Below are 57,671 nucleotides of genomic sequence, written 5' to 3'. Positions count from 1 at the left end.
CTGCTTGGCGCGCGCCTGACGGGAGGCCGGCGCGTTGGACGGCAGCCCGTACTCGCCGATGCCGTAGACCAGCGGGAACTGGTCCTGCACCGAGCTGTAGGCCGCGGGGTTCCAGCTGCGGCCGCGTGGCGGCGCGTAATGCCGGGCGTATTCCGGCCACAGATCGTAGGTGCGCCGCTGCGCCGCCCACAGCCGGTCGAGGCGGCGGCGCACCTTCCCCGGATTGGGCTGGCACAGTACATCGCCGCGCCACAGCCGGATGGGATAGGAGCCGTCGCACGGCCCTTCGGCCAGCCAGAGCACGCGCCCCTCCGGGACGGAAACGAGGTCGCCCGGCGCGTAGGTCCGCGGATCGCCGTCGATCCGCACCGACAGGGCGGGAACCGACAGCACGCCCGCCGTCTCGGCCATCGTCTGCAGCAGATCATCGACCGGCATCACGGCCGGGAAGGGCGTCAACTGCTCGTCGGCGATGAAGCCGCGCAGCATCAGTGGGCCGGTGAAGATCTCCGATGTCGTGCGTCCGGCGGCGAGCAGTGCATCGAGCGGCGCCCGCTTCGGCTCCGGCGCCAGCCGCAGGCCGAGCCCGAACAGGAGCCGTGCCATCACGGCGTTGGGGTCGGCGCCGTCGTCGAGCTGGACGTCGGCCTCGACCACCGTGGCCAGCGGGGCGAGGAGGACGATGCTCTCGACATCCTCGCACAGGGCGCGGTGGGCGGCATAGGTCGTCCGCGCGCGCTCGACGATGGCCTTCAGGCGGTCGTCGTTGCCGGAACAGCAGGGGTCCTGCGAGGGCACGAGCAGGGAAAGGCGGTAGAGACCGGAGACCCCCTGCACCTCCGCCGGTGGGCAGGGCGTGAACCAGGCGTTCCCGACCCCGGGCACGCGGTCGATGATCAGCCGCCGCAGGTCGCCGCTGGTCACCGGGTTGACCGGCATGATGGCGCGGGCCGGATAGAGCGCCTGACGCCACAGGGCCACGGCGCCGGTGGCCGGCGCGCCGAGCAGATCGGCCACCGGGAAGTCGGCGCGGAACGACAGCTCGGTCAGCGCGTAGCAGAGCTGTTCGAGGATGGTGACGCCGGGATCGGAGTAGTTGTAGTCGGTCCAGATCTGGCCCGACATGGCCTGCACCAGCCGGGTGCCCTCGGCCCGCAGCCCGGAATAGCTGAGGCCGGCGGCGGTCGGCAGCGTCCGCGGAATGCTGTTCGGCTTTCCGGTCACCTCGCGTGTCATGGCGCCTCGCCGGTCAGCGCATGCGCCAAGGCCGAGGTGAGATAGGACCAGCCGGGGACGGCCGGCGACGGGTCGGGTGCGTAGTCGAAGGACAGGATGCCCAGCACGTAGGGCCGGTGACGGATGAAGCGCGCCACCGCATCGGCCGTGTAGTAGTTGTCCGGCCGGGGTCCGGACGCCGGGTCCGGCCATGGCGACAGGAAACGAATCAACTCGTCGTTCAGACGCTGGATGCTGGCCTCGACCGTGTCCTGGTCGCTGAACACCAGTCTGGCGGTTACCTTCATCCGCTGATAGGGCGGGTTGCTGACGCCGAGCTTGATGAACGGGCTGATGCGCGTCGCCAGAAGGTCGTGGATCTGGCCGAGTGTCGCGGTGTCGCAGGTCGGCTCGGTCGGGTCGGAGACGCCCTGCGTCGCCGGCCCCGGCACCGCGACGACCCACACCGTGCCGGGGGCCGGCGTTCCGTCGCCGTTGGCCGCCGGCACCACGGCCACCTGACACAGCGCCGGGAACTCCGCCAGCGCAAGACGCGCGTAGTCCCAGGACTGTACGCCGAACCCCTTGTGGCGCAGCCGCTCGGCCATCCACATCTCGAACCCCTTGCCCGTCGCCACCGGCCGGCCGCCGAAGGAGGGCAGGGGCTGGCTGACGGTGGCGATGTCCGGCAGCTTAGCGGCGCTGGCGGTGATCGTGCCGGCCTTGAGCGGGGTGCCCAGCGAGTCCGCGCCGCCGGGTCCGATCCAACTCGCGGTGCCGGCATTGGTGACGAGATCGGCCAGGAGCGGGAAGACATCGGTGTCGGCATCGACGGCGGCGCGCAGCCACACCGTCGGGGCGGTCGCCGACGTGGCGCCTGCGGAAGCGGCGGCATCGGATAGGGCTGCCGGGGCGGCGGCCAGCTCGAAGGTGACGATGCCGGAGTTGTGCAGCCCGTTGGTGTCGTCGCGCAACGGCGTCAGCGGCGTCCATTCCGCCCATTCCGCCCCCACCGCCTGCGACCAGCTGACCGGCGGCGCCTCCTCGGGCCAGCCCTCTTCGCCGGGCGCCAGGGAGAATAGCAGCGCCAGCTGGCCGTCCTGCGCCGACAGCCCGATGAACAGCGCGCCATCCTGCGGCATCGGCGCCAGCAGGGGCACGCCGGCATTTGACGCGGCATCCGACGGCCAGCCCGCCGCCGCCACCCCATCGAACGGCAGCAGATGGAAATAGACGCTCGCCCGGTCGTCCGGCAGCGCCGTGGCGGCGCCGTAGGAGACGCTGAGGCCGGCCATCTGAGGCAGCCAGGGCTGGTTGGGGAAGCCGTTCGTCGGCTGTCCATCCAGGCACCGTTGCAGGCAGCCGCTGGAGCGGTCGGCCTCGGCGGCGTCGAGGTCGGCCTTGGCCGTCTGCACCGCGCCGGTCATTGTCTGGCGCGCGGCCGGAACCGGCTGCCCCTGTGCAGCCGTCCAGGTGGCGGCGAGCGTGCCGCCGCTTGTGGCCAGCGTCCGCGCCACACCGAGATCAGGTTGCGCGCCGGTGCCGAGGGCGGTGCCGTTCGCGGCGATCCACTGCGACAGCTGCGTGAGCGCCGCCGCCGGATCCGTGGCGGCGGACCTGCGGCCGGACAGCGGGCGCTGCGTCTGCCCGTTGAGCGCCGCCGCCAGACTGTCCCGCCATGCCGACTGCTGGTCGGGCGGGGCGCCGCTGTCGGAGATCGCATCCTGGGCGGCCGCCACGCCGGCACCGACCATCTGCGACAGCGCCTGCTGGAGCGCCATTCCGACGCTCTGCACGAAGGATTTGTCGGAGGCCTGCCCGATGGTGGCGAGCAGTGGGTCCAGCATCGCCGCCAGGGCCGGACCGGGGCGGCTGCATTTCTGGGCGCATGCCGATGCCGCCGCGGTCAGTTCGACCGACGCCGCCATGGTGTTGGCGGAAAAGAGCGTGTTGCCGAAGGCATAGTCCGGTTCGGCAAGGGCAAGCCGCAAGGCGGAGGAGGCCGGGTCGTAATAGTCCGGCGGGGCGGTCTGGACGATGGCGGGCGCCGCCAGAACCGTTTCCGGGGACAGCCGTCCCCGGCTGTCGGGGACGGTGTTTCCGGCCGCTCCATCGCCAGTCGTGCCGCCATCCGCATCGGCATTGTCCGTCTCGCCATCGGCGGGCGACGCGTCCTTCACCGTGCGGAACAGGTAGGGCGGGTCATCCGCCGTCCCGTCCTGAGCGGGATCCGTGCCGGCAGCCTGACCGATCGTCCACAGGCCGGGGTTCACCACGCTGAAGGACGCCCGGAACGACTGGTTGTCGAACAGCGAGCCGGGCGGGTGCTTCACGCCATCGGCGTCGATCACATAGGCGGAATAGTAGCCGTAGAAGCCGGTCGTCTGCACCGGCAGCCCGTACCAGCCGATCCGCATCGACAGGCGGTCCAGCGTCTTGATGAACAGCTCCGGCGCGGCGACGTCGAGGGCGGCCCCCTGTACCGGCGGCGACCCGAACGGCGTGAAGGGCTGATCCGCGGACGCCCTGCCGCCGGGAGTCGTCAGCGTCAGGTCGGTCAGCCCGTCCACCGCCACCGCGATCGTCAGTCCGGTCAAAGCCAGCCCGTTCAGTACGGCGTAGGGATAGAGATCGACCGGCCCGGCCGGCGCGCCGATGGTCACCCTGGTCTGGAGGAGGTCGGCGACCAGCACCGGCAGCGTGTCGTCGGGCACCACCCCTTCCGACACCGGCAGGGCGGTCTTGACCGGCGGGGTGGAGGACAGGGCGACGAACGGGGCGGCGTCGGCCGTCAGCGCGAAGGCGAGGGTGAAGGCATTCTGGCCCGTGGCCGGTGCGGTCACCGTATAGCCCGCCACCGGCATCCAGCCGCCGGCGGTCGAATAGCGCAGGGCGAAGGCGGCGGCGAGAACCTGCGCCAGCAGGGCCGCCGGATCGCCGCCCAGCGGCGCCAGCAGGGCTTCGGCCGCCGCCAGCCCGTCGGCTGCGAAGGAGAGGCCGAGGCTGACGGTCCGCTGGCCGCCGGCCAGCTCCAGCGTCGGGCTGGCCAGCGCGAAGCCGAGGCTGGCGGCGGTCGAGACCAGCGCGCCGTCGGTGCCCGCCTCCTCGGCGCCGAACAGCGGGAACGGTTCGGCGATCAGCGGCGGAGTCTGCGACAGGACGGCGACGCCGCCGAGCACCTGTGCCGGCAGCGGCGTGGCGGGAAGGGGGACGGCCGACGACTGCGGCGATTCCCGCGTCACGGTCAGCGTGCGCAGGGCGGCGACGGCGGCGGTCCCCACCGACACCGCCTGGTCGAGGGTATACTGAACGGGTTGGCCCGAAGCGTCGCTGCCGGCGGTGAAGACGGTGCCCTTGGGTGCCGATGCCTGGATGACGCCTTTGGCCGGGGTGAAGGCAAGATAGACCCGATCGGCGCTGCCGTCACGGCGATCCTGGTGCAGGACGTCCACGTCGTAGAAGCGCACCAGCCGTTCCGGAAAGCGGTTGACCGTGTCCTGGGCATGCCGGAACAGCATGGTGAAGGCATTGTAGAGCGCCGCCTGTGGCTGGTGGCCCTGGGCCTCGAGCGATGCCTCGAGCCGGGTGCAGGCGGCGGCACGGCCCTGCTCGAGAACGCCCAGCAGCGCCTCGGCCAGATCCCCCAGCAGGTCCGCCAGCCGGTCGGCCCACCCCCGTTCGATCCCCGTCCAGGCGCGGCGCAGCCCGTGTTCCAACGGGTTGCCGCCGAGATGGGCGATCAGCTGCTGCGCCGGAGCGGCGAGTTGCCCGCGGTGCCGCGAGGCGATGGCGGCGCCGAGCGTGCTCTCGATCGAACTGGAATCGGCATCGGTCTCGATCAGCCGGACCAGCCGCAGCACGGCGAGGACCAGCGCGTCGGCGGCCCGCCGCTGTGCCTCAAGGCTGGGGGCATCGCGCAGGGCGTCGGCAAGACGGTCGAAGTCCGCCTCGAAGCCGCGGATGTCGAGGCCGACCTGGAGGGCCAGCGCGATGCTGGGATCACCCGAGAAGAACGCCGACCAGTCGCCATCCGGCAGGTTGGTCAGGTCGTAGAAGGTGATCAGCCGCCCGTAATCGACGGCGAAGGACAGCAGCTGGGCCAAACTGCGCCCGTCGGCCTGCACCCGCTCCGGTGCCGGTGCCGACCGCAGCCGGTCGCGCTGGCTGGTCGCCACCGCGTTGAGGACGAGCAGGTCGGGGTGGGGGGCGGACATTCCTTACCCCTTCACAGCGCCGGCGAGGGCAGCGTCGCCTCGGTCAGGTAGAAGGGATAGACGAGGTTGCTGCGCACGTTGGTGCTGCGGACGACGAAGTCGATCAGGATGGTGACCAGACCCTGCAGCGGTGCCTCCTCCTGCACCGCGATGCTCAGCACGTCGATGCGCGGTTCCCAATCGACGATCGCCTTCATCAACTCCGACTTGATCTGGTTTATCAGCGTTTCGGTGAGGCTGTCGAACACCCGGTCGCGCAGGGTGGTGCCGTAGGTGGCGAGCATCAGCCGTTCACCCAGGCTGGTCGACAGCAGCACCCACAGGCTTTCCTTGATGTTCTGCACGTCGCTGCTCATCACCACCGAGGAGCTGTGCCGGTTGAAGGTCGGCGGGAAGCTCCAGCCGGTCCCGAGAAAGTCCTGTTCGGTGTCGTCCGCCATCGGTCAGCCCCCGATCAGCACGGTGGGAAAGCCGAGCACGACGGTACCGCCATGCGCCGTGCTGTCGCCCATCCGGGCCGCCGGCCGTCCACCGATCAGCACGGTGGCGGAGCCCTTGACGATGGTGTCCGGCGGCCCGACGCAGACGCACAGGTCGCCGACGCAGGCGGCGGGCAGGCCGCCGATCAGCACGGTCGGCATGCCGGGTCCGGTCAGCGGTCCGCCGACATGGGGAATGGGCGGCACGCCCGGCGTCACCATCGGGCAGCTGTGCATGTCGGTCAGGCGGGCGGCGGGCGGCATGCAGGGGGTCTCCGTTGGCGGTCGCTCAGTTGATCTTCACCAGGCCGCCCTGGATCTGCACCATGGCGGCCGAGGTCAGCTTGGCTTCGGCCGAACCCTGCGCGGCGAAGGTGGTGTCGGCCTTGGCGTCGATCTGGAGCCCGGCGACCGAGACGTTGGCGTTCGCCTTCAGCGTCAGGTTGCCCTGCGCGTTGATCGCGATGTTGCCCTTCGCCTCCAGCGTCATGTCGGCGGCGCTGCTGGCGGTGATGCCACCCGGCGCCATGGTCATGGTGTTGCCGTTCAGATCCTTGATGGTGATGGTCTTGGCCTTGTCGTCGAGGCGGATGCTGTGGCCGCCGGGCGTGGCGATGGCGATCGCCTTGTCCTCCTCGAAGAAGTCGATGCGCAGTTTGCTGCGGGTGACGATGGTCTTCTGGTTGTTCTTGGCGTCGGGGGTGACCGGCGGCGGGTTCTTCTTGCTGTAGAGGCTGCCGACGATCACCGGGAAACGCGGATCACCGTTCATGAAGGCGACGACCACCTCGTCCCCGACCTCCGGGTAGAATTCGGCGCCGATGCCGTTCGAGGCGTAGAAGCTGCCCAGCCGCGCCCACACCCCCTGGCTGCCCGCCTGCAGCAGCGGGAGCTGCACCTGGACGCGGAACTCGCCGTCCGGATCGTCCGAGGTCTTCAGCACCAGGGCGGTCTGCAGATTGGCGACCGGCGGAAGCTGGCCGGCAGCGCCGGGGGCGGCGACCTGGGGCGTCGTGGCGGCGAACCACAGCGGCGACAGGCCCAGTTCGATCGAGGTCAGCCACAGACCGTCGGCGACCCGGTGGTGCAGCCCCGAGACATAGCCGTTGCCGTTGAAGCGGTCGCCCAGCCCGGCCAGCGTCACCATCGCCCCCGGCGTGACCAGCGCGCTGCCCTGGAAACGCACGCTGCCGCGGATCTTGCTGAGGCGCGCCTTCAACAGCTCCGCCGACGACCAGTCGGTGAGGTCGGCCTGCGGAAGCGTGCCGGCGCTCTGCTGGGTGTATTGCGTGATGTCGAAGACCTTGGCCAACTGGTCGGACGACAGGTTGCCGGGCGTCGTCACTCCGGTGCTGGCCTGGCCGGAGGCGGTGAGCTGCTGCGTCGCCGGATCCCAGGCATAGCTCTTGATCGCTGCCGCCGTGTATTGGGTGGAGGCGTCCATTTCGGCCCGGAAATCCAGGATCGACTGACCGTAGGCCAGGGTCAGCACCGGCGCCTTCGACGTGTCCGGGACGGCCACCGTCACCGTGCCGCCGGCCGCGGTCACCACCATGCCGTTGAGCTGGGCGCGGATCAGCATCAGGTCCCAGTCCGAGCAGTAGTACTGCACGATGACCGGCTGGACGGTGCTGGTCGAAGCGACCCTGGCGGTGAGGCCCGACTGCCCGATCAGTTTCTGGATCAGCTGGCTGTCGGTCATCGTCTCGAACACGGCGTTCCGCCGGGCCAGCGTCATCGCCATGGCCTTGTCGGTCGCCTCCACCACCAGACGCGACGAGCCGTTCTGCGCGATCTCCAGCCCCTGCCGGTAGACGATGCCGGAGAACACCTGGGTGACGGACTGGTCGTAGCCCAGCGAAATCTCCAGCGCGGCGCCGGGGATGAGCGCCGCCGTCTCGCTGATCGGGAAGGTCTGCGCCGCCGGGTCGCCGTCGGAGATGACCAGCCGCGCCTTGGGCAGCTTGTTGACGTCGGTCCAGACGTCGATCGACACCACCTGGTACGAACTGTCGAGCGGCTTGCCGTCGGCGCTGATCGTCCAGGAAACGAGCGCGCCGGCCAATTGCGCGGGAGAGGGGGCGGTCATGCGGCGGTTCCGGCCAACGGAGGGAAGACGATCTGCGACCCGGGCCGCAGCCGGCGGAAATCGGACAGGCCGTTGTAGGCGGCGATGCTGATGTAATAGCGGCTGTCGCCATAGATGCGGTGGCACAGCAGCGGCAGCGTGTCGCCGGCCACCACCGTCACCAGATGCGTCATGTCGGGGGATGCCATGTTCGCCTGCTTGGCGAGCTGCACCTCGCTGGTGAAGGCGAGGAAGGTGACCGACATCTTGGCGCGGATCGGTGTGCCGTCGGGCTTGAACAGGGAATAGACCGTGTTCATCTGGCTCAGCACGCCCTGGAACTGGAGCTGCGCCCAAGAGACCTTGGCGTAGTTGGGCCGATGGGTCGAGCCGTTGGTCGTTCCGAACAGAGCCCTGAACTGGCTGATCAGGCCGGCAACTCCGTCGGACGGCAGCGGGGTGCCGGGCACCGGCGGCGGGACGACCCCGGTGGTGTCGAACACCAGCTCGAAGGAAACGCTTTCCGGCCCGACGCGGTTGAATTCGGGCGACGGGCCGGGAGCGCCGGGCGCCTGACGGTCGGTGTAGAGGATGGCGTAGTCGTGCTTGTAGCTGGCTGGGTTGATCCACGCCGAGAACGGCTTGCCGACCTGCGTGTTGAAGTTGGCGTCGCTGTAGGCGGTGAAGACCAACCGTTCCAGGCTGCCGGACATGTCAGCGCGCCTCGTTCATCTGCAAGGTGCGCAGCACCTCCCGCACGCACAGCTCGACGATCTCCGCCTTGTGCGCCGGATCGAGCGCGCCCGGCTCCGGCCTGGCGCCGGTGCCGCTGACACCGCCGGACGCGTCCTGCACGACGATGCGGACGCCGATTTCGCTGATCTCAAGGGGCATGTGTGCATTCCTCCAGCTGGGTCGCTTGCGCCGCGCTCATGCGCCGCCGATCAGGGTGGAAACCGGCCCGACCATGCTGGTGGCTTCGTTCAGCGGCATGCGCGTGACATAGGCGTAGGAAAATTCGAGCACCTCGGTCAGATATTCGTTCTTCAGCGAATCGAACGGGCCGGTCACCCAGCGCACCGGCCAGGCCTGCACCACGTTCCAGGCGACCAGTGGAGCGCGGTCGGCGCCCAGCAGCGTCACCACCAGCGTTTGCGTCAGGATCGGCAGGTTCAGCGTCGAGCCGACCGTCTGCGCCGCCCATTCGGACAGGAAGGAGGGCTGCGTCACGTATCCGCGACGCAGCACCAGATTGGGGTAGCGGGTCGCGCCCGGCAGCTTGTGGACGTAGCGGTTCTCGCCGCCTTCGACCACCGTCTCGGTCTCGATGGTGGCGTCCAGGCCGGAAACCTCCTGGAAGCTGCCATCGACGGCACTCGACGACTGCAGGGATGAGCCCGACCCCGCCACCGCGACGCTGAAACAGAATCCCGGCGGCGGGTAATAGACCCCAGCGACCATCACGGAGCCGAGATGGTCATGGTTTCAAAGGCGATGTCCACGCTCTCCACCGCCACCTCGTTGCCCTCCGACTTGAGGTCGGTGCCGGTGACCTTGATCGGGAAGGCGTTGTTGAGCGTCCACACCATCTTCGGCGCGCCCGTCTCGTCGAGCAGGTTCACCACCACGGTGACGCGGGCGATGGTGTTCATCTTGATCTGGTTGAACCAGTTCCACAGCGCCGCGTCATTGACGAAGATGCCCTTGCGCATGGTCACGTTGCCGACCTTGCCGAGGCCGGGCATCTTGATCGGGTAGAAGCTGGGGCTGTCGCCGTGCCGGTACTCGATCGGAGTCACCTCGGTCTCCAGTCCGGTCACCTCCTGGAAGCTGACCGGGCCGCCGGGCAGGCCGGTGACCGAGAAGTAGAATTTTGGCAACGGCCAAGTGGAGTTCTGCGTTTCGCCTGCCATGGTCCCCTCCTAAATCAATAAGCCTGCTGTCGCGGCGATCACACGCCCTGCATGGTCTGGGTGAAGGTCAGCTCGATGAACTCGGCCGGATGGATGAGCTGCACGGTCACGTTGACGATCATGTAGCCGTTGAGCACGTCCAGGCCGGTCATGGTGGTCGGGACGCCGCACTGGACGGTGAATGCTTCGCTCGCCTTGGCGCCCATCAGACCGCCGGCCTGCCAGAACTGCGTCAGGAAATTGGAGATGCTGGCGGTCACCGTCGCCCAGGTGCCGGCATCGTTGGCGGCGAAGACGAACCCGGCCAGCGTGTTCTTGATCGACTGCTCGATGTAGATCAGCGTGCGTCGCACCTGGATGTAGCGGTAGTCCAGGCTGTTGCCGTCCAGCGTGCGCGCGCCCCACACCACGGTGCCGCGGTTGACCATGGCGCGCAGGATGTCGATGGCGTTGCCGTTGAGCGGCACGTTGTAATCGCCCTGATCGGCGTCGGTCAGCAGCACCTTCGGGGCGATGACCTCGTTCAGCGAGAGGTTGGCCGGGGCGTTCCACACGCCGCGATTGGCGTCGTTCTGTGTCCAGATCCCGGCCATGATCCCGCTGGCCGGCGCCACGTTCAGCTTGCCGACCAGGATCTCCAGCACCTGGCCGAGGAGTGGCGTGGCGTTGAGCAGATATTGTTCGAGCGACGAGATGCCGTCCGGGGTGGTCGGGGTCGGCACGGTGGAATCGGGCAGCGACACCAGCAGGCCGCCCGAGACCCCGGTGCGCGGCGAACCGCCCGAGGTCGGTGGCGGCGAGCTTTCGCTCGTGCTCGCGCTCGGCGTCGGGGTCGGCACCGCGGCAACCGGGAAGGCCGCAGCGATCCGCATGGTGACCTTGTTGAAGGTGTCGGTCGCCGTGTAGGTGCCATCGGGATTCTTGGTGGCGTAGAGGCTCTGCGCCTGCGTGGTCAGCAGGTTGTTCATCGCCAGCGTGCTGCTGTCGGAGCCCTGCAGGTTCGTATAGTCGACATCGCCGGTGCCAAGCACCGACGATTCCACCGCCGGACCATAAGCCGCGCCATAGCTGAAGTAGGGCTGCGCCGGGGCGATGGCGTCGTAGAAGGCGTCGGCCTGCGCCTTCATGGCCGTCTTGCTCCAGGTCGCCGGATCCAGCGCGCCCGGCAGATCGAGGATGGCGACGCGGTCCTGCAACTCGCTGGCCTGCTTCATCATCGCGACGGCGATGGAGCTGTAATCGGTGGTCGACAGCAGGCAGGCGTCGGGAATGACCAGCATCGTCGCGCCCCGGGTGTCGTTGGCGACGGTGAGGCCGGCCATCAGGTCCGCCGCCGAGACAGTGGTGGCCGTCGCATCCGGCGTCGGATCGACGCTCTGCTTGCCCCAGTAGTTGTTCACCGAAATGACGAAGCATGAGCCGCCGCCGTTGGCGAAGAACAGCTGCATCGATAGATAAAGGTTGAAGCGGGGAACGATGGTGCCGCCGACCGATGTGGTGCCGACCAGATATTGGCCGGTCATGATGGTCTGGTCGTCGACGCTCGATCCGTACGACATCGACGCTTCGAAATCATAAGCGGGCAGTACCGGCGCCGGCGTGGTGGTCGCCGGGGTGGTCGTCGGGGTGGGCGAGGGCGACGGGGTGGGCGTCGGCGGAGGCGTCAGGTCGCTGACGACATACTGCGTGTCGTAGCCCTTGCCGAAGTAGCTGTAATAGTCGGCCATGGAGTTGAGCTGGATCGCCTGCAGGTAGACCTGCTTCTTGCTCGACGGATCCATCGCCGTTTCGGTGTAGCCGATGAAGATCGGCACCGCTGTTTCCACGCCGACGACGCTCGGCGGGAAGGCTGAGAATTCCGTCACGTAGACGCCGGGTGTCTTACGGTTCTTCTGCAGGGTGTTGGCTGCCATGGTGCCTTGTTCCTTCCGCGCTGGAGCCGGTGCGTGAGCGGCCGAGGCCGCAGGTTCAGACGTAGACGAAGATTTCCGACGTGCCGGTGCTGTCCTGGCCGCTGTTCTGGCCGTCGGTGCTGGAAAGACTGCGGGTGCCGGTTTTTCCTTTCCTGCCGGCGGGAGGGCCGCCGGCATCGGAGTGCTGCGGCGCCGGCCATACCGGGGAGGCGGGCGCGACCGGCAGACGGGAGATCAGCAGATCGTTCTCCTGGCCGCTGGTATCGCGCCGGCGTCCGGTCAGGCGGAACCGTTCCGGCGACTTCTGGCGCAGGGGCAGGGCATCCTGCGACTCGAAGAGGATCGCCGACGCGCCGTCGGGGAGGCGCACTGGATGGGGCTGCTGGCGGAAGCTGGTTCCCGTCCCGGTGATGTTGAGATCTTCCAGGGTCCCGCCCGCATCCTGCGCCACCACATAGTACTGCCAATAGGTCGACCGTGCGTCGAAGGGCAGCCGATAGGTCAGGCCGTTTCCCGGCGTGCCTGCCTGCCGGACATGGGACGGTCGCCGCAGCGGGTAGACGCCGCGGCTGTTTGGTGTCGGCCGGGTGAACAGGATCTCCAGTGCGCCCATCGTCACCGGGCGCGGCGGCACATAGAGCGTTTGGCGCGGGTACAGGTGATCGTCGATGGCCTGCCCGTCGGCCCCCTCGAGCGAGACCGTATAGTAGCCGTAGGTGCACTGGCCGAGGTCGATGGTGACCCGCGTGGGGTTGGTCGCCTTGTCGCTGGGAGTGATCGGAAAGCGATGGACCACCGCCCCGGAAAGGTCGGCCAGCGTGACATATGCGGTGTCCGGCGTCACCGGCACCGTCATCTGGGATCCCGTCACCGGAACCAGCGTGGCGCCGTTCATGTACCGGCGGGGTGGCAGGACGACGCTGTCGCCGCTGCCGTGCGCCGTCATGTTGTTGGCATAGAAGTTGACCTCGGTCGGCTTGGTGGAGACGGGCACGGCAGTGATGCCGATGAACTGCGGATTGACCATGGTCATCAGAAAGGTCAGGCGGGTCCAATATTCGGGAGGCCCAAGTCCGCTGCGGGCCTGGCGACGCAGATATTGGACCAGACCCTCGACGGCGTAGGGCTGGATGAGGACGCTGAACCCCGCGTCCTCCTCCTTGAACAGCATGCCCAGCGAAGCCATCAGCGAAGCCGAGGCGGAGTCCGGCGCGAAGCGCAGGTCGCGGCACAGCCCGGCATTCTGCGTGTAGTAGGTGTGAGTCACCACGACGCTGAAAAGCCTCTCGAACACGCTCCGGCGGGTTCCCGGCGCGTAACGGAAGGATTTGACCGCGCCGGAGCCGGCTGCCGCGCTCATGGCCACTGCGCCGGTTGGGGCGCCGGTTGGGGCGTTTCGCTGATGGAGCCGCCCCGGGCGGGATAGGTGCGGCTCTGCATGGCGGGCGCGGCGAAGGGCAGCATGCGCAGCTTGTAGAAGGCGGCGGGCAGATACTTCGTGCCCAACATGCCCATGACGTAGTTGACCTCGACCGGTCCCAGGCTTTCGAGTTCCATGGTGATCTTGTCGATGTCCGCCCCCAACTCCGGCGCGTTCGACTGGTTGAACCAGGGGGTCTGCTGGAAATAGGAGATCAGCCGGGAGATGGCGCCAAGCCCGTCCAGATAGGTCTGCGCCGCGAAGTTCGCCATGAACATCAGGTGGATGTCGATGAAGATGGGCGGCTGAACGATGGCGAAGGAATCCGGACCCGGCTTTGCCGGCGCGTAGCTGCTGACCACGTTCTCCTTGGTGATGTTGTAGACGGTCATCACGATCTTATCCTTGGCGGCATCGTTGACGCTGCCGTCATGGCCGACAATACTGGTCAGCGTGATCCAATCATCGCCGCGGCGATCAATATTCTGGAGGTATTCGTTGGAAAGACTCTGAATAACCGTAAGCGTTTTTAATATTATGTCCATGGTTAGCCTATAAAATTTAAATGTGAGAGAAAAACATATTCAAAACAGAGAGCAAAAATATGGATAAGGGATCCGGGGCCCAGGCGTCATGTGCGAATTTTTCCATGGTGGAGATCATGGCGCGCCGCCCAGCTTGTCGAGCCATCCCCGAGACCGGCTGACCGGCCAGACGGTCCAGCGCGCCGGCCGTTGCGCCGACAGGAAGCGCCGCGCGATCACGATCTCCGGCGCATCGCCGGCGACCAGCATGCGCAGTTCCGGCCCTGCCGCATCGGCCCGGTGGATCTCCACGTCGTTTTCGTCGTGGAACCCGACATACCAGAATGACGGATCGGCCAACGCCGCCGATGGCAACTCGGCCCGGCTGAGGGTGATGCGCAGATCCCACCGCCGCAACGCGTTCGGGTCGTCGGACGCGCCGGGCGTTCCCGGCTCCGATCCCTGGCGGACCGCCGGCAGCGCGGTCCGCTTGCGGAAATCCAGCCCGGCGTAAGCCTCGTAGTCGGCGAACGACCGAGCCGTGCCGCAGCCGAACGGCCCGTAGACCGGCTGGGTCAGGAACCGGGAAACCTTGGCTCTGCTGGCCTTGTCGCGGACGTTCCAGGGCTGTCCCACCGTCTGCCCGGCCACATGGTCGCCCCAGTGCTTTGGCCGGTGGGTCCGGGAATATTCGTGCCACAGCACATGCGCCGACGGGTGGAACAGGTCGTAGCCATGAGTGAAGGCACGCACGGCCAGCGTGATCTCCTCGCCGATGAAATAAAGCGACGGGTCGTACGGCACGTCGTGCACGAAGGACCCCGGCGCGAACAGGAAATGCCCGGAGACGAAGCGCGCACGCAACGGCCGGCTGCCCCGCCGGGCCGGGTCGATGGCGCGCGGACGGAACAGCGCGATACCATCCTCGGTGAAATGGTCGAGATCCATCTGCATCGGATCGGGGGGCTGGCGCGTGCCGGTGGACGGGTCGTAGGCCGCCACGTAGGTGCTCAGCACCGGCTTCGCTGTCTGGCAGCGCTGCGCCTGCTCCATCAGGATGGCGTCCCAATGGCGGGCGAAGCGGTGGTGGGAATCGATCTGCAGGAAGAAGTCCTCGCCGTTCCACAACTTCATGATCTCGGCCCGCGCCCAGCAGGCGCCGGCACTGTCGCGCCAGGGCACGGCGATCACCTGGAAGCGCGGATCAGCGAACTCGGCCGGTCGCTCCTCGTCGTCGCCATGCTGCCAGCAGATGCCGAAGCGCAGCGCCTCCGGATCGCGTGCCTGCGCGATGCAGTCGCGGATCGTCGGAATCAACTCGGAGTCGCGATAGGAGGCGATCGATATGAAGATCGTCATGTTCCCGGCGCAGAGGGGTGAGTGAGAGGAGTGATTTCCGTCTCAGGGTGCAATAAGTGCTGTCAGGAAAACTATCATGCTCGATCGACGCGAGCAACTTTTTGAATTTGCACCCGTATATGTACGCATATTTCGGAATGGAAATCTTGCTGCGATGCGGAATGCATCCGATAACGCGCATTGCGCTCTGTTGCAAAACTGGCCGGCAGGCGGCGAAGGGCTGGATGCCGGAGGGAGCCCCAGCCATGTCGGACTCCAAGGGACGCCATTTCAATGGTGAGTCATCCTCTGGGGGATACGCTGGCAGCGCCGGTACGGCATCAGCACCCTTGATCTCGAACAGATGATGGCCGAGCACGGCGTCACGGTCGATCGCTCAAGGCAGGGCGCCGTCAGCGGGAGGCCACAAAACGGCGACTTCCATAGTATGCAGCGAATATGATAGTGATTGTCATTCTCATATTTATGTTCAGGCGGACCAGGGGCCGGGGGGTCAGTATATGTCCATCAAACAACCTGTACTCGAAGACGCCTGTGGGACTGCTCAGTTTGGACTGTTCTACAGCGAGCATCATGGCTGGCTGCACAACTGGTTACGACGCAAGTTGGGATGTACGCACAACGCAGCCGATGTGGCGCAGGACACATTCCTGCGTATCCTGGCCTCACGCGACGCGTTGCTGGGCATCCGCGAACCCCGTGCCTTCCTCACCACCACGGCGAAGCGCCTGCTGTTGGATCGTGCGCGCCGCCAGACGATCGAGCAGGCCTATCTGGCCGAGCTGGCGCTCGCTGCCGAGACGATAGCCGGCCATCCGTCGCCGGAGGATGTGCTTGCCGCGGTACAGGCGCTCGAGCAGATCGGTGCTGCCTTGCAGGCGGTATCGGCCAAGGCGCGGGAGGCCTTCCTGATGCATTATCTGGACGGCCAGACCCATGCCTCCATCGCCGGTCACCTCGGCGTGTCGACGCGGATGGTGCAGAAATATCTGGCGCAGTGCCTGTTGCAGTGCTGCCGGGTGCGCGACAGCCATCTGTGAGGCGCCCGACATGAGTGCGAAAACCCGGAACACGACCGACGATGCCATTGCCGAAGAGGCGGCACGGTGGGTGGTTGCGCTGACGGCGGACAGTGCGGCCGAGCGCGAACAGGCACGCGCCGGCTTCGAGCGCTGGCAGAAGGAAGATCGCCGCCACGCCGAAGCCGCTGCCGGCATGGAACATCTGGTGGAGCAGCTGCAGCGCATGCGCGCCGGGGGCACCACCCGGCCGGCCCGCGCTGCCTTGAACGCGGCGCTCGCCAGCGGCAGGCGCACACGCTCCCGCCGTCCGGTGGCGGCGCTTGCGATCGTCCTGGCACTCGGCCTGCCGGGCTGGCTGGCGGTTCGGGCCTATCCTCCCGCCGAACTGATGGCCGCCCTGACCGCCGATGCGCACACGGGGACCGGGGAATGGGCCAGCCGGACGTTGGCTGACAACACCCGGTTGACGCTCGGCAGCGGCAGTGCCGTCGATCTGCGTTTCGACGAAAGCCGGCGCACGGTGGAACTGCTGCGGGGTGAGATTTTCGTTGACGTGGCACCCGATGCCAGCCGCCCGTTCGTGGTGGAGACGCCGCAAGGCCGGATGCGGGCGCTGGGCACGCGCTTCTCGGTGTCCCGGGAGACGGACAGGGGAGAGGATGCCACTGTGCTGACGGTGGTCGAATCCAAGGTTTCCGTCGAAATCCCGGCGTTGCCGGACCGTCTGGTCGTCCAGGCCGGCCAGCGCTTGCGGCTGACCGCCGCCGGGCCTGGGCCGGTGACCGCCGTCGATGTGCGCAGCGTGGAGGGCGCCTGGCGTTTCCGCCAGCTGGTGGTGCAGGGGGAGCCGCTGCCGGACGTGCTGGAGCGGTTGAGCCGCTACCGCCGGGGCCTCATCCACTTCGACCGTGCCGCGCTGCAATCCTATACGGTCTCCGCCGTCCTGCCGCTGGACGACACCGACCGGGCGCTCAGCCTGCTGACGGCCAGCTTCCCGGCCATCCGGGTACGGACCCTGACGCCATGGGTGGTACTGGTGGACGCGCCGGGCCACCCATAAACGGAGTGCGGAAAAGAGCGGAAAAAATTCGTTGGGTCGGTTCGGCTTTCCGGATCTCGTCCGTCAAGGGAAGCGAGACCTCCGCCATGGAAAGCCGTCCAACATGCCGTTCAAGCACGCCCGCGCCGCCGTCCTCCCTCTTGCCGCCGCCTTGCTGTTCACCACCGCCGGCGTCGTGCCGGCCCGTGCCCAGTCCGCCGCTCAACCCGCCGGCCAACCCGCTGCCCGCTACGACATTCCGGCCGGACCGCTGGCCGACGCGCTGAACCACTTCGCGCAGCAGTCCGGCACCGCCATCGTCGTGGATGCCGACAAGGTGAAGGGGCTGCGCTCTCCCGGCCTCCGGGGCAGCTATGGCGTGGACGAAGGGTTCGCGGCACTGCTGCAAGGCAGCGGCTACCGCATCGCCAGGACGCCGGCCGGCTATGTCCTGGTGGCGGCATCGGTGGCGGGGCAGGCCGGGGCCGACGGGGCGATGACGCTGCCGGAGGTGACGGTGTCCGCCGGCGCGACGCATCCGGACGCGTTGCCGCAGGCTTACGCCGGCGGACAGGTGGCGCGCGGCGGGCGTATCGGCGTGCTGGGCAACCGCGATATCATGGACACCCCGTTCAGCGTCACCAGCTACACCGCCAAGAAAATCGAGGACGATCAGGCGACCACCGTCGCCGACGTCGTGGCCGGCGATCCGTCGGTGCGGACCAGCGGCCAGACCGGCGGCATGCTCGATGCCTTCTTCATCCGCGGCTTTCCCGTCGGCGAGGGCAATCTGGGCGAGATCAGCTTCGACGGCGTCTATGGCGTGGCTCCCAACTACCGCGTCTTCGCCGACTACGCGGAGCGGATCGAAGTGATCAAGGGTCCCACCGCGCTGCTGTCCGGCATGTCGCCCAGCAGCAGCATCGGCGGCGGCATCAACATCGTTCCCAAACGCGCCGCCGATACCGACCTGACGCGGCTGACGGCCGAATATGTCGGCACCTCGCAGTTCGGCGGACAGCTGGACGTCGGCCGCCGTTTCGGCCCCAACGGGGAATTCGGCGTCCGCTTCAACGGCAGCTACCGGGGTGGCGACACGCCGCTGGACAACCAGTCGCGCGAGGCGCGCGTCGGCGCGCTGGCCCTCGACTATCGTGGCGAACGGCTGCGTGCATCGCTCGACCTGCTGGAACAGAAGGAGGAATTCAACGCGCCGTCCCGCCCGTTTCTGATCGCGGCCGGTGTGCCGGTGCCTTCGGCTCCCGACGGCCGGCGCAACATCACCCAGCCCTGGGCATGGTCGGAGGTCACCGACCGCGCGGCGCTCCTGCGCGGCGAATATGACCTGACCGACAGCGTGACGGTGTTCGCCGATGCCGGCGGCGGCTGGACCGATGTGGAGCGGCTTTTCGGCACGCCGACCATCCTCAACGCGCGCGGCGACACCAGCGAGACGCCGGAGCACTACAAGTTCGACGTCGAGCGCTCGACGCTGGATGCCGGGCTGCGGGCGCGCTTCGACACCGCCATGGTCAGCCACAGCATGACCGTCCAGGCCAGCCGCTACCACGACACGCTGTCGCGCGGCCTGACCGGCGGCCGGGCGGTGGCGTCGAACATCTACAGCCCGGTCGACCGGATCGCCCAGTCGGTCGCCGCGCCCGGCTGGGTGCCGAAGATCTCGGAAACCGACCTGACCGGCGTCGCGCTGTCCGATACGCTGGGCATCCTGAACGACCGCGTGCAGTTGGTTCTGGGCGTCCGGCAGCAGACCATCAAGTCGGAGAATTTCAGCGCCACGACCGGCGCCACCACCTCGTCCTACAAGAAGAGCACGGTCACGCCCATGGCCGCCCTCGTCCTGAAGCCGCGCGACAGCGTCACCGTCTATGCCAACTACATCGAGGGGCTGAGCAAGGGCGATGTCGCGCCGACCACCGCCGTCAACGCCGGCGAGGCCCTGTCCCCCTATGTCGCCAAGCAGTACGAGGCCGGCGTGAAGCTCGACTTCGGCCAGCTGGGTGCCAGCGCCAGCCTGTTCCAGATCACCAAGCCGTCAGGGCAGCTGACCGGCAACGTCTATTCGGCCGGAGGCGAGCAGCGCAACCGCGGTCTGGAACTCTCCGTCTTCGGCGAGGTGGCGCCGTCGGTCCGGCTGCTGGCCGGCGTGACCTTCGTCGACGCCGAACTGACCAGGACCAACAGCGCCGCCACCCGCGGCAACACGCCGGTCGGCGTGCCGAAGATGCTGGCGAACCTCAGCGCCGAGTGGGACACGCCGTTCCTGGACGCCCTCACCCTGGTCGGCAACGTCGCGCACACCGGCGGGCAGTACGTCAACGTCGCCAACACGCAGCGCATTCCGGCCTGGACCCGGCTCGACCTGGGGGCGCGCTACCGCACGACCATTCACGACCGGCCGGTCACCGTCCGGGCGACCGTGCAGAACGTGCTGGACACCGAATACTGGTCCGGCGTGGCGAGCTGGGGCGGTGTGTCGCAGGGGGCGCCGCGCACCGCGCTGCTGTCCGTCTCGACCGATTTCTAAAGCCGGATGACCAGCGTTTCCCTGGCGCCGGACCGTGTCCGGCGCGCCGTCCGCATCCTGTTCGCGGTCCAGTTCGTCTCCATGGGCGCCATGGAGATGAGCGGCCCGTTCTGGCCGGTCCATCTCGCTTCCTACAACCCGCCGGGCTGGCTGTTCGGCGTCGCAGGGACCGCCGTCTATGTCGGGCCGATGCTGGGCGTCGCGCTGACCGGCTCCTTCTGGGGACGGGTCGGCGACCGCTTCGGACACCGGCTGATGATGATCCGGGCCTTGCTCGGGCTCGCGCTGACACAGCTGGCGCTGGCCTTCGCCGGCGACGTCTGGACGATCCTGGCGCTGCGTTTCCTGCAAGGGGCCTGTGCCGGATACATCGCCCCGGCCCAGGCCTATGGGGTCGGCATCGAATCGCCTGCGGCGCGGACGCGTCTCTTCGCCCATCTGCAGGTCTCCACCAATGTCGGTTCGGTCGTCGGGGCGGTGGCGGGGGGCGTGATCCTCGATCATGCGGCGTTCTTCTGGATCAACGCCGCCGCCGCTGCGATATGCGCCGCCTGTGCGGTGGCCGTGGCGACGCTGTTGCCCGACATGCCTCCGCCCGCCTCCGGTACCAGGACCCCGGTGCCGGCAGGCCGGCCCGCGGTGGGATCCCGGCTGTCGGCGCCGGTTTTCGCCCTGCTCGGCGTCATGGGGCTGCTGCTCGTCGCCCGCATGATCACGCAAGCGCCCTTCTCGCTGTATGTGACGTCGGTTCTGGGTGCCGGTACCGGGGTGACGGGGCTGTGCTACGCGATGCTGGCGCTGGGCTTCGTGATCGCGGCTCCCATCTGGGCCCGGCATTTCGAGGGCATGGCGCGGACGGCGGCGCTTCGCCGGATGACCTGTGTGGCGGCGGGCTGCGCCGGCCTGATGGCGGTTGCCGGCCTGACCGCCAGCGTCGCCGTCTTCGCCGCCGTCTATCTCGCCTGGGGCGTCCTGTTGGGGGCCACGACGCCGGTGCTGATGGCGCTGGTCTCCCGCGCGACGGACGGGGCGCAGCAGGGCCGGATCCTCGGCGTGGCGCAGAGCACGACTCAGGGCGCCTCCATGGCTGGCATCGCCCTGGGGGTTGGACTGGGCCAGACGGTCGGGTTCGAGCACACGTATTTCTTCGTCGCCGCGGCCTACGCGGCGGGTGCCGTCGCCCTGTGCATGACGGCACGCGATCGACACAGGTGACATCATGGCGTTCCTTGGCAAGGCGTTCCTCGGCAAACCGACGATCCTCGCGGGCCTCTGCGCCCTGGGCATCCTGTCGGCGTTCGACGTCACGGCATCCGGTGCGGCGAAGGCGGCATCGGTGACCGATCTCGCCGGACGCACGGTGGAGGTCCGCACGCCGGTGCGGCGCGTCATCCTGGGCGAGGGGCGGCAGCTCTATGTCGTGGCGCTGCTGGACCGCGAGGATCCGACCCGCCGCATCGCCGGCTGGCGCAAGGATCTGATCCAGGCCGACCCGGACACCTACGCTCAGTATCTGCGGGCCTTCCCGGAGATCGCCCGCATCCCGACCTTCGGCGGGATGGACGACGGCACCTTCGACCTGGAAAAGGCGATCGCCCTGCAGCCCGATGTCCTCATCCTCAACGTCGAGGCGCAGCGGTCCAGCGAGGACGCGCGCGTCATCGAGAAGCTGGGGGCGCTGGGCATCCCGGTCGTCTACGCCGATTTCCGCCATAAGCCGCTGGAGCACACCGAGCCGACGATCCGCCTGTTCGGCCGGCTGTTCGGGCAGGAGGAGCGCGCCGAAGCGTTCATCGCCTTCCGTGCCGAGCAGATCCGGCGCGTCACCGACGTGATCGCCGCCAGCAAGCCGCAGCGCCCGAAAATCTTCATCGAGCGCATCGGCGGCTACACTCCGGACTGCTGCCTGACCTTCGGCAACGAGAATTTCGGCCGGCTGGTGGAGATGGCCGGCGGCAGCAACATCGCCAGGGATCTGATCCCCGGCACCTTCGGTCAGCTGAGCCCGGAGCGGGTGATCGCCGCCGACCCCGATCAGGTCGTGGTGACCAGCGCCAATTGGGAAGCCTACGTCCCCGGCGGCGGCTGGATCGGCGTCGGGCCGGGCGCCGACCTGGGCGAAGCCGCGCGAAAGCTGAGCGCCTTCACCGGGCGCCCCGCCTACACCGGCATCCGGGCCAACGCCACCGGCTCCTTCCACGCCATCTGGCACCAGTTCTACAACAGCCCCTACCAGTTCGTGGCGCTCCAGCAGCTCGCCAAATGGTTCCATCCCACCCTGTTCGCCGACCTCGATCCGGAAGCGACCTTCCGCGCGCTGCACGAGCGTTTCCTGCCCATCCCGTATCAGCCCGGCTACTTCGTGTCGCTCGGCGGAAAGGCGACCAGACCGTGACCCAAGCGATGCCATTGCCGGATTCATCGACCCGCCACGGCTACCGCGCGGTGGTCAGGCGCAAGCGGCTGCTGCTCGGCCTGCTGGCGCTGGCACTGCTGTGCAGCCTGCTGCTCGACCTCGCACTGGGGTCCGTGCGCCTCGGCCCATGGGAGGTGGTGCAGGCGCTGCTGTCCCCGGACAGCGTGCCGCCGCAGGCGCGCGTGGTGATCTGGGACATCCGCCTGCCCGTGGCACTGATGGCCGTGGTCGTCGGCGCGGCGCTGTCGCTGGCCGGGGCGCAGATGCAGACGATCCTCAACAACCCCCTGGCCAGCCCCTTCACCCTGGGCATCTCGGCGGCCGCCAGTTTCGGCGCGGCGCTGGGTCTCGCCTTCGGCCTGCGGCTGCTGCCGGTGGCGGCGGAGTACATGCTGCCGCTGAACGCCTTCGTCATGGCCATGCTCACGGCCCTGATCATCCACGCGCTGAGCCTCAAGCGCGGGGTGACGGCGGAGACCATCGTCCTCCTCGGCATCGCGCTGGTCTTCACCTTCAACGCCCTGCTGGCGCTGGTGCAGTATTTCGCGACCGAGCAGGCGGTCGCCGCCGTGGTGTTCTGGACGATGGGAAGCCTGACCAAGGCCACCTGGGGCAAGCTGGCGATCACCACGGCGGTGCTGGTCGCGACCCTTCCGCTCTTCCTGCGGCGGGCCTGGGCGCTGACGGCGCTGCGCCTGGGCGACGACAAGGCGGCCAGCTTCGGCGTGGACGTGCGCCGGCTGCGCCTGCACACGCTGGTGCTGGTCAGCCTGCTGGCCGCGTTCCCGGTGGCCTTCGTCGGCACCATCGGCTTCATCGGACTGGTCGGCCCCCACATCGCCCGCATGCTGATCGGCGAGGACCAACGCTTCTTCCTGCCGGCCTCGATGCTGGCGGGGGCGGTCATCCTGTCGCTGAGTTCGGTCGTCAGCAAAATCCTGATTCCGGGCACGATCTTTCCGATCGGGGTCGTCACCTCGCTGATCGGCATTCCGTTCTTCATCTCGCTGATTCTGGGAAGCAGGAGGCGCGCATGGTGACGCTGCAACTCGACGGCGTCGGCGCCTTTCACGGGCGCCATCTCACCATTTCCGGAATCAGCACCCAGGCCTTCGCGGGTGGCGAGGTCGTGGCGGTCATCGGCCCGAACGCCGCCGGCAAGTCGACGCTGTTCAAGCGCATGGCCGGCCTCCTCGGCGGTCCCGGCGAGGTTGCGGTGGCGGGAACGCAGCGCGGGACCTCCGGCATCTGCTATATGCCCCAGGACCCGCCGACGAGTGCGGCGCTGACCGTTTACGAGTCCGTCCTGCTTGCCCGCAAGCAGAACGCCTCATGGGTGGTGCATGACACGGATCTGGCGGCGGTCGACGAGGTCCTGGCGTCGCTGGGCATCGCCGACATCGCCTTCCGAAGCCTGGGTGAACTCAGCGGCGGCCAGCGGCAGCTCGCCTCGCTGGCGCAGACGCTCGCTCGCGATCCCGAGATCCTGCTGATGGACGAGCCGACGAGCGCGCTGGACCTGCACCGGCAGATGCAGGTGCTGTCCCTCGTCCGCGACCTTGTGCGGCAGCGAGGGATTCTTGCCTTCATCGCCTTGCACGACCTCAACCAAGTCCTGCGCTTCGCCGACAAGGTCCTGGTGCTTGCCGGCGGAAGGTCCCGTGGCAGCGGCCCCTGCAAAGAGGTCATCACCGTCGACCTGCTGCGTCAGGTCTACAGGGTCGACGCCCGGATCGAATGCTGCTCCCAAGGCAGCAGCCACGTCATCATCGATGGGTATAGCGCTGCCGGTGGCGAAATTCCTCATCGGGCTGGCTAACGGGAACTGAGTGAACCGCACCGGAGCGCGGTACACGTCGATGAAGGCGATCATTTCTTGAACGGGCGGTCGAGTTCCGCCTGGGCGAAATACGCCGATGCCTTGCGTAGGATCTTATTCGCCTGGCGCAGCTCTCGGTTTTCGCGTTCCAGCGCCTTGATCCGCTCCTGCTCGTCCGTTGTCGGACCGGGCCGTTTGCCCTGATCACGCTCGGCCTGCCAAACCCAGTTCCGCAGCGTCTTTGGATTGCAGCTGATCTTCGCAGCGATCGAGCTGATCACCGCCCGCTGCGACGCATGTTCGCCTTCGTGCTCGAACACCATCCGAACCGCGTGCTCGCGGACTTCAGGGGCGTACTTGGGTGATGCCTGTTTCGTCATGATGACCCCACTCTCTCGGATGATGGGGCCTCCGACGAACCCGGGGCGGTTCAAGGCTTGCTGGTCCGGATCATCGACTACCGGCTCAGCGACGTGCCGGGAGTTGAACCTATGTACCGGCTGGGAGGCCGCAGTTTGGCCGGATTGACCTATTGATTGGCGAGACTGCGAGAGCGTGTTTTGCCGAATTCAGTCTATTCTGACGCTAATGCGGATCATTCGCATTAAGCCGCCGCAGATTATCGTATTGGAACGACAAATGAACCCCTCGAACACCTACAAGCTGCCGGCCAAGCTGCCGGCGAGTCCGATATGTTTGCTTGCGACGTTTCTTGCTTCGGGATGGGCCTGTGTCGCAGAAGCGCAAACGGCACCAGCACAGACAAAGCCCGCGCAAACGAATGCCCAGCCGGACACTCTGGTCCTCGACCCTGTCGAGGTGACGGCCAGAAAGACCAGGGAGGACCTGAAAAATGTCCCTGAAAGCATCACCGTCGTTCCCCCGGAAAGCTTGAAGGCCGCACCATTCGATCCCGGCGCGGCCATCGCCCGCAATTCACCGAACGTGCAGTGGATCAGCAAAGCCACGGGTCAGCAGTTTTTCTCGATTCGCGGCGTGAGTTCGCTCGGAACGCCCGTCAATTTTTCCGATGGCACGGTCGCCTTCAATATCGACGGCGTGCCGAACAGCATGATGAGCGCTTCCAACATTCTCCTCGATGTCAATCGGGTCGAGGTTATGCGCGGCCCGCAGGGTACACTGTGGGGCAGCAATGCCCTCGGCGGCGCCATCAACGTCGTTACCAATCAGCCGGACGGGACGCGCGATATCCATGCCACCGGCGAGATCGGCTCGAACGGTTATCGCATGGGTGAGATGGTTCTGGGCGGCAATATCATCGCCGATGCGCTCGATGGACGCATGGCCGTTCGTTTCGGCCACCAGGACGGCGACATCCGCAGCTTGTACACCAACGATCTTGGCGAGCGCGATATCGCGGCATTTCGTGGCGGGCTGCGCTTCACCGGGATCGAAAATACGACCGTCACCCTGACCGGCAGCTACCTCCGGGATGAAGGCAATCCACCGTTCTATCTCCTGCGCAATACGTCACGATCTCCGCTCAGCGGAACCTTGACCGAACCAAGTTCGCGGACGACCCAAGGCGGCGCCACGGTGACGGTGGAACACGAATTCGACGCTTTCAGATTCACCTCCGTCAGCGCCTATCAGCACAACAAACTGGACAGCAAATCCGACAACACCGACAAGCTGCTCTACGACGCCCTTGGATTTCCAGCCTTCAGTTCCCGCGGTCACCTCGACGATCGAGAGAACATCTACAGCCAGGAGCTTCGGCTGAATTCTCTTGAAGGCGATCCGGTCCGATGGGTCATAGGCGCCAGTGTCGCTCGCACCGAGGGGAGCCGTGCGTGCGTCAGCACGCAGTGCGCACCCCCGCCTTACTTCGATGCCATTACAATGAACACCGATCTCGACAGCACCAATCTCGGTGTGTTCGGTGACATTTCGATCCCGTTCGCAGAGCGATGGGAGTTTTCGATCGGCGGTCGATTGAACCATGATGACATCGAACTCAAGCGCAGGAACTCGCGGGACATCGCCGCTCTGACAGGCTCGAATTCGACCTCGCAAACCTATCCGACGGGCCGGACGGCGCTGGCTTACAAGTGGTCGGATGAGGTCCAGACCTATGTCTCGCTGGCGCGCGGACACGCCACCCGGGTCTATCCGTTGTTCGGCTATCCGGTGAACGGCGTGGTGGACGATCCGTATCCGGCGGCGACCGGCTGGACCTATGAGGCCGGCCTAAAGACAAGCCTGTTCGACGACCGACTCAAGCTCGACGCCGGCGTCTATCACAACGACATCAAGAATGGCGTCCTGTCCTACCTCGATCCCGCGCTCGGAGCGTTCCGCACGACCTATCAGGATTACGAGACCACCGGCTTCGAGCTTCAGGGCCGTGCGCTCATCGCAGATGGGCTGATCCTGACGGGGGGCCTCGGCTACACTCACAGCAAGCTGGGAGCCAATGGCGCCAGCACCAACACCGTTGCGGGGAACGGGGTGCCCAACGCGCCGAAATGGACCGCCGCCACGGGACTGCAATACGACACCTCGGCCGGCGTCCTCACTCTTCCGGGCCGGTTGTCCTTCGGGGTGCAGTATCAGTTCACCGGAAGCCGTCCCGCCGATGTCGACAATTCGTTTGATCTGAAGCCCTACCACATTGTCGATGCGCGGGTCGGGTGGAACAACGATGCGAATGATCTGGAAATCTATGCCTTCGGGCGCAATCTCCTCGACCAACGTGCCGAAACGTTCGGGGCGCGCTTTGTCGGTGTCGAAACCGTCGCGGCCGGACCGGGCCGCATCGTCGGGCTCGGGATCACCAAGAGCTTCTGATCGTGAGCAGGTCGCGTATCGGTACGGCCAGCCTTGCCGGAGCACTCCTTCTCATCCCCCGTCATGATCGCGAGGCGCAGGCCCCGGTCGCTCCGAGAGATAACGGGCCGGGGGTTTGCCGACCATCTTTCGGAACATGGTCACGAAACCGCTGGCGCTTTCATAGCCGAGATCCATCGCGACGGCTTGCACGGTCTGGCCGGTGCTCAGATGCCGCAAGGCGAGGACGACATGCAACTGCCGGCGCCAGCGACCGAAACTCATGCCGACCTCTTCCGCCAGCATGCGGCTGAGGCTGCGTTCGCTGAGCGCGACCCGGGACGCCCACTCCGCGACGGACGCACGATCCGCAGGCGCCGCGATCAACAGGTCGGTGAGCTTCTTCAGGCGCGGATCGCTGGGGATCGGGAGGCGGAGGTCTTCGATCGGAGCCACAGCCAGCTCATCGAAGATAACGGACACGATTCTGCCGTCCGGACCGTCGACGTCATAGCGCTCCGGCATCTCGTTGGCCCGCATCAGCAGATGACGGAGCAGGCCCGACACCGTGATCGTGCAGCATTTGTCCGGCAGGCTCGGCGCCTCGGGAGGCTCGATGAAGAGGGAAATGCACTCCACCACGCCTGAGCCGAAAACCGTATGGGGCAGTCCGCCGGGAATCCACACGGCGCATTGCGGCGGCACGACCCAGACAGCGTCCTCAACCTCGCAGTTGATGATCCCACGGAGCGTGAAAACCAGTTGCGCTTTCTGATGTGCGTGCCGCGGCGACTGCTCCAGGGCCTTGAGATTGGCGACGGTGTTGGTGGCGACGAGAGCGCGAGGAACCTCATCAACATAAGAGAGCCAATCGCTACGGACATCCAAATACATCAGGGCACCGCCCGGCGTTATTCCAACTTGGCCGGATAAAAACATACATTGGTCGGATTGCGCAATGACGCCATGGGTCAAGTGAGCTATTGCTTCCAGAGTGAAAGGATGTGCGGCGCGCTCTTCCTCAAAGGACGGCGGCGCGCAACTCCCCTATCGCGAAAATCCAAACAGGAGTGAGTCCATGGTCGAAACGAAATCTGTCAGACTCGCGCTCGCGTGGCTGGCCCCTGCGGCGGGGGCCGCGATCTTCATCACGTTTCAGTGCTTCTCCTACATGAACGAATACTTTAGAAGCGGCGGAACGATGCCGGCCATAACGTTCGATTCCACTATGCTGTGGGGCGCGTCGATCTTTTACGGCGCCTGGGTCGTCCCGGCGTTGCTGGCTCTTGCCGGACGGCGCGCTGCCGACTGGGCCATGCTCGCTTGCGGCGGACTCCTTTTCGCAATGAACACGCTCGGCGGCGTATTCGATGGTTTGCGCGACGGCGGCCATCTCGTTGCCCTGGAACTGCTGGCCGTCACCCTTCCGGGCGCGGTCGCGCTGATCATGTCGTGGCGGCACATCCGCTCCACGTGACAGCATCCATCCTGATCAGGAGACAAGACATGTCGTTTGACAGCACGAACTTTCCATTGGTCTGGGTGACTTTCGAACAAGGTCCGGAGCATGACCACGACAAGGATTTCCAAGCGTTCGAAGCGAACCTGAGTCGCGGGGAGCCGTTCGTCCTGCTGACTGATTCCACGCCGGACGAGGACCATGAGCACAGCCAGGAAGAAAAGAAGCGCAATGCGCTGTGGATGAAGAAACACAAGGCCGAATTGCGCCACCTCGTGCTGGCGATGATTGTGATCGAGCCGAGCGCTGCCAAGCGTCTGGCGTTCAAGGCTTTCGGTGTCGCCTTCGTCAAATTCTGGGGCTTTCCCATGCGGATCGCCTCGTCTCGCGAGGAGGCCATGGAGATCGCCGGGACTCTGCTTTCGGTGCGCACCGGGTCGGCGGCTGTCTGACAAGACGCTCCCTGAAGGCCTTCGCCGGCTTTGCGGCGCGCGCGGCAACCCGCGCTCAACGGGTGCCTGCCTCGCCAAGTGCGGTGGCGATGAAGCCATCCGCCGCAGGTGTGACGGTACCGGTATGCCACGCGATTCCGAGTTCGACTGACGGAGGCTGGGGCGACAGCGGCAGGAACGAAACCCCGGCGCGGGCGAGGTTGCGCAGCGATTGCGGAACCAGGGCGAAGCCGAGCCCGGCCGACACCAGGCTGATGATCGTCTGCATCTGAACCGCTTCCTGTCCGAGCGGAACGCCGGCTTGCGCGGTCGCCAGATAGCCTGTCACCAGATCATGGAAGGCGGGGGCGCTGCGCCGGGGGAAGAGGAGCAGCGGCTTTTCGGCAAGTGCCGTGGCAGAAACACCTCCAGCCGCGGTCGCCAGTTGGCCGCTGTCGATCCAGCCGGTCGGGACGGCTGCGACCAGCGGCTCGCGCAGCAGGGGGCGGTAGCGCAGAGCGGGGTGCAACGCCCGGGCCGGCGGGATGATGAGGCCGACATCCACTGTTCCCTCCAGCAGCCCTTCGATCTGGATGTCGCTGGTCTGCTCGAACAGATGAAGCTCGACGTCGGGCTGCCCCGCCTTGTGTTTGGCGACCAGATCGGGAAGCAGGCTGTAAATCGCCGTGCTGACGAACCCCAGCCGCACGGTGCCGACCTCCCCGCGAGCGATGCGGCGGGCCAGCACCGGCAGGGCGGCTGCGTCCGACACCACTTGGCGGACATGCGGCAGCCACGCGGCGCCGACCGGGGTCAGTGCGACCATGCGCCGGTTGCGGGTGAACAGGGCGACCCCCAGCTCTGCTTCCAGTGCCTGGATACTCTGGCTCAGCGGCGGCTGGGTGATGCCGAGCCGTTCCGCCGCGCGTCCGAAATGCAAATCCTCCGCAACGGCGAGGAAATGGCGAAGCTGACGGATGTCGGTGACCATGGTGGGGTCTGATATGTTATACGACTTACCGGGCACGGTATTATGAATTTCTACGACTGAACAGCGGACGATACTCTTGCCTGGCGCAGCAATGACGGCGCTGGAGGAGGCTTCCCATGGCTTACAATGAACGGTCCAGGCACATCACGCAGGGGGTGGAGCGGTCGCCGAACCGGGCGATGTACTATGCGCTCGGCTATGAAAAGGCCGATTTCGACAAGCCGATGATCGGCATTGCCAACGGCCATTCCACCATCACCCCCTGCAATGCCGGCCTGCAACCGCTGGCGGATGCGGCGGCGGCGGCGCTGAAGGCGGCAGGCGCCAACCCGCAGCTGTTCGGCACGCCGACGATCTCCGACGGCATGGCGATGGGCACGGAGGGGATGAAATACTCGCTGGTGTCGCGCGAGGTGATCGCCGACTCCATCGAGACCTGTGTCCAGGGGCAGTGGATGGACGGCGTGCTGGTGATCGGCGGCTGCGACAAGAACATGCCCGGCGGCATGATCGCCATCGCCCGCACCAACGTGCCGGCGATCTACGTCTATGGCGGGACGATCAAGCCGGGACATTGGAAGGGGCAGGACCTGTCCATCGTTTCCTCCTTCGAAGCGGTCGGCACCTTTCTGGCCGGGCGGATGAGCGAGGAGGATTTCGAAGGGATCGAGCGGAACGCCTGCCCCAGCACCGGGGCTTGCGGCGGCATGTACACCGCCAACACCATGAGTTCATCCTTCGAGGCGCTGGGCCTTTCGCTGCTGGGATCCGCCAGCATGGCCAATCCGGACGGTGAGAAGGCCGACAGCGCCGCCGAATCCGCCCGGGTGCTGGTGGAGGCGGTTCGCCGCAACATCCGCCCGCGCGACATCATCACCCGCCGCTCGATCGAGAACGCCGTGACGCTGGTGATGGCGATGGGTGGGTCGACCAATGCGGTGCTCCATTACCTCGCCATCGCCCATGCGGCGGAGGTGGAATGGACGCTCGACGATTTCGAGCGGGTGCGACGCAAGGTGCCGGTCATCTGCGACCTGAAGCCGTCGGGCAAATATATGGCGGTCGACTTGCACAGGGCGGGCGGCGTACCGCAGGTGCTGAAGGTTCTGTTGAACGCAGGGCTGCTCCATGGCGACTGCCTGACGATCACCGGTCGCAGTTTGGCGGAGGAACTGGCGGATGTCCCCGACGCTGTCGCAGACCAGGACGTGATCCGGCCGATCGACCGCCCGCTCTATGCCGAGGGCCATCTGGCGATCCTGAAGGGGAACCTTGCGCCGGAGGGGGCGGTGGCGAAGATCACCGGCCTGAAGAATCCGGTGATCAGCGGTCCGGCCCGCGTGTTCGACGACGAGCAGTCGGCAATGGATGCCATCCTGGGCGACCGGATCCGGCCGGGTGACGTGCTGGTTCTGCGCTATCTCGGGCCCAAGGGCGGACCCGGCATGCCGGAAATGCTTGCCCCGACCTCGGCCATCATCGGCCGGGGACTGGGAGAGAGCGTCGGGCTGATCACCGACGGCCGGTTTTCCGGCGGGACCTGGGGCATGGTGGTCGGTCATGTCACGCCGGAGGCCTTCGATGGCGGTCCCATCGCCCTGGTGGAGGAAGGCGACCGCATCACCATCGACGCGCATCGGCAACTGATCGAACTGGAGGTGGTGGGGGAGGAACTGGCTGTCCGGCGCGAACGCTGGCGGCCTCGGCCCGCGCGCTACAGCCGCGGTGTGCTGGGCAAATACGCCCGGTTGACCCAGCCCGCAAGCCGCGGCGCGGTCACCGACTGAGGTGATGTGGTGGACGGCCCTCTTGGCGCAAGAGGAGAATTCGTGTTGACGGTTGGTCGGGTGCATCCATGTGTCCGGCCTGTCGTCGCGACCTCTGATCGCCGGCCTTGATGAAGTCCGCGGATCGACGCCCAAATCACCTCACCTCACGCCTTCCTCCAGCAACGCCCCCGCGCCCGGGACTGCGGTCATTAGGCCCAGACGGGTGAGCATGCCGTACACGGTGCAGACCGCCGTGGAGACTGTCGGGATGCCCAGCATCTCCTCGATGGGGCGGATCGCCGGAAGGGACGGCATCTGCACGCAGGCCGAGGCAACGACGACGTCCGCTCCAGCTGTCTTCAGCGAACGCACGTCCTCGACCAGCCGCATGGGGTCTCGGCGACCAACCTCCAGGTTGTCGGCGATCTCGAAACAGCGCCAGTCGATCACCTCGATCCCTTCATGCTCGATGTAAGCCACCACCAGCTCGGTCAGGGGACGGGTGTAGGGTGCCATCAGGGCGATGCGGTGCGCGCCGAGCGCCTTCAGCCCCTCGACCAGCGCGCCGGCCGAGGTCATCACCGGCGCCGCGCAGTGGTTCGCGCGGGCGACTTCGGCCAGTTCCTGCTCCACGGTGCGGTGGTGGCCGAAGCCCATCGCCATGATGGCGACGAGGCAGGCCGTGCTCATCACATCGACGCGGGCGTCGGCCAGTTCGGCGGCACAGCGCAGGCCTTCACGATTCATCGCCTCCAACTCCTCCTTCACCACGCGGTGCATGCGCATCCGGCTGGAATGGAAGGTGAAGCGCTCCGGCAGCACCGCCTCGCGGGCGCGCAGCATGGCCGGGATCTCGGTTTCCATGGTCGTGTTGGAACTGGGCACGATCTGCCCGATGCGATAGGTCCGGGTCATGACGCGGCTCCTCAGGTGCGGGATCGGGCGGGTTGCGGGGGAAGCGCGCCGGCCGTGCTGCCGGCCGTGCGCGGCAGCCGGCCAAGCGCCCAGAGCAGCAGGTTGCCGGCCAGCGCGATCAGGCACGGAATGGCGGCCACCACCAGAAGGTCAGCGGTGGACCAGTTCAGCCGCATCAGTTCTCCGCCGATGACCGGCCCGAAGATCGATCCCAGCCGGCCGATGCCAAGCGCCCAGCCCGCACCGGTCGAGCGAACCGGCGTCGGGTAGAAGGCGGCGGCGAGCGCGTTCAACGCGGATTGTCCCCCCAGGATGCAGAAGCCGGCCACCGCGATCACCACGCCCGCGATCCCCAGCGAGCCGGAGACCTGTCCGATCAGCGCCACGCCGAGTGCGCCGGCCAGCAGATTGATCGCCAGCGTCGGGCCGAAGCCGTGCCGGTCGACCAGCCAGCCGAGCAGCAGGTTGCCGACCAGCCCGCCGACCCAGAAGATCGTTCCCACCAGCACCGCTGCCGAGGCGGGATGGCCGGCCTCCGTCATGATCACCGGCAGCCAATTGGCGAGGAAATAGGCGGCGAGCAGGTTCATGAAGTTCAGCAGCCACAGCAGCGGCGTTGCCACCGCCATCGTGCCGCGGAACAGTTCCAGGATCGGCGCACCGCGTGCCGGACGGTCGGCCGCCGCCAGGATCGTGTCGTCGCGCATGGTCAGGTCCGGCTCGATCCGGGCAAGCCAGCGTCGCACCTGCTCCAGGTTCCGCCCCCTCACCGTCAGATATTGGAGGGATTCCGGCAGCAGGGCCAGCATCGCCACGCCCAACAGCAGCGGGGCCGCCGCACCGGCGAGGAACACCGCATGCCAGCCATAGGCTGGGATGAGCAGGCCGGCAACGACCCCGCCCACGGCGCCGCCGAGGATGAAGCCGGATGAGGCGACCATCATCAAGGTGATGCGCATCCGCGCCGGGCTGAACTCCCCGGCCAACGCCACGGCGTTCGGCACGATCGCACCCATGCACAGGCCCGTCAGGAAGCGCATCCATCGCAACTCCTCGACGCTGGTGGCCTGCGCGGTCGCGAAGCTGGTGAGCGCCAGGCACAGCATGGCGGCGATCAGCACCGGACGGCGGCCGAACCGGTCGGCGAGCATGCCCATGACCAGGGCACCCAGGGTCATGCCCAGCAACGCGGCACCGAATACGGTGCCGAGATCCGCCTTCTGGATGCCCCAGTCGCCGATGATCGCCGGCGCCACATAGCCCATGGCCTGGACGTCGAAACCGTCGACGATCATGCACAAGGTGCAGAGCACGACGACGCGCAATTGCAGGCCGCCCAGCCGGCTGCGCCCGATGACGTCGGAGACGCTGACCGTGTTCATGCCGTCCTCCCCAGGGGTTCGTCGGTGTTCTGCGCCTCGTAAGCGGCGGTGAAGTGCGGATCGCGGCGGCGCAAATCCTCGTGGCTGACCTGCCCGGTGCGCCGCATGTAGTCGTAGGCGAAGCCGACGGGGTCGAGGTGGAGCTTGCCGGCAACCGTCTCGTACCAGTCCAGGCTGCGCGCGGCGGCCCCCTGGAAGCTGGAGGAGGAACGGCGGCGCTGCGCTTCGAAGGCGGCGAAGGCGGCGGGCAGGTCGCCGGGATGGTCGACGATCCCGTGGTGAAGCGCGATGGCGTCCTGCATGGCCATACGGGTGCCGGACCCCAGCGAGAAGTGCACGGTGCGCAGCGCGTCGCCCAGCAGCACGACGTTTCCGTGGTGCCAGCGCTCGTTGCGCACGATGTTCGCCTCGAACCAGTGCGACCGGTTGGTCAGCAACGGGTTGCTGCCAAGGTCGGCACGGAATATCTCGGTGCAGGCGCGGCTGCTCTCCTCCTCGCTCATCCGGTCGAAGCCGGCGCGCAGCCACGTCTCCGGATCGACCTCGACCAGAAAGGTGCTGAATTCCGGGCTGTACTGGTAGCTGTGGGCGACGAAGACGCCTGCCGCGGTTTCGCGGAAGATCAGCGAGACGGGATGGAAGCGCTGGCGCGTACCGTACCAGGCAAACTTGTTGCGTCGCCGTTCGAAGCTGGGGCGGAACTGTTCGGCATAGTGCAGGCGCACCGCGCTGTTGGCGCCGTCGGCCCCGACCAGCAGGTCGGCGTCACGCGCCAGTGCGTCGATGTCCGTGATGCGCTCGCCGTGGCGGATCTCCACACCCACCCGCCGGCAGGCGTGCTCCAGCGTTTCCAGCATGGCGAGCCGGGCGGTGCGGGAGAAGTGATTGCCGTGGATCTGCACGCGGGTGTCGCGGTGCACGATCTCCATGTAGTCGCAGCATTCGTGTCCGGCGGTGAATTCGGCGAAGAAGTCCGGGTCCGCCTCCTTCAGAAAGGAAAGGCCGACGTCGGAAAAGACGACACCCCAGCCGTAGGTGGCGCCTCGCGGGTTCTGCTCGAAGATCCGGATGTCGTGCGCCGGGTCGTGCTTCTTGGCGAGCAGGGCGAAATAGAGGCCGGCCGGGCCGCCCCCGATGATGGTGATCTTCATGCCGGGCCTCCTTCCGCACAGGCGCCGTGGTAGCGTTCCAGCGCCTGCCGGAATGCCGGGGGGATGTCGATGGAACGGCGTTCGCCGCGGGCGACGCAGACCGGGGTCAGATGCGCCAGGAACGCGACGTCGCCATCGAGTGTGCGGGCGCAGATCCGCAGCACGTAGGTCCGGTTCCGGATTTCCGCGACCGTGACGGTCATCTCGAACTCCTCGTCCGGCCGCAGCGACCGGCGGAAGTCGAAGTCGAGCGCGCGGGTGGGCGTGCCGAACCCCTGCTCGTCCTTGGCGCGCTGCGGGGTGGTGCCGAACAGGCTGCCGTAGAACAGCTCCGCGGCCGAGATGACGTATTCGCTGAAGGTGACGGTGTAGACGACGCCGGCCGGGTCGCATTCCCCCCATTTTACGCGGCGGCGGATCACCAGGGGGTCGGTGCCGACGATGTATTCGGTTGCTGTGAAGTCGTTGGGAGTCATGCCGCACCTGCCGTGGATTCAGCCGCCAACATGTCGGCGATCAGTGTCTTCAGCGCCGGCTTGTCCAGCTTGCCGACGCGGGTGAGGGGGAACTCGTCCAGCACTTCGACGCGCTCCGGGCATTTGTATTTCGCAAGCCCGCAACCGGTCAGGAAGGCGCCCAGCTCCTGCACGTTCGGAGCCGGCATGCCTGGTCGCGTGATGATGAAGATGCAGCCCTTCTCGCCGTAGAGCGGATCGGGCATGGCGACCAGCTTGGCGTCGGCGACGCTGGGATGGCGGCTGACATAGGCCTCCACTTCCTCACAGCCGATCTTCTCGCCACCGCGGTTGATGTTGTCGCGCAAGCGCCCTTCGAAGGCGTAGCAGGTCTGCCCATTCACGACATGGGCCGTCATGATGTCGCCCGTGCGGTAGAAGCCGTCGGACGTGAAGGCCCCGGCGTTCGCCGCCGGGTTGTCAAGGTAGCCGCGCAGGCTGGACGGGCCGCGGAAGCACAGCTCGCCCATTTGGCCGGGCGGCACCGGCGTCTCGGTTCCCGGTTCGAGCAGCCGGATCTCGTCGAACGGACAGCCGGAGGTGCCCTGCGTGCGGTGCCGCCGCTCCGTCGGGGCGTCCGCCGGCGAGCCGAGAAGCAACCCCTCGGTGATGCCGTAAAGGTTGGAGCAGGGCACGCCGATGTGCTCCTCCAGCTTGTCGGCGCGGCTCATCGTCGCGAACAGGCGGAGGGAGGACAGGTCGTGCCGCCGGATGTCCGCATAACCCATCAACTGTGGTGCGATGGGGCCGACTGACAGTGCGTGGGTGACGCTGTGCGCCTCGATCAGCTCCAGCATGCGCCGGATGTCGACCTTCGGCATCAGGACGACGGTCGCGCCGCCGAGCATCATCGGCATCAGCGCGTAGACCTGGGCGGCATTGTGCAGCAGAGGCAGAGACCACAAAATGCGGCTGTCCGCCGTCATCCCGTAGAGTCCCATCAGGTGCCGCACATGGCCGAGATATTCGGCATGGAAGCGCGGAATGATCTTGGGTAGTCCGGTTGTGCCGCCGGACAGTTGGAAGGTCAGGACGTCTTGCGGACCGAAGGGCATGCCGGCCAGCCGGGCGCGCGCGGTTTCCGCCGGAACGGCGGCGATCAGGTCCTCCAGCGCCAGTCCGGCGGACCTCCCGCCCCGCGCAACCATGAGATGTTGCAGGCCGGGGTGCCGTTCCATCATGGACATGGCAAACCCGAGGAGGTCGAAGCGGCTGAAGTCCGCCTGGACGAAGTAGCCGCGGGCGCCGCTCTGCCGGGCCAGTTCGCCGATCTCCACCTCGCGGTGCTGCGGCAGCGTGCAGACGGGGATGATCCCCGCCTTGAAGCAGGCGGCGAGCGCGATTACCGTCTCGATCGTTGTGCCCATCTGGAATATTGCGCGGTCGCCGGCGACAAGGCCCAGCGCCAGCAGCGCAGCGGCCAACCGGTCGCTCGCACCGTCCAGTTCGGCGAAGGTAACGGTCCGCTCGTCGCTGATCAGAGCCGGCTTGTCAGGATGGCGCGCTGCGGTGGCACGCAGCACGTCTCCGACGGTGGACGGGATCCAGGCTCCGTTGGCAAGGTATCGTTCGGCCTGATCGGCCGGCGTGTAGACGACTCCGCTTATGGGATTGCGGATTCCTGTCATCTCTGTCCTCCCCTATAGGCATTTTGATTTGCAGGCCGCCTAAGCAGCGGGGGCGATGACGACGCGGTCGCGGTCGAAGATTTCGATCCGGCCGCGGATGCCGCCGGTGAAAAGCCCATACCAGACCGCCGGCTTCAGCCCGAGCGCACGACGCTGGAACTCGACCGGCCCGGCGGCATCGATACGGTCGTGGGTGTCCAGCGCGGTGACGGTGCAGTCGTCGCGCCCGCGGGCCGCGCGGGTCAGGCTGGCGAATTCCTCCAGCCGCGGCACGAAGATGCTGACCGCTGCCGCGTGGCCGCCGTCCGAATCGAGCAACCTGGACTTGCGTGTCCAGATCTCGTCAATGGTGACGACGCGCCGGCCTTCGGTGGATGCGGCGTCTTCCGCGTCCAGGGCGGCCCGCAGGGTCAGGGCGGCGTCGGTGGCATCGATGGCGTTCAGCGGCCGCAGCTTGCGGGTGATCTCCACGAAATAGCCGTTGGGATCGCGCACGTAGATGGACTCGATCACCTCGTGCGTGGTCTCCACCGAGACTGTCAGACCTTCGGCTTCCAGGCGCCGCTTCCAGTCCTTCAGTTCCTCCTCACTGTCGACGAGCCAAGCGGTGTGGGTCGCATCGAAGACGTGGTCATCCGGCAGCGGCGGCATCGCTGCGCGCCCTTCCAGCGTCTCCGGCTGGTCGGACCCGAGATAATAGAAAAAGGCGATCGTGCTGCCGTTGCCGCTGTCGAAGAAGAAATGCAGGAAGTCGGGATGGGTGGCCGGGCCCCAGCCGCGCGCCGAGATGACATGGACGAGCGGCAGGCCCAGCTTGTCGCGGTAGAACTCCACAGTTTCGCGCAGTTTCCAGGTCGGGCGGGCGGTATGGTCCACGCCGCGCAGGCGGAGCCGCGTCGCGGGTCGTTCAAGCATGCTGGTCTCCTTGAATTTTTATCGTTCGCGGCGCTCAGCCGCCGAAATGGTCGCGCAGCCATCCGCCGACCGCCCGGCCGGCGGCGTAGCGCCCCGGCTCCTCATCCGGGGTCAGTGCGCGGCCGTGGTGATCGCCGCGGATGCGCAGATGGGTCTTGCGTCGTGTGGCGAAGCCGTCGAACAGAGACGCGACCCTCGACGGGAAGGTCGAGACGTCGCCGGTGTACTCGACCAGCAGCAACGGCTGTTCGACGGCTGCCGCGGCCTTGTGCAGGGAGGCGTTCGACGACAGGCCGGACCAGGTCGACAGCCACGCCTCAGGGGAGCAGACGCGGGCGAAGCCGACCGCGCCGTAGTTGGAGGCGAAGGGGTCCCGCCCCCACAGGGAGCCATAGCCGCGGTCGGACGGATCGAGGCTGAGGTCGAAACAGTGCAGGTCGGCATCGGTCCGCCAAACGGTCATGAGTGGCGTGTGGGCGCCGCGCCGCCGGTCGTCGATGCCGCCGGTCTCCTTGGCGCGCTTACGCGCCGCCAGCCGTTCCGCGATCAGGGCATGCGCCCGTTCGTCCAGGCGCGCGACCCGGGCCTGCTGCGCGGAGCGGTAGCGTTCGACGAAGTCCGGGGAGTAGCGGGACGGTTCCGGAGGCTCCGCGAAGCCGTTCGCCGGGCTGAAGGGGTCGAGCGCCGGATCCACCGACAGCGCGTCATCCTCGTCGGTCACCGATGGGTCGATGCATCCCATCAGCAGCATGCCCTGGCCGGGGTGTGGCGCAACCAGCACCAGCCCATCCGCCACCGGCATCTCAAGCGACGCCAGATTGGTCGGCCGCCCGCCTGGCGTGCGGGCGATCCGCCGATCCGGCGCCAACTGCGACTGCTGCATGTAGAAGGCGTAGAGACTGCCGCCGCCGGAGTTGCCGAGCAGGACGATGCGGCGGAAGCCCTGGGCGCGTAGGAAGGACAGCCCAGCGGCGACATCGAACAGAGCCGTCTCGTGCTCAAGCCGGCTGTCGTTGCCGACGGAGCGCGGCGACTGGGACCAGGCGGCGAAGCCGGCCTCCACGATGTCCGGGACAAGGTAATGGCAGGCCATGAATTCCCGCGGGTGCATGATGCACACGACCGTGTCGCTGCGCCCGCGGACATAGAGCGTGCCTCCCGTCGCCGCCCGGTCGGCCGTGCGCAGCGCCACGTTGCGCGTCAGCGTGCCGTCGGGAAGGTCGCGCGGGTTCCAATCGGTGTTGAGAAATCCCGCTGTCGCCGCCTGATCCGCTGACTGATGTGTGGCAGGCGTGGGGGTGCCCGAAACCGGCATGTCCATCGTCTCCCTTACGAAGGGCGGCGCGATCCGCCCGTATGTTGGTCTTGAGGCAGGCCGGCACGGCTATTCATCGGTGCTGCCCGCTCTGCATATTTGACATGGTGACGAATAATTGACGGTACCGTCAATAGGTGGAAATTCCTGTCAAGGCGCACTTTGCCGCACCTGTGTTGTGGTCATTGCCGTTCAGAGCAATGTTTTCAAAGCCTTCGATGTCCGTGGGAGTCAGAAGTCCCGTCCGGCAACGCTTCAAAAATTTGACGTTCACGTCAAAACCTCCCATCCTGCGGCGTGGAGAAGCCGGATAGGAGGACAGGGTGGGCAGAACATCGGCCAAAGCGGAAACCGGCCGGAAGGCTCTGCTGCGCCAGAGCGTGCTCGACGCGGCGGCAAAGCTGTTCGCCGAACGCGGCTTCGCGGGCACCAGCTTCCAGGACATCGCCGACGCGCTGAATGTCGGGCGCACCGCGCTCTACTACTACTTCAAAAGCAAGGAGGAGGTGCTGGCTTCGCTGGTGGAGGAGGTCACCGTCGTCAGCGACCGACAGTCTGCCATGCTTTCCGCCCGGACGGACGATGATCCCGTCGAGGTGCTGCGCTCCATGGTGAGCGGCCATGTAGAGCTTCTCCTCTCGCACGCCCTTCAGTTCCGGGTCGTCGACCGGACCGAGGTGGAACTGCCCCCTGATCTGCGGGCAGTGCACGAGCGCTCCAAAAGGGCCGTACTCGACCATTTCACGACGCAAATCGCACGAGGGATCCAGCAGGGCGTGTTCCGTCCGGTTGACGCCCGCGTCGCCGCTTTCGCGCTGATCGGCATGTGCAGCTGGACGACATGGTGGTTTCACGAAGGCGGGCGCAAGACGGCCAGGGAGGTCGCTGGGATTCTGGCGGATCTGGCGGTGCACGGCCTATTGCGGTCGGACGATCAGCGCAAGACGTCCGGTGATCCCGGCGATCTGTTTCGCCAGCTGCACGAGAATTTGGATTGCCTGGAAATCCTCTACAAGCGGCGGGAAGCGGGAGCGTGAGTGTCTGTTTGTAGGTGTCACGCGCCGACGGCCTGGGGAGTGAGCCGCTTGATGCGCCATGAGAGGATGGAGACGAAGGCAATTTGGATGAATGCGAGGAAGTATTCCTTCGTCCTCTCGACAATGGTGTTCAATCGACGGTAGCGGGATAGCCAGGCGAACGAGCGCTCCAACGACCCAGGCGATCTCGGACGAAATGAACACGCCATCGGGTTCTGTCAGCCTTCGCTCCAGCTTGTTCGTCGGCGCCGGGCTGACGTAGAGGATCACCTCTCCTTTGGAGGTGACCGATGCGTTGCCCACGCTGCTTTTCGACCGCGACGACCGAGCGTTCGGACCGGACGGCCCACGGCTACCGCCGCTTCCACTGTCAGGAGTGTGGGCGCGGTTTCAACGAGTGTACCGGCTCGGTGGTGAACCGCCTGCTACTGCCTTCCGATGTCGTCTTCCTGATCGTGCTGTGGCGGTTTCGGTTCAAGCTGAGCCTGCGCGATCTCGCCAAAATCCTGCTCCTGGGTGGCTTGGTCTTTTCCCACGAGGCGGTGCGCGATTGGGAGACCAAACTCGCGCCGTTGCTTACCGATGCCCCGCGCCAGCGACGCAGGGGCAAGATCGGTCGCAACTGGTACGTGGATGAAACGTATCTGAAGGTCAGCGGGCGATGGCAGTAACTGTACCGCGCCATCGACAGCGACGGTCACCTGGTTGATGTCTATCTTAGCGAAACCCGCAGCCAAGTGGCCGCCGAAGCGTTCTTCCGCTCGGCCATGGCGGTCAGTGGCATCACCCCGAGAGGGTCGCCACCGACAAGCACGCCAGCTACCCGCCGGCCCTGGAAGCGGTGTTTGGTGACGACGTCGAGCACCGCACGTCGAAATTCAGGAACAATCATCTGGAGCAGGACCACCGCGGAACCAAAGGCCGTACCCGGCCGACGCGCGGCTTCAAATCCTCCACAAGTGCACACAGCCCATGACGAGGTGCGCAACTTCCTACGCCCGGCAATCCAGCGCAACCAGCACGTCCCCGCGGCGCAGCGACGGGCGCTCCATGTCCAAAGGGTCGCCGCGCTGCGCGTTATGATCGGCTTCGCGCAGTTCATGGCGCCTCCCACCAGACCTTCGGCATCGTCGACTCAGGTATGGCGCGACACCTGACGGAACCTCCTTGAATTCCAGAGCGAACCTGTCCAAGCTCGGGGAACCATGAAACTGCCGCCCCGCCATATCCGTAACCTCCTGCGTGCAGGCCGCGTTCACGCAGGCTCGCTCGCCCCGGATCTGGTCGCCTGAGGCAAGGCTCCCGGACCGTCCGGGGCCAACATAATCTCCGAATCCAAGAAATCCGCTCGAACCGCATCCATGCGGCTGCGGGGTTATCATGTGCAACCGCTGCATGACCGATGAGGCGTCTACCGGGGGGCGCCGTCTGGCGATCGGCTGTGCATGCCGAGAAAAGCGAAGGAAGACCTTGATGCGTCCCGCAGACCAGTTTCCGCCCATCGTGCTGACCATCACCGACCATGACCGCCTCTCGGCCCTGGTCGAGGCCGTTTCCGAGAGGCTGCCCGAGGTCTACGAGTACCTCACCGTCGAACTGGAGCGCGCTGCGGTGGTCGATGCCAGCGAGCTGGCGATGACGGTGGTCACGATGGGCGCGCGCGTGGCATTCCGGGACGAGGTGACCAGACAGGAGCGGACTGTCACCCTGGTTTATCCGCGTGATGCCGACCTTGCAGCCTGTCGGGTGTCGGTGCTGACTCCTATTGGCGCGGCCCTCATCGGCGTTGCGGAAGGGCAGTCCATCACGTGGTACACGCGGGAGGGTGAGGCGAAGACCCTTACCGTTCTGGCCGTCGAGCGTCCCATTACGGACGGGGACGCCGTCGCCGCCTGATCCTCGGTCCGAGGGGTCGAGGCGTCGCCGCGGGTCCGGGAGACCTCCGGAACCCGTGAAACGAAAGTCATGCCGATGGCACTGGAGCTTGGCGTTGGGAGATGTTCTCTGACTGTCAGGTTGCGGAACGTTGTTGGGACATAAGCTGTTAGGCTATCTGGGAATACGGCGCGTGGTTCGAGCGACGCGCTATGACGTTGTGCGTCGGCGCGCCGAAGCTCGGCGCAGACCTGTCTGTCGACGCCATGATGAGCAAAGCCGACCCGGCGTTCGTCCCGCCGTCAACCCCGTGAGCCGCCGTCAGGCAGTGGCCCGCCAGGGCCAGGGTTGATGGCGGGTCGGCGACGGGTAACCTCTGCCATGGCAACGATGGCGGGTTTCTTCCCGGCCATGGAGAGCCGTCATGTACCAGATCCATCCCAACGCTCGCCCCGCCCCGGCCGTGTGCGTCGCCATCGCCTCGTCCACCGAGCCTTTGGGCGTTCTGGCCAAACGCTACGGCATGAGCACAGAAACCATCCGGAAATGGCGGAGGGGGCGTGCAGGATTGCCAAGCGATCCGGGCCTCGACCTTCTGAGCGGGCAGAACCTGGCCCGGAGGCTCCGTCCGATGAAAACCTTGTAGCGGAAGAAAGCGGTTTCCACGAGGGCGTGCCTTCCATAGCCGGTGGCCGCCTGCCAGTTCATTCGGCCCTTCTCGGCGATCTGCTGGATGTGGTGGTTGCGCTGAGTGGGAGTGGTGTCGGCCTTCTGGCCCGGCACCGCCGTGACGCGGGGCGGGACGATCACCGCGGCAGTGGGGTGCCGGTCGGAAATGGCACGGTAGACGGAATCCCCATCATACGCGCCGTCCGCCAGCATCGCATTGACCGGGCCGGGAATCTGGTCGACCAAGGGGGCCGACCTGGCAGGCGTCGCCGTCCTCGGTGGTGGTCAGCTCTTCAGCCAGGAGATCATCGCTGTCCGGATCGATGGCAATGTGTAGTTTTCGCCAACTCCGGCGTGGCTTTCCGCCGTGCTTTTCCAAGTGCCACTCGCCGGCTCCGACCATCTCCAGCCCCGAGCTGTCGATCACCTCGGTCATAGGGCCGATCGGCTTCACCAGCGCGGCCGCCAGCGACAGGCGGGCACTGCGTCGGGCCAGCGTCGTGTCATCGGGAATCGGCAACTCCATGCCGAGGATATGGACAATGGAGCGCAGCAGCCTCTCCGTCTGCCGCCATGGGCGCCCGAAGGCCAAGCGCAGCATGGCCCCGCTCTCTATGCGATGTCCGAGTAGGCTGCTGAACGGCCTCTCTGACCGGCGACGGCGGGTGCCCATGCCGCGAGAGCCTCGGGTGTCCCCCAGATCATCAGGTTTCCGCGTTGCCGAAGAGTCCGGTTGTATTCCCCTCAGTTCTCGACCTTGTAGTTGGCCTTCGGGATCCGGTGATGGTGCGGTCCATTGTGCTTATACGGCATGCGGGCACTCGGTGGCGGAGCCCACCTCTATACCGGCTGCGCCGACGTCCGCACCATGAACCGGATTTATGCGACAACGCCTCGGGAATCCCCATCTCGATTCAGACACAAACAGACGGACTCTGGCCCCAACTTGACGGTGCCATCGCCATAATCGGCATGACAGATTTTGTGGAGGCGGGCCGGCGCTTCGCTGGCTTTCCCCGCGCCAACCTTCGCCGGCACCGTCTGCCGTGCCGGCCTCACGCCACGTTCAGACGCGACACCCGCAGAAGCGCCATGAAGTCGGTGAAGGTGTCGCCCTGGATGGCGATATGTCCCTTGGTCAGGTCGCGCGCCCGCTCGGCCTCGCCGGCAAGGATCGCCTGCACGATGGCGTCATGCTCCTTCCATGATGCCCGCAGCCGGCCGGGGTGGCGGAGCTGGATCCGACGGTAGGCGGCCACCCGGTTGCGCAGGGAGCGGGTCATCTCCTCCAGGTGCCGGTTGTGGCTGCCGGCATAGATCGCCTCGTGGAACCGGCGGTTGGCCTCGTAATAGGCATCGGTGTCGCCGCTGTCGATCACCTCCTCGCACTGCCGGTGCAGGGCCAGCAGCGCGGCATGGTCGGCGGCCGACATCCGGCGGGCGCACAGCTCGGCGCACAGTGATTCGAGGTTGGCCATCACCTCGAACATCTCCACGATATCCTCCAGGCTCAGCGTCGCGACGACCGCCCCCTGGCGCGGCCGCATCTCCACCAACCCGGCCGAGGCGAGCTGGGCCAGTGCCTCGCGCACCGGGGTCCGCGAGACGTTGAACCGCTCCGCAAGGGTGCTTTCCTCCAGCCGCGAACCGGGGGGTAGGCGGCCCGACGCGATGTCCTCCTCGATCAGGACGCGGAGTTGGTCCGCACGGTTCTGTCTGCCGTCAGTCCGGTCGCTGCCGATGTCGCTCATTCCTGCTCCTGGCCCGCTCCCGGCCCGCTCTGGCATCGCACTTCCCTTGCCGGGGATTTTGCGGTGCGATCATAGACGATTTCCCGGCCGAGGCATACATCGTATCAAAAATGATTGGCGTACCGAACAAATATCGGTATACATGGAACACGAAATCGCATGCAAAAACGCTAAACCGCGATACAGGAGGAAACGATGTCCAGAAACCGGATCTCCTCTGCCTGACGGGAGACCGCCGATACGACCGGCCGCCGTCCACGCCCGCATCGCCGCATCATCTTCGGCGCACCCGTTCCCGACCGCCCGCAATCCGATGCCTGCGGCATTTCGGAAAAATGCGCCCACCGGAAAGGCAATTGTCCCATGTCCGTCACCCGTCGCGCCGTGGTCGGCGCCGCGCTCGCCGCTCCCGCCATCATCGCCACCTCCCGCCTCGGTTGGGCGGCGGACTCCAAGGTGCTGAAGATCTCGCACCAGTTCCCCGGCGGTACGCTGGAGGAGGGCGATTTCCGCGACCGCATCGTGCGCCGCTTCGCCGCCGAGGTGGAAAAGCGCACCGCCGGCACGCTGAAGTTCGAGATTTATCCGAACTCTTCGCTGATGAAGACGCTGGCCCAGTTCAGCGCGGTGCGCAAGGGCGCGCTCGACCTCTCGCTCTACCCGCTGCCCTATGCGGGCGGCGAAGTGCCGGAGACCAATCTGGGGTTGATGCCGTGCCTCGTCACCAGCTACGAGCAGGGCCGCAAGTGGCGCACCGCCCCGATCGGCGAGGAGATGAGCCGCATTCTCGACCAGAAGGGGGTCAAGCTGCTGACCTGGATCTGGCAGGCCGGCGGTACCGTGTCGCGCGCCGGGTCGGTGATGAACCCCGACGACGTCAAGGGCTTGAAGATCCGCGGCGGCAGCCGCGAGATGGACATGATGCTGAAGGCCGCCGGGGCCGCGGTCAGCACCATCCCGTCGAACGAGCTTTACGCCGGCATGCAGACCGGCGCGGTGGACGCCGCCATCACCTCCTCCACCAGCCTGATCTCCTTCAAGCTGGAGGAGCTGTCGAAGCATCTGACGGTGCCCCGCGCCCACAGCTATTGGTTCATGATGGAACCGCTGATGATGTCGAAGACCATCTTCGACGGGCTGACCCCCGACCAGCGCAAGGTGATCGAGGAAGTCGGGCTGGAGATGGAGGAGTTCGGCTACAAGGCCGCCCGCGAGGATGACGAGCGGATCGCCGCCATCTACGGCAAGGCCGGGGTCGCCACCGCCGACATGACCGCCGAGGCGGTCGGCCGCTGGACCGCGATCGCCCGCGACACCGCCTGGAAGGATTTCTCCGAACGCGTCAAGGACGGCGCCCGCCTGCTGAAGCTGGCGGAGCAGGTCTGATGTCGACGGCGGAACGCAATCTGATCCTGGGAACCGGGGCAGAGCCGGCCCTGCATTCCCCCGCGTTGCGGGCGGTCGGACGGCTGATGACCCTGATCAACCGTCTGGTGGTGATCGTCTGCGCCGTGGCGGTGGTTGCCGCCGGGCTGGTGCTGACGCACGAGGCGGTGGTGCGCTACGCGTTCCATCATCCCGCCGACTGGCAGGACGAGATGGCGGTGTTCCTGCTGGTCGGCGCGACCTTCATGTCGGCCGCCTGGGTGCAGGCCCGGCGCGGCCACGTCGCCATCGACGCGATTGCCGAACTGTTGCCGCCCGCGGTCGAAAAGGTGCGCCGCCTCGTCGCCGACATCGCCTCCTTCGGGTTTTGTGCCTTCTTTTCCTGGAAGTCCTGGACCCTGTTCCACGAGGCGTGGGAGGACGGCATGGTGACCCATTCCGCCTGGGCGCCGCCGCTGTGGATTCCCTATTCGTTGATGGCGGTCGGCATGTCGCTGCTCGCCGTCCAGCTTCTGCTGCAAGTTCTCGACCGGCTGTTGCCGGATGGGGAGGCACGGTGATGGGTGCTCTCGAACTCGGCCTGCTTTATGGGGCCGCCACCTTCGGCGTGCTGTTCGCCGGCATTCCGATCGCCTTCGCCCTGGGATTGGTGGCGACGCTGTTCATGATGGTGTTCATGCCGGCCGCCTCGCTCGACACCATCGCCCAGAACGTCTACGAGGAAATGGCGAGCATCACGCTGCTGACCATCCCGCTGTTCATCCTGAAGGGGGCGGCCATCGGCAAGTCGCGGGCGGGCGCCGATCTCTATTCGGCCCTGCATGCCTGGCTGCACAAGGTGCCGGGCGGTCTCGGCGTCGCCAACGTCTTCGCCTGCGGCCTGTTCGCCGCGATGGCAGGATCCAGCCCGGCGACCTGCTCGGCCATCGGCAGCGCCGGCATTCCCGAGATGCGGCGGCGCGGCTATTCCGGCGGCTTCGCGGCCGGCATCATCGCGGCCGGCGGCACGCTCGGCATCCTGCTGCCACCTTCGATCACCATGATCCTCTATGCGGTCGCCGCCGAGCAGTCGCTGGGCCGGCTGTTCCTTGCCGGGATCGGGCCGGGCGTGCTGCTGGTGGTGCTGTTCGCCGTCTACGCCGTGCTGCGTTTCCGCAAGGAGAAGGCGATGGCGCTGGCCGAGGGCCGGCACGACTCGCCGCTGCTGGCGGAGGAGCATTTCACCACGCGGGAGAAGCTGTCCTCCCTGCCGCGGGTGCTGCCCTTCGTCATTCTGCTGACCGGCGTCATGGTGGCGCTCTATGGCGGCTTCGCCACCCCGTCGGAGACCGCCGGGCTGGGGGCCGTGCTGGCCCTGGCCCTGGTGGCCTTGGTCTACGGGGCCTACAAGCTCGACAATCTCGGGCTGATGCTGACCTCGACGCTGCGGGAATCGACGATGCTGATGATGATCATCGGCATGTCGCTGCTCTACTCCTACGTCATGAGCTACCTGCACATCAGCCAGAGTGCCGCGCAGGCCATTGTCGCGATGAACCTGTCGCGCTGGGTGCTGCTGGCCGCCATCCTGCTGATGGTGGTGGTGCTCGGCTTCTTCCTGCCGCCGGTGTCGATCATCCTGATGACCGCGCCGATCATCCTGCCGCCGCTGCGCGCCGCCGGTTTCGACCTGATCTGGTTCGGCGTCATCATGATGGTGGTGATGGAGATGGGGCTGATCCATCCCCCGGTCGGCCTGAACATCTTCGTCATCAAGAACATCGCGCCAGACATTCCGCTGAAGGACGTGATCTGGGGCGTGATGCCCTTCGTCGGGCTGATGATCCTGTGCGTCGTGCTGTTGTGCTTCTTCCCCCAGATCGCGACGGCCCTGCCCACCTGGGTCTATGGCGGCTGACCGGCTGCGAAATCTTCCGGAATTCATTGAACAGGGGACCGATTCCATGTTCCTCCAGCATCGCGCCGCGCGCCGCGGCGGACTGCGCGCCCTGCTCGGCACCGCCGCCCTCTGGTCCGCTCTGGCGCTGGCCGCCGGCCCGACCCTGGCGCAGACCGCCGAGCCGTCCGAAAAGGCGACCTACCCGAGCCGGGTCGAACTGCACGCCATTCCCAGCCTGACGCTCAGCGACTCCCAGTTCCTCAAGGGCGAGGCCGACGCCGGCAAGCCCGTGACGGTGGCCGGGGAGTTCCGGGTGGCCCAGGGCGACGGCAAGCTGCCGGTCGCGGTGCTGATGCATGGCTCCGGCGGGGTGGGACCGAACGTCGAGATGTGGGCGCGCCTGCTCAACGCCAACGGCATTTCGACCTTCACCATCGACGGCTTCACCGGGCGCGGCATCGTCACCACCTCAGCCAATCAGGCGCAACTGGGCCGGCTGAACCTGATCGTCGACATCTATCATTCGCTGGAGGTTCTGGCCAAACATCCCCGCGTCGATCCCAAGCGGATCGTCCTGATCGGCTTCTCGCGCGGCGGGCAGGCCGCCTTCTATGCCTCGCTGGAGCGCTTCCACCAGCTTTGGAACCGTTCCGGCATCGACTTTGCCGGCTACATTCCCTTCTACGCCGACTGCTCGACCCGCTACATCGACGACACCAAATTGGTGAAGCGACCGATCCGGCTGGTTCATGGCGAGGCCGACGACTACAACCCGCTCCGCACCTGCGCCGCCCACGCCGAGCGGCTGAAGGCCGCCGGGGCGGACATCACGCTGACTACCTATCCCGGCGCGCATCACGGCTTCGACATCCCGATCATGGACGGTCCTGTGGTGTCCGCGGCGTCCCAGACGGTGCGCAACTGCCGGATCGAGGAGCGCGAACCGGGAGCGCTCGTCAATGCCGAGACCAATGCCCCCTTCAGCTACCAGGACGCCTGCGTCCAGAAGGGACCGAATGTCGGCGGCGATCCGGCGGGCCGCGCCGCGTCGCGCGTTGCGGTGCTCGACATGGTCAAGGCGATGATCGCCTCGCCGCCCTGAGATCGGACGGATCTTTTCATCCTCTCACCAGAAACCGCCGGCCTGCAAACAGCGCCAGCCCTTTGCCCGCAGGAACGGGATCGACCATGACCGGACATCGCTCTGCCAACTTCTACGATCTCGCCGCCGCCTGCTTCCCGGCCGACGCGGAGTCCACCTTCATCGAGCTGGAGTCGGGCTCCCGCTACAGCTATGGCGACCTGATCGCCATCAGCGGCCGTTATGCCCGCCTGCTGGCCGATCTCGGCGTGGTCAAGGGCGACCGGGTCGCGGTCCAGGTGGAGAAGTCGCCAGAAGCGGTCTTCCTCTATCTCGCCTGCCTGCGGGCGGGAGCCGCGTACCTGCCGCTGAATACCGCATACACCAGGGCGGAAATCGCCTATTTCCTCGGCGACGCCCAGCCGCGGATCTTCGTCTGCGACCCCGCCAAGGCCGACGCCCTGGCCGAGGTGGCGGCGGAGGCCGGCGTCGGCGCCGTGCTGACGCTGGGGGCGAAGGGGGAGGGTACCCTGGCGGAGCGGGCCGCCGGCCTCGACCCCGCCTTCGACACGGTGGCCTGCGGGCCGGACGATCTGGCGGCGATCCTCTACACCTCCGGCACCACCGGGCGGTCGAAGGGGGCGATGCTGACCCACCGCAACATCGGGTCCAACGCCGCCACGCTGCATCGGGTCTGGGGTTTCCGTCCCGACGACGTGCTGCTGCACGCGCTGCCGATCTTCCATACCCACGGGTTGTTCGTCGCGATCAACTGCACGCTGATGAACGGCTCGGCCATGCTGTTCCTGCCGAAGTTCGACGCCGACGCGGTGTTCCGCCTGCTGCCGCGGGCCAGCGTGATGATGGGGGTGCCGACCTTCTACACCCGGATGCTGGCCGACGAGCGGCTGACGCGGGACGCAACCGCCCACATGCGGCTGTTCGTCTCCGGCTCCGCTCCCCTGCTGGCCGACATTCATGAGGAATTCTCCGCCCGCACCGGCCATGCCATCCTCGAACGCTATGGCATGACCGAGACCTGCATGATCACCTCCAACCCGCTGGAGGGCGACCGCATCCCCGGCACGGTCGGTTTCCCCCTGCCGGAGGTCGCGGTGCGCGTCGCCGACGAGAAGAGCGGGCAGCCGGTGGCCCAGGGCGAGATCGGCGTGATCGAGGTCAAGGGTCCCAACGTGTTTTCCGGCTATTGGCGGATGCCGGAAAAGACGGCGCAGGAGTTCCGCGCCGACGGTTTCTTCATCACCGGTGACGTCGGCAGGATCGACGGGCGCGGCTATATCCACATCATCGGCCGTGCCAAGGATCTGGTGATCTCCGGCGGCTTCAACGTCTACCCCAAGGAGGTCGAGACGGTGATCGACGCCATCGGCGGGGTGGTGGAGTCCGCGGTGGTCGGGGTGCCGCATCCCGATTTCGGCGAGGCGGTGGTCGCCGTGGTCCTGCGCAAGCCGGGTCTGGCGGCGCCCGACGACGCGGCGGTGATCCGCATCTGCAAGGAACAGCTCGCCAACTTCAAGGTGCCCAAGGCGGTGGTCTTCACCGACGAGCTGCCGCGCAACACCATGGGCAAGGTACAGAAGAACCTGCTTCGCGAGGCCCACAAGGGGCTGTTCGACCGGCACGCGGCCTGACCGGGCCCGATGTGCTGACAGGCGGGAGAGGGCGATGATGGATGGGAAGTTCTTCGGCGACCTGCTGCAAACCATCGCCGACCGCGGACGGGCGCTGATCCGGCCGCAGAAGGGCGGCACCGGGCCGGCCCTCTCGCCACCCGACCTGATCGGGCTGTGTCAGGCGCTGCTCTCCGGCCGTGGCGAGGCGTCGGGCGTCGCCCTGGCGCAGGACGTGTTCGCCCGTTACCGCGCCCTGGGGCCGGAGGATCGGCGGCAGTTCCTGGCCACCCTGGCGGAGCGGTTCGGCCCCGACCGCAAGCGGCTTGAGAAGGCAATCGCCGATTATGCCGCCGATCCCAACGACCGCCGGGCCATCGAGTTGCACGTCGCCGCCGAGCCGCGCCGGCAGGAGCTGTTCCGCCGCCTGAATCTGGCCCCCGACGGTACCCATGCGCTGGTCCGCATGCGGGAGGAGGCGTTGCGCGACGCAGCGGCGATTCCCGGTTACGAGGCGGTGGATGCCGACTTCACCCACCTGTTCTCCTCCTGGTTCAACCGCGGCTTTCTGGTGCTGCGTCGGATTGACTGGTCCACCCCGGCGAACATCCTGCAAAAGATCATCCGCTACGAGGCGGTGCACGCCATCCACGATTGGGAGGATCTGCGCCGCCGGCTGGAGCCGCCCGACCGCCGCTGCTTCGCCTTCTTCCACCCCCAACTGGTCGACGAACCGCTGATCTTCGTCGAGGTGGCGCTGACCCGTAACATCGCGTCGTCGATCTCCGAAGTGCTGTCGGAGGAGCGCAGCCCGATCGAAGCCGATCAGGCGACCACGGCGATCTTTTATTCGATTTCCAACTGCCAGGAGGGGCTGCGCGGCATCTCCTTCGGCAACTTCCTGATCAAGCAGGTGGTGCTGGAGCTGAGCCGCGACCTGCCGGGGCTCAAGACCTTCGTCACGCTGTCGCCGGTGCCCGGCTTCGCCGGCTGGCTGGCGCGGGAGCGGACGAAGGAGGATGGGCTGCTGTCGGTCGAGGAGCGGGTGCGGCTGGCGATCCTCGACAATGCCGCCTGGCATGCCGACCCGGCGGTGGCGGAGGGGATGCGCCCCCTGGTGGAGTCCGTCGCTGCCCGCTATTTCCTCAAGGCCAAGGCGCCGAACCGCCGTCCGGTCGATCCGGTCGCCCGTTTCCACCTCGGCAACGGTGCGCGGCTGGAGCGGATCAACCCGATGGGGGATCTATCGCCCAAGGGGCTGAAGCAGGCGCACGGGCTGATGGTCAACTACCTCTACGACCTGCGTACCATCGAGCGGAACCACGAAAGCTATGCCGAACATGGCAAGGTCGCCGCCTCCGCCGCGGTGGAGAAGCTGCTGACCGCCGATCCGGCAGCCTCCTCCTCCGCTCCGGTCCCCGAGCGCGCCTGACGGTTCTGTCCAGCGTGTTGATCTTGCCCTGTTTCGGTGGGTCTTGCGCAGTTTGCGTGAATGGTCTGGGTTGCGGTGGCGAGCAGACCGGGTATTGCCCACCTGGAAGGAACATGCAGACGTTCTCTTTCCTTCACCGAGGCCAGTTCCTGCGGTATCATGGCGGTTCAGACGTTTGCTGCCGGTTTGGAGCAGGATGGCGCTGCAGTTCGGGCGGCACTCACATTGCCATGGAGCAGCGGACAGGCTGAGGGGCAGATCAACCGCCTCAAGCTACTCAAGCGTCAGATGTACGGCAGAGCCAGCCTGGATCTGCTCCGAAGACGAACCCTCCTGGCCGCCTGATCCACGCAAACTGCGCAAGAACCACCGAATCGGGGCAAGATCATTCCGAGCCTTGCCGAACCCGACAGACCTGCCGCGCCATCACATCCTCCAGCGCAATCCCCTCTCGAGGGATCAACAGGCGGCAGGGATTGTCGACATAGAGAAAAATGGCGTCGAGGCAGTCTCTCATCGGCAACTGTCTGAACGGATACCGATCGGGATGCTACGACGGAGCTTTATCGCCGGTTCGGTAAAGGCCAAATCCCGCCCACGCAACCAAATCAAGCCCGTCAGATCAAGCGCTCAGCTTCGATCCGGCGGGCTTTTTCATGTGCTATCGCCATGTTGTATGACAGTGCAGGAAAAAACGAGATTTCTTAAGGGTTGCAGCGTACTCGGTGCGCCGTTCCCGGTCACTCCCGGCAGTTCCGTGTCATACGCGGAACACATGAAACATCACGCATCTTTCCCGGAAAGTTCTGGCTGGCAGGCCGGTACCGCAACGCTTCCATGCACCAATATCCCAACAACCTCCATGTGATCGGCTTCTCGTTCCGCCAGTTCGGGAGCGAGCAGAAGATCCTCGACAGCCTCACTTCCAGTAGCGCCGGATACGGTGCGATTTGCTATGATACCCAGCCCGGATGCATCCCTGACGATGAAGGACGGGAGGTCGTTCCATGGAATCGTTCTTTCGTCGACTCTTCGAGTCGAGCCCACACCCCTATCTGGTTCTGCGGCCCGATGCCGCCTTCACCATCGAGGCGGTAAACGATCGTTATCTGTCTGCCACCGGCACCAGGAGGGAGCAGATTGTCGGCCGCGGGTTGTTCGACGTTTTTCCGGACGACCCCGCCGACCCGACGGCCACCGGCGTGGGCGATCTGCGGTTGTCCTTGCAGCGCGTGCTCGCCGACGGCGTCCAGGACATCATGGGCGTGCAGAAGTACGACATTCCCTGTCCCGATGGCGAAGGATTCGAGGAACGCTACTGGAGTCCCGTCAACACCCCGGTCAGGGGTGAGACGGGCGGCATCGATCACATCATCCACCATGTGGAGGACGTGACAGAGTTCATCCGGTCCGAGCGGCGCGCTTCGGTGGAAACCGCGCAGACGATCGAGCGTGTACAGGCGCAGGCTGATCGCATGCAGGCCGAGGTCCTCCGGCGGGCCAGCGAGGTCAAAGAGGCCAACCGGCAGTTGCTGGCGACCAGGGACGAACTGGCCCATCTGAATGAACGGCTGACCGAGTTGGACCGCGCCAAGACGCAGTTCTTTTCCAACATCAGCCACGAATTCCGCACCCCCCTGACCCTGATGCTGGGACCGCTCGAGGACGCCCTCGGCGACGGCGGACTGGCCGGCGCCCAGCGCAAGCGTGTCGAGGTTGCCCGCCGCAACGCCTTGCGCTTGTTGAAGCTGGTCAATTCCTTGCTCGATTTCGCTCGCGTCGAAGCAGGGCGCGCTCAGGCTTCTTTCGAACCTCTCGATCTCGCACTGGCGACCCGGGAGTTTGCCGGGCATTTCCAGTCGGCCTGCGACAGGGCAGGGCTGCGGCTCATGGTCGACTGCTCTTCCCTGCCGGAGGCGGTTTTCGTCGATCGCAACGCCTGGGAGACGATCGTCCTCAATCTGCTGTCCAATGCCTTCAAGTTCACGCGCGACGGCGAAATTGTCGTGCGGCTACGCGCGGCGGACGGCTCGGTGACATTGACGGTAAGCGACACCGGCAGCGGCATTCCGGCACACGAGTTGCCGCGCCTGTTCGAGCGCTTCCACCGGGTCGAAGGCACGCAGGGGCGCTCTTATGAAGGCACCGGCATCGGCCTGGCCCTGGTCCGGGAACTGGTCGGGCTGCATGGCGGCACCATCCGGGTGGACAGCATCCTGGGCGAAGGCAGCCGGTTCCATGTGACCCTTCCTTTGGGCCATGCCCATCTGCCGGCCGATCGTCTCCGGCTGTCGCCGCTTGCGCCGGCCGACCCGTCGCGTGCCGACGCCTTTGCCGCCGAAGTCGAACAATGGCTGTCGGATGGCGGGGATACGGACGGCAGTGATGCCGGCGCCGATGACGGTGTTAAAGGGGCGGCCGGCCATGGTGCCGTCTCCGGTCCGGCGAGGCCGGAGAGACCGCTCGTTCTTCTGGCGGACGATAACGCGGATATGCGGGGGTATGTACGACGAATCCTGACCGCCTCCGGTTATCAGGTCGTAGCGACCGGCGATGGCGAGGAGGCTCTGGCTGCTGCACGGAACCGTGTCCCGGATCTGGTGCTCAGCGACGTGATGATGCCGACGCTCGGCGGCTTCGGCCTGTTGCAGGCGTTGCGCGCCGATCCGCGCACCGGGAACGTCCCGGTGATCCTGCTGTCCGCCAGGGCGGGCGAGGAGGCCCGCGTGGAAGGATTGATGGCAGGTGCGGACGATTATCTGGTCAAGCCCTTCGGCGCCCGGGAACTGGTGGCGCGCGTCGGCGGCAGCCTGCAACTGGCGCGGATGCGGGAGGAGAAGGCGGCAGCCGAGCGCCGCATCGTCGAGAGGGCGCTCGACCTCAGCGAGGACCGCCTTCATCTGGCACTCGATAGTGCCGGGATGGGCATGTGGGACTGGGACATCGTCACCGGCGAACTGACGTGGTCGTCGATCTGCAAGGCGATCTTCGGCAAATCCGCCGACACGGCGATGTCCTACCCGGTCTTCCTCGACAGTCTGCATCCCGAGGACCGCGATGCGGTTGACGATCTGTGCCGTCGCTGTCTTGACCCCGCCGTCCGCGCTCCCTACGACACCCATTATCGCGTCGTGTGGCCGGACGGCAGCGTGCATTGGGTGCTGGCGCGCGGCAAGGTCTGGTTCGAGAGCGAGCGGCCCCTCCGTTTCACCGGCACGGCGGTCGACATGACGGAGCAGAAGGAGGCTGAACGCCATCTGCGCGTTCTGGTCGACGAACTGAGCCACCGGGTCAAGAACACGCTGGCGGTGATCCAGTCGCTCGCCGAGCAGACCTTCCGCGCAGGGAGCGACGTGACCGGGATCCGTCAGGCCTTGACGGGCCGTTTGCAGGCGCTGGCGGATGCCCACACGCTGCTCACGCTGTCGAACTGGGAGAGCGTCGATCTCGAAATCCTGGCCGGGCGGGTGGCCGGCCCGCTGGCGACGAAAGACGACGGGCGCTTCACCATGCTCGGGCCACCGGCCAGCCTGACCACCAAGGCGTCGCTGGCCTTCGCTCTGGTGCTGCATGAACTGTGCACCAACGCCGCCAAATACGGCGCCTGGAGCGTCGCCGGCGGCAATGTCGCGCTGGCGTGGCACATATCCGGCGACAATATTATCCTGGATTGGACGGAGAGCGTGCCAACCCTGGTGACACCGCCCGCCCGATTCGGATTTGGCACCCGACTGATCCGGCAGGCGGTGGAGTACGATCTCGACGGCGAGGTGGCGCGCGACTTCCGAACGGAGGGCCTGCGCTGCGTCGTGACCGTGCCGGCTTACCGGGCGCTGGTCTCCTCGGCCCGTCCCAGCAACTGAACAAGCGCCTGCCGCAGCCGTTCGGGTGGATAGGGCTTGTTGAGAACGGGGCGGTCGCGGAAGGCGGCGGGAAGCGCTGCCGGGTCGGAATAGGCGGTGGCGAACAGGAATGGGATGGAGGCGGCCGCCAGGGCTTCAGCCACGGGATCGACGCGCTCGTCGCCGAGGTTGACGTCCAGGAGGGCGCCTTGGAAGCTCTCTTCGCTGGCGAGCAACCTCAACGCCGTCCGCGTATTGGACGCCGGTCCGACGACGTCGTAGCCGAAGGCGATGAGCGTCTGCTCCAGAGCCATGGCCACCAGCCCCTCATCTTCCACCACCAGGATTCTTGCCGCCCGCTCAGTCATGATTCCATCTATCCGTGTTGTAGCCGCGATATAATACACCATTACGTCAGCTTCGCGCCTGGAATCGACAGAATCGAGATGATTGCCCCTGACCACAATTGAGGATGATTCTTACGTCACGGTCGCCACGGTGATCCCCTGGGAACGGCCTGCGGCCGTGGAGGGCAAGGCGTTCCTCCTTTCCCAGCCTGCCGCAAATCTGCTATGGCCGCGGAACCGGGCGGGAGCTAGGCCATGCCCGGTTGATGAGGAGTGGGCGTCATGTGGCCCCTTGACTGGATCCGCCGTTCTCTGCCGAGCACCCTGCGCGGCAAACTGTTCCTGGTTTCGCTTGCCGTGGTGGTCCTGCCGATTTCGCTGACCGGCTATCTGCTGGAACGGGAGGGGCGGCAGGCGCTGGTTCGGGAAAAGTCGGAAAAGCTCTTTGGCCTGACGCGCCTGCTGGATGTGCATCTCGGTTCCGGCTTCGATTCCTTGCTGGCCGATATGGGGGGTGAGGCCGGCGACCGTGGTTCCGCCATCCGCGCCCTTTCAGATCGGCTGACCCCCTTCACCGACATGATCGCCGGAGCGAACCCTGGTGTGGGAGTCGGCTATTACAGCAAAGCGCTCAACGCCATCATCACCTATGGGCCCAGCCGGGACTACAGTGCGACGGTCGGCACCACCATACCGCCCGAGCATCCGGGCTGGCATGTGCTGGAAAGCGGAAAGCAGGCTGTCGAAAGCGGCCGGCAGGTGCGCGGCTTCATCCTGAACGCGATGCTGCCCATCGTACGCGACGACAGCGTGATCGGCTATATCTGGGCCAATGAGCTTTCCGACGATGTGGAGCGGCAGGCGGCAGCCATGGACCGTGCGGTTCTGACGGTCAGCCTTGGGGGAATATTGCTCGGGCTTGCGCTGACACAGGTGCTTGCACGCGGGGTCGGCCGCGACATCAGACAGATCATCGACGGCTTGCTCCGCATGCGGAGCGACCTTGGCGACGCGATCCGACCTCCGCCGGGTGAGGTCGGTGCCATTGCGGTTGAGGTCAACGCCATGGCACGCGCCCTGCTGGATGCCAAATCCCTGACCGAAAATATCCTGCACAGCATTGCCGATGGCGTGATCGCCGTCGATTGGGCCGGGCACGTCACAGCACTCAATCCGGCTGCAGAGGCGATGATCGGGGTGACCGCAACCGAGGCGATCGGCAGACCCTACGAGTCTCTGTTCAAACCGGATGCCCGGTTCGCCAGCCCGTTGCTCGATACGCTGAAGACCGGACGGCCGCACGTCGGTATGACGTTGGATTTCCCGGGGGTCAGGCAGACTCTTCATCTCACCGTGTCGAGCAGTCTGCTGCGCGACAACCATGGCGAGGCCATCGGCGCGGTGGTGGTGCTGAAGGATTTGACCGAGCAGCAGCGGCTCCGCACCCAGATCATGCGAGCTGACCGGCTGGCGGCGCTGGGTGAACTGGTCGCCGGCCTCGCCCACGAGGTGCGCAACCCGCTGACCTCGA

At 66.5% G+C, this 57,671-nt stretch carries 47 protein-coding genes, 6 pseudogenes and 1 other annotated feature (2 of these 54 cut by a window edge); of the genes and pseudogenes, 26 read left to right on the top strand and 27 right to left on the bottom strand.

The window, feature by feature from the left end; translation table 11 throughout:
• From J2848_RS29930 to J2848_RS29870, 13 genes are all read right to left on the bottom strand, one after another.
• Positions 1–1,236, bottom strand: the start of a protein-coding gene (locus J2848_RS29930) for a glycoside hydrolase domain-containing protein (RefSeq protein ID WP_149234106.1). The gene continues 2,304 nt to the left of window position 1, outside the view; only the first 1,236 of its 3,540 coding nucleotides appear in the window; its start codon is at positions 1,234–1,236; its stop codon lies off the left edge, out of view.
• The gene (locus J2848_RS29925) at positions 1,233–5,429 is read right to left on the bottom strand and encodes a baseplate J/gp47 family protein (RefSeq protein WP_149234107.1); all 4,197 of its coding nucleotides are present in this window, start codon (positions 5,427–5,429) and stop codon (positions 1,233–1,235) included. Before J2848_RS29925 ends, J2848_RS29930 begins: the two co-directional genes overlap by 4 nt.
• 11 nt (positions 5,430–5,440) lie before the next feature.
• Positions 5,441–5,869 (bottom strand): GPW/gp25 family protein, encoded by a 429-nt coding sequence (locus tag J2848_RS29920; protein WP_149234108.1) that lies wholly within the window; start codon positions 5,867–5,869, stop codon positions 5,441–5,443.
• A gap of 3 nt (positions 5,870–5,872) precedes the next feature.
• Complete coding sequence (locus tag J2848_RS29915) at positions 5,873–6,172, bottom strand: PAAR domain-containing protein (RefSeq protein ID WP_149234109.1); 300 nt, start codon at positions 6,170–6,172, stop codon at positions 5,873–5,875.
• Positions 6,173–6,197: 25 nt separating this feature from the next.
• The gene (gene vgrG / locus J2848_RS29910) at positions 6,198–7,997 is read right to left on the bottom strand and encodes a type VI secretion system tip protein VgrG (RefSeq protein ID WP_149234110.1); all 1,800 of its coding nucleotides are present in this window, start codon (positions 7,995–7,997) and stop codon (positions 6,198–6,200) included.
• Entirely contained in the window at positions 7,994–8,689 is a 696-nt protein-coding gene (locus J2848_RS36045) for a CIS tube protein (RefSeq protein WP_149234111.1), read from the bottom strand. The genes vgrG and J2848_RS36045 overlap by 4 nt, the downstream gene beginning before the upstream one ends.
• Position 8,690: 1 nt before the next feature.
• The gene (locus J2848_RS29900) at positions 8,691–8,870 is read right to left on the bottom strand and encodes a DUF5908 family protein (protein WP_149234112.1); all 180 of its coding nucleotides are present in this window, start codon (positions 8,868–8,870) and stop codon (positions 8,691–8,693) included.
• Positions 8,871–8,906: 36 nt separating this feature from the next.
• Positions 8,907–9,437 carry a phage tail protein gene (locus J2848_RS29895; protein ID WP_246194234.1) on the bottom strand — a complete coding sequence of 177 codons (531 nt, stop codon included), beginning with the start codon at positions 9,435–9,437 and terminating at the stop codon, positions 8,907–8,909.
• Entirely contained in the window at positions 9,437–9,889 is a 453-nt protein-coding gene (locus J2848_RS29890) for a phage tail protein (protein ID WP_149234114.1), read from the bottom strand. The genes J2848_RS29895 and J2848_RS29890 overlap by 1 nt, the downstream gene beginning before the upstream one ends.
• 38 nt (positions 9,890–9,927) lie before the next feature.
• Entirely contained in the window at positions 9,928–11,802 is a 1,875-nt protein-coding gene (locus J2848_RS29885) for a phage tail sheath C-terminal domain-containing protein (RefSeq protein WP_149234115.1), read from the bottom strand.
• Positions 11,803–11,857: 55 nt separating this feature from the next.
• The gene (locus J2848_RS29880; protein WP_149234116.1) at positions 11,858–13,162 is read right to left on the bottom strand and encodes a hypothetical protein; all 1,305 of its coding nucleotides are present in this window, start codon (positions 13,160–13,162) and stop codon (positions 11,858–11,860) included.
• Positions 13,159–13,767: a Pvc16 family protein gene (locus J2848_RS29875; protein WP_149234117.1), complete on the bottom strand. Its 609-nt coding sequence runs from the start codon at positions 13,765–13,767 to the stop codon at positions 13,159–13,161. The genes J2848_RS29880 and J2848_RS29875 overlap by 4 nt, the downstream gene beginning before the upstream one ends.
• A 114-nt stretch (positions 13,768–13,881) precedes the next feature.
• A complete protein-coding gene (locus J2848_RS29870; RefSeq protein WP_149234118.1) occupies positions 13,882–15,105 on the bottom strand; it encodes a GlcNAc-transferase family protein in 1,224 nt (407 codons plus the stop codon).
• Between the two features lie 245 nt (positions 15,106–15,350).
• Here J2848_RS29870 and J2848_RS29865 point away from each other — a divergent pair.
• The 8 genes and pseudogenes from J2848_RS29865 to J2848_RS29830 form a co-directional block, all read left to right on the top strand.
• Positions 15,351–15,484 (top strand): annotated as a pseudogene (locus J2848_RS29865) (IS6 family transposase); the annotation flags it as partial.
• Positions 15,485–15,605: 121 nt separating this feature from the next.
• The gene (locus J2848_RS29860) at positions 15,606–16,145 is read left to right on the top strand and encodes a sigma-70 family RNA polymerase sigma factor (protein ID WP_149234119.1); all 540 of its coding nucleotides are present in this window, start codon (positions 15,606–15,608) and stop codon (positions 16,143–16,145) included.
• A 10-nt stretch (positions 16,146–16,155) separates the two neighbouring features.
• The gene (locus tag J2848_RS29855; RefSeq protein WP_149234120.1) at positions 16,156–17,187 is read left to right on the top strand and encodes a FecR family protein; all 1,032 of its coding nucleotides are present in this window, start codon (positions 16,156–16,158) and stop codon (positions 17,185–17,187) included.
• A gap of 103 nt (positions 17,188–17,290) precedes the next feature.
• The gene (locus tag J2848_RS29850; RefSeq protein ID WP_149234121.1) at positions 17,291–19,714 is read left to right on the top strand and encodes a TonB-dependent receptor; all 2,424 of its coding nucleotides are present in this window, start codon (positions 17,291–17,293) and stop codon (positions 19,712–19,714) included.
• 6 nt (positions 19,715–19,720) lie between these two features.
• Positions 19,721–20,929 (top strand): MFS transporter, encoded by a 1,209-nt coding sequence (locus J2848_RS29845; protein ID WP_149234122.1) that lies wholly within the window; start codon positions 19,721–19,723, stop codon positions 20,927–20,929.
• A 4-nt stretch (positions 20,930–20,933) separates the two neighbouring features.
• Positions 20,934–22,109 carry an ABC transporter substrate-binding protein gene (locus tag J2848_RS29840; RefSeq protein WP_149234123.1) on the top strand — a complete coding sequence of 392 codons (1,176 nt, stop codon included), beginning with the start codon at positions 20,934–20,936 and terminating at the stop codon, positions 22,107–22,109.
• Positions 22,106–23,170, top strand: a complete 1,065-nt coding sequence (locus J2848_RS29835; RefSeq protein WP_246194220.1) for a FecCD family ABC transporter permease — start codon at positions 22,106–22,108, stop codon at positions 23,168–23,170. The genes J2848_RS29840 and J2848_RS29835 overlap by 4 nt, the downstream gene beginning before the upstream one ends.
• A complete protein-coding gene (locus tag J2848_RS29830; protein WP_149234124.1) occupies positions 23,164–23,949 on the top strand; it encodes an ABC transporter ATP-binding protein in 786 nt (261 codons plus the stop codon). Before J2848_RS29835 ends, J2848_RS29830 begins: the two co-directional genes overlap by 7 nt.
• Positions 23,919–24,045 (bottom strand) — a sequence feature (AL1L pseudoknot). (Overlaps the previous gene by 31 nt.)
• On the opposite strand, the pseudogene J2848_RS29825 reads toward J2848_RS29830, so the two are convergent.
• Positions 23,977–24,329, bottom strand: a pseudogene (locus tag J2848_RS29825) (transposase); the annotation flags it as partial. It overlaps the preceding feature by 69 nt.
• 259 nt (positions 24,330–24,588) lie before the next feature.
• Between J2848_RS29825 and J2848_RS29820 the strand changes: the two are divergent.
• Positions 24,589–26,760 carry a TonB-dependent receptor gene (locus J2848_RS29820; protein ID WP_170307204.1) on the top strand — a complete coding sequence of 724 codons (2,172 nt, stop codon included), beginning with the start codon at positions 24,589–24,591 and terminating at the stop codon, positions 26,758–26,760.
• 51 nt (positions 26,761–26,811) lie between these two features.
• Here J2848_RS29820 and J2848_RS29815 read toward each other — a convergent pair whose 3' ends face one another.
• A complete protein-coding gene (locus J2848_RS29815) occupies positions 26,812–27,633 on the bottom strand; it encodes an AraC family transcriptional regulator (RefSeq protein WP_149234126.1) in 822 nt (273 codons plus the stop codon).
• A 184-nt stretch (positions 27,634–27,817) separates the two neighbouring features.
• On the opposite strand from J2848_RS29815, the gene J2848_RS29810 reads away from it, so the two are divergent.
• On the top strand, positions 27,818–28,216 hold the full coding sequence (locus tag J2848_RS29810) for a hypothetical protein (RefSeq protein WP_149234127.1): 399 nt from the start codon (positions 27,818–27,820) through the stop codon (positions 28,214–28,216).
• A gap of 29 nt (positions 28,217–28,245) precedes the next feature.
• Positions 28,246–28,650, top strand: a complete 405-nt coding sequence (locus J2848_RS29805; RefSeq protein WP_149234128.1) for a hypothetical protein — start codon at positions 28,246–28,248, stop codon at positions 28,648–28,650.
• Positions 28,651–28,705: 55 nt separating this feature from the next.
• Here J2848_RS29805 and J2848_RS29800 read toward each other — a convergent pair whose 3' ends face one another.
• Positions 28,706–29,620, bottom strand: a complete 915-nt coding sequence (locus J2848_RS29800; RefSeq protein ID WP_149234129.1) for a LysR family transcriptional regulator — start codon at positions 29,618–29,620, stop codon at positions 28,706–28,708.
• A gap of 116 nt (positions 29,621–29,736) precedes the next feature.
• On the opposite strand from J2848_RS29800, the gene ilvD reads away from it, so the two are divergent.
• The gene (gene ilvD, locus J2848_RS29795) at positions 29,737–31,407 is read left to right on the top strand and encodes a dihydroxy-acid dehydratase (protein ID WP_149234130.1); all 1,671 of its coding nucleotides are present in this window, start codon (positions 29,737–29,739) and stop codon (positions 31,405–31,407) included.
• Between the two features lie 141 nt (positions 31,408–31,548).
• On the opposite strand, the gene J2848_RS29790 is transcribed toward ilvD, so the two are convergent.
• The 8 genes from J2848_RS29790 to J2848_RS29755 form a co-directional block, all read right to left on the bottom strand.
• Positions 31,549–32,304: a maleate cis-trans isomerase family protein gene (locus J2848_RS29790; protein WP_149234131.1), complete on the bottom strand. Its 756-nt coding sequence runs from the start codon at positions 32,302–32,304 to the stop codon at positions 31,549–31,551.
• Positions 32,305–32,315: 11 nt separating this feature from the next.
• Positions 32,316–33,686 carry an MFS transporter gene (locus tag J2848_RS29785; protein ID WP_149234132.1) on the bottom strand — a complete coding sequence of 457 codons (1,371 nt, stop codon included), beginning with the start codon at positions 33,684–33,686 and terminating at the stop codon, positions 32,316–32,318.
• Positions 33,683–34,837 carry an FAD-dependent monooxygenase gene (locus J2848_RS29780; protein ID WP_149234133.1) on the bottom strand — a complete coding sequence of 385 codons (1,155 nt, stop codon included), beginning with the start codon at positions 34,835–34,837 and terminating at the stop codon, positions 33,683–33,685. Before J2848_RS29780 ends, J2848_RS29785 begins: the two co-directional genes overlap by 4 nt.
• Positions 34,834–35,313, bottom strand: a complete 480-nt coding sequence (locus J2848_RS29775; protein WP_149234134.1) for an acyl-CoA thioesterase — start codon at positions 35,311–35,313, stop codon at positions 34,834–34,836. The genes J2848_RS29780 and J2848_RS29775 overlap by 4 nt, the downstream gene beginning before the upstream one ends.
• A complete protein-coding gene (locus J2848_RS29770) occupies positions 35,310–36,980 on the bottom strand; it encodes an AMP-binding protein (protein WP_149234135.1) in 1,671 nt (556 codons plus the stop codon). The genes J2848_RS29775 and J2848_RS29770 overlap by 4 nt, the downstream gene beginning before the upstream one ends.
• Positions 36,981–37,019: 39 nt before the next feature.
• On the bottom strand, positions 37,020–37,895 hold the full coding sequence (locus J2848_RS29765; protein ID WP_149234136.1) for a VOC family protein: 876 nt from the start codon (positions 37,893–37,895) through the stop codon (positions 37,020–37,022).
• Positions 37,896–37,929: 34 nt separating this feature from the next.
• Positions 37,930–39,210 (bottom strand): alpha/beta fold hydrolase, encoded by a 1,281-nt coding sequence (locus J2848_RS29760; RefSeq protein WP_149234137.1) that lies wholly within the window; start codon positions 39,208–39,210, stop codon positions 37,930–37,932.
• 130 nt (positions 39,211–39,340) lie between these two features.
• A complete protein-coding gene (locus tag J2848_RS29755; protein WP_170307205.1) occupies positions 39,341–39,484 on the bottom strand; it encodes a hypothetical protein in 144 nt (47 codons plus the stop codon).
• Between the two features lie 49 nt (positions 39,485–39,533).
• On the opposite strand from J2848_RS29755, the gene J2848_RS29750 reads away from it, so the two are divergent.
• From J2848_RS29750 to rnk, 5 genes and pseudogenes are all read left to right on the top strand, one after another.
• Complete coding sequence (locus J2848_RS29750; protein WP_149234138.1) at positions 39,534–40,247, top strand: TetR/AcrR family transcriptional regulator; 714 nt, start codon at positions 39,534–39,536, stop codon at positions 40,245–40,247.
• Between the two features lie 290 nt (positions 40,248–40,537).
• Positions 40,538–40,918, top strand: coding sequence for an IS6 family transposase (locus J2848_RS29745; RefSeq protein ID WP_211103284.1), 381 nt, complete (start codon positions 40,538–40,540; stop codon positions 40,916–40,918).
• Positions 40,919–41,014, top strand: a pseudogene (locus tag J2848_RS36230) (DDE-type integrase/transposase/recombinase); the annotation flags it as partial. It abuts the gene before it with no gap.
• 26 nt (positions 41,015–41,040) lie between these two features.
• Positions 41,041–41,223: pseudogene (locus J2848_RS36225) on the top strand (DDE-type integrase/transposase/recombinase); the annotation flags it as partial.
• A gap of 497 nt (positions 41,224–41,720) precedes the next feature.
• Positions 41,721–42,143 carry a nucleoside diphosphate kinase regulator gene (gene rnk / locus J2848_RS29740; RefSeq protein WP_246194222.1) on the top strand — a complete coding sequence of 141 codons (423 nt, stop codon included), beginning with the start codon at positions 41,721–41,723 and terminating at the stop codon, positions 42,141–42,143.
• 553 nt (positions 42,144–42,696) lie between these two features.
• Here rnk and J2848_RS29730 read toward each other — a convergent pair.
• Together J2848_RS29730 and J2848_RS29725 are read right to left on the bottom strand one after the other, a co-directional pair.
• A pseudogene (locus tag J2848_RS29730) lies at positions 42,697–43,604 on the bottom strand (IS5 family transposase); the annotation flags it as partial.
• Positions 43,605–43,846: 242 nt separating this feature from the next.
• Positions 43,847–44,542, bottom strand: a complete 696-nt coding sequence (locus J2848_RS29725) for a GntR family transcriptional regulator (RefSeq protein WP_149234142.1) — start codon at positions 44,540–44,542, stop codon at positions 43,847–43,849.
• 363 nt (positions 44,543–44,905) lie between these two features.
• Between J2848_RS29725 and dctP the strand changes: the two genes are divergently transcribed.
• The 8 genes and pseudogenes from dctP (at position 44,906) to J2848_RS29685 (ending at position 55,814) form a co-directional block, all read left to right on the top strand.
• A complete protein-coding gene (gene dctP / locus J2848_RS29720; RefSeq protein WP_149234143.1) occupies positions 44,906–45,928 on the top strand; it encodes a TRAP transporter substrate-binding protein DctP in 1,023 nt (340 codons plus the stop codon).
• Complete coding sequence (locus J2848_RS29715; protein ID WP_149234144.1) at positions 45,928–46,488, top strand: TRAP transporter small permease; 561 nt, start codon at positions 45,928–45,930, stop codon at positions 46,486–46,488. The genes dctP and J2848_RS29715 overlap by 1 nt, the downstream gene beginning before the upstream one ends.
• Entirely contained in the window at positions 46,488–47,825 is a 1,338-nt protein-coding gene (locus tag J2848_RS29710; RefSeq protein WP_149234145.1) for a TRAP transporter large permease, read from the top strand. Before J2848_RS29715 ends, J2848_RS29710 begins: the two co-directional genes overlap by 1 nt.
• Positions 47,826–47,871: 46 nt before the next feature.
• Positions 47,872–48,909 carry a dienelactone hydrolase family protein gene (locus tag J2848_RS29705; protein WP_149234146.1) on the top strand — a complete coding sequence of 346 codons (1,038 nt, stop codon included), beginning with the start codon at positions 47,872–47,874 and terminating at the stop codon, positions 48,907–48,909.
• A gap of 86 nt (positions 48,910–48,995) precedes the next feature.
• On the top strand, positions 48,996–50,540 hold the full coding sequence (locus J2848_RS29700; protein WP_149234147.1) for a malonate--CoA ligase: 1,545 nt from the start codon (positions 48,996–48,998) through the stop codon (positions 50,538–50,540).
• 34 nt (positions 50,541–50,574) lie between these two features.
• The gene (locus J2848_RS29695) at positions 50,575–51,951 is read left to right on the top strand and encodes a malonyl-CoA decarboxylase (protein WP_211103285.1); all 1,377 of its coding nucleotides are present in this window, start codon (positions 50,575–50,577) and stop codon (positions 51,949–51,951) included.
• 165 nt (positions 51,952–52,116) lie between these two features.
• Positions 52,117–52,296 (top strand): annotated as a pseudogene (locus J2848_RS29690) (ISL3 family transposase); the annotation flags it as partial.
• 662 nt (positions 52,297–52,958) lie between these two features.
• Positions 52,959–55,814 carry an ATP-binding protein gene (locus J2848_RS29685; RefSeq protein WP_149234148.1) on the top strand — a complete coding sequence of 952 codons (2,856 nt, stop codon included), beginning with the start codon at positions 52,959–52,961 and terminating at the stop codon, positions 55,812–55,814.
• On the opposite strand, the gene J2848_RS29680 is transcribed toward J2848_RS29685, so the two are convergent.
• Complete coding sequence (locus tag J2848_RS29680; protein WP_149234149.1) at positions 55,775–56,161, bottom strand: response regulator; 387 nt, start codon at positions 56,159–56,161, stop codon at positions 55,775–55,777. The two genes, J2848_RS29685 and J2848_RS29680, sit on opposite strands and share 40 nt — an antisense overlap.
• 261 nt (positions 56,162–56,422) lie before the next feature.
• Between J2848_RS29680 and atoS the strand changes: the two genes are divergently transcribed.
• Positions 56,423–57,671 carry the 5' portion of a two-component system sensor histidine kinase AtoS gene (gene atoS / locus J2848_RS29675; protein ID WP_149234150.1) on the top strand. It continues 602 nt past the right edge of the window, so 1,249 of the gene's 1,851 nt are visible here — the first part of the coding sequence; the start codon lies at positions 56,423–56,425; its stop codon lies off the right edge, out of view.

The organism is Azospirillum lipoferum (genome assembly GCF_024170005.1).
In the GTDB taxonomy this organism is placed as follows: domain Bacteria; phylum Pseudomonadota; class Alphaproteobacteria; order Azospirillales; family Azospirillaceae; genus Azospirillum; species Azospirillum lipoferum.
Note: the sequence above shows the minus strand (reverse complement) of the source record. Positions and strands in the feature narration are given on the sequence as shown.

Bases quoted from the DNA above. Each gene is read 5' to 3' on its own strand.
- J2848_RS29925 (WP_149234107.1), bottom strand. From the start codon at position 5,429: ATGTCCGCCCCCCACCCCGACCTGCTCGTCCTCAACGCGGTGGCGACC.
- J2848_RS29920 (WP_149234108.1), bottom strand. From the start codon at position 5,869: ATGGCGGACGACACCGAACAGGACTTTCTCGGGACCGGCTGGAGCTTC.
- J2848_RS29915 (WP_149234109.1), bottom strand. From the start codon at position 6,172: ATGCCGCCCGCCGCCCGCCTGACCGACATGCACAGCTGCCCGATGGTG.
- vgrG (WP_149234110.1), bottom strand. From the start codon at position 7,997: ATGACCGCCCCCTCTCCCGCGCAATTGGCCGGCGCGCTCGTTTCCTGG.
- J2848_RS36045 (WP_149234111.1), bottom strand. From the start codon at position 8,689: ATGTCCGGCAGCCTGGAACGGTTGGTCTTCACCGCCTACAGCGACGCC.
- J2848_RS29900 (WP_149234112.1), bottom strand. From the start codon at position 8,870: ATGCCCCTTGAGATCAGCGAAATCGGCGTCCGCATCGTCGTGCAGGAC.
- J2848_RS29895 (WP_246194234.1), bottom strand. From the start codon at position 9,437: ATGGTCGCTGGGGTCTATTACCCGCCGCCGGGATTCTGTTTCAGCGTC.
- J2848_RS29890 (WP_149234114.1), bottom strand. From the start codon at position 9,889: ATGGCAGGCGAAACGCAGAACTCCACTTGGCCGTTGCCAAAATTCTAC.
- J2848_RS29885 (WP_149234115.1), bottom strand. From the start codon at position 11,802: ATGGCAGCCAACACCCTGCAGAAGAACCGTAAGACACCCGGCGTCTAC.
- J2848_RS29880 (WP_149234116.1), bottom strand. From the start codon at position 13,162: ATGAGCGCGGCAGCCGGCTCCGGCGCGGTCAAATCCTTCCGTTACGCG.
- J2848_RS29875 (WP_149234117.1), bottom strand. From the start codon at position 13,767: ATGGACATAATATTAAAAACGCTTACGGTTATTCAGAGTCTTTCCAAC.
- J2848_RS29870 (WP_149234118.1), bottom strand. From the start codon at position 15,105: ATGACGATCTTCATATCGATCGCCTCCTATCGCGACTCCGAGTTGATT.
- J2848_RS29860 (WP_149234119.1), top strand. From the start codon at position 15,606: ATGTCCATCAAACAACCTGTACTCGAAGACGCCTGTGGGACTGCTCAG.
- J2848_RS29855 (WP_149234120.1), top strand. From the start codon at position 16,156: ATGAGTGCGAAAACCCGGAACACGACCGACGATGCCATTGCCGAAGAG.
- J2848_RS29850 (WP_149234121.1), top strand. From the start codon at position 17,291: ATGCCGTTCAAGCACGCCCGCGCCGCCGTCCTCCCTCTTGCCGCCGCC.
- J2848_RS29845 (WP_149234122.1), top strand. From the start codon at position 19,721: ATGACCAGCGTTTCCCTGGCGCCGGACCGTGTCCGGCGCGCCGTCCGC.
- J2848_RS29840 (WP_149234123.1), top strand. From the start codon at position 20,934: ATGGCGTTCCTTGGCAAGGCGTTCCTCGGCAAACCGACGATCCTCGCG.
- J2848_RS29830 (WP_149234124.1), top strand. From the start codon at position 23,164: ATGGTGACGCTGCAACTCGACGGCGTCGGCGCCTTTCACGGGCGCCAT.
- J2848_RS29820 (WP_170307204.1), top strand. From the start codon at position 24,589: ATGAACCCCTCGAACACCTACAAGCTGCCGGCCAAGCTGCCGGCGAGT.
- J2848_RS29815 (WP_149234126.1), bottom strand. From the start codon at position 27,633: ATGTATTTGGATGTCCGTAGCGATTGGCTCTCTTATGTTGATGAGGTT.
- J2848_RS29810 (WP_149234127.1), top strand. From the start codon at position 27,818: ATGGTCGAAACGAAATCTGTCAGACTCGCGCTCGCGTGGCTGGCCCCT.
- J2848_RS29805 (WP_149234128.1), top strand. From the start codon at position 28,246: ATGTCGTTTGACAGCACGAACTTTCCATTGGTCTGGGTGACTTTCGAA.
- J2848_RS29800 (WP_149234129.1), bottom strand. From the start codon at position 29,620: ATGGTCACCGACATCCGTCAGCTTCGCCATTTCCTCGCCGTTGCGGAG.
- ilvD (WP_149234130.1), top strand. From the start codon at position 29,737: ATGGCTTACAATGAACGGTCCAGGCACATCACGCAGGGGGTGGAGCGG.
- J2848_RS29790 (WP_149234131.1), bottom strand. From the start codon at position 32,304: ATGACCCGGACCTATCGCATCGGGCAGATCGTGCCCAGTTCCAACACG.
- J2848_RS29785 (WP_149234132.1), bottom strand. From the start codon at position 33,686: ATGAACACGGTCAGCGTCTCCGACGTCATCGGGCGCAGCCGGCTGGGC.
- J2848_RS29780 (WP_149234133.1), bottom strand. From the start codon at position 34,837: ATGAAGATCACCATCATCGGGGGCGGCCCGGCCGGCCTCTATTTCGCC.
- J2848_RS29775 (WP_149234134.1), bottom strand. From the start codon at position 35,313: ATGACTCCCAACGACTTCACAGCAACCGAATACATCGTCGGCACCGAC.
- J2848_RS29770 (WP_149234135.1), bottom strand. From the start codon at position 36,980: ATGACAGGAATCCGCAATCCCATAAGCGGAGTCGTCTACACGCCGGCC.
- J2848_RS29765 (WP_149234136.1), bottom strand. From the start codon at position 37,895: ATGCTTGAACGACCCGCGACGCGGCTCCGCCTGCGCGGCGTGGACCAT.
- J2848_RS29760 (WP_149234137.1), bottom strand. From the start codon at position 39,210: ATGCCGGTTTCGGGCACCCCCACGCCTGCCACACATCAGTCAGCGGAT.
- J2848_RS29745 (WP_211103284.1), top strand. From the start codon at position 40,538: ATGCGTTGCCCACGCTGCTTTTCGACCGCGACGACCGAGCGTTCGGAC.
- rnk (WP_246194222.1), top strand. From the start codon at position 41,721: ATGCGTCCCGCAGACCAGTTTCCGCCCATCGTGCTGACCATCACCGAC.
- J2848_RS29725 (WP_149234142.1), bottom strand. From the start codon at position 44,542: ATGAGCGACATCGGCAGCGACCGGACTGACGGCAGACAGAACCGTGCG.
- dctP (WP_149234143.1), top strand. From the start codon at position 44,906: ATGTCCGTCACCCGTCGCGCCGTGGTCGGCGCCGCGCTCGCCGCTCCC.
- J2848_RS29715 (WP_149234144.1), top strand. From the start codon at position 45,928: ATGTCGACGGCGGAACGCAATCTGATCCTGGGAACCGGGGCAGAGCCG.
- J2848_RS29710 (WP_149234145.1), top strand. From the start codon at position 46,488: ATGGGTGCTCTCGAACTCGGCCTGCTTTATGGGGCCGCCACCTTCGGC.
- J2848_RS29705 (WP_149234146.1), top strand. From the start codon at position 47,872: ATGTTCCTCCAGCATCGCGCCGCGCGCCGCGGCGGACTGCGCGCCCTG.
- J2848_RS29700 (WP_149234147.1), top strand. From the start codon at position 48,996: ATGACCGGACATCGCTCTGCCAACTTCTACGATCTCGCCGCCGCCTGC.
- J2848_RS29695 (WP_211103285.1), top strand. From the start codon at position 50,575: ATGATGGATGGGAAGTTCTTCGGCGACCTGCTGCAAACCATCGCCGAC.
- J2848_RS29685 (WP_149234148.1), top strand. From the start codon at position 52,959: ATGGAATCGTTCTTTCGTCGACTCTTCGAGTCGAGCCCACACCCCTAT.
- J2848_RS29680 (WP_149234149.1), bottom strand. From the start codon at position 56,161: ATGACTGAGCGGGCGGCAAGAATCCTGGTGGTGGAAGATGAGGGGCTG.